General features: G+C 65.2%; 42 protein-coding genes and 1 pseudogene. 24 read left to right on the top strand and 19 right to left on the bottom strand.

From position 1 onward, the window contains the following. Positions 1-866, bottom strand: an 866-nt coding sequence (locus Q7J58_RS02735) for an AMP nucleosidase (protein WP_304823075.1), incomplete at its 3' end; no start/stop codon positions are given. A gap of 51 nt (positions 867-917) precedes the next feature. Between Q7J58_RS02735 and Q7J58_RS02730 the strand changes: the two genes are divergently transcribed. Beyond that, complete coding sequence (locus tag Q7J58_RS02730; protein WP_304823072.1) at positions 918-2,198, top strand: DUF4010 domain-containing protein; 1,281 nt, start codon at positions 918-920, stop codon at positions 2,196-2,198. On the opposite strand, the gene gorA is transcribed toward Q7J58_RS02730, so the two are convergent. Next, entirely contained in the window at positions 2,195-3,601 is a 1,407-nt protein-coding gene (gorA, locus tag Q7J58_RS02725; RefSeq protein ID WP_304823069.1) for a glutathione-disulfide reductase, read from the bottom strand. The two genes, Q7J58_RS02730 and gorA, sit on opposite strands and share 4 nt — an antisense overlap. A gap of 217 nt (positions 3,602-3,818) precedes the next feature. Between gorA and Q7J58_RS02720 the strand changes: the two genes are divergently transcribed. Beyond that, complete coding sequence (locus tag Q7J58_RS02720) at positions 3,819-4,574, top strand: SDR family NAD(P)-dependent oxidoreductase (protein ID WP_304823066.1); 756 nt, start codon at positions 3,819-3,821, stop codon at positions 4,572-4,574. 22 nt (positions 4,575-4,596) lie between these two features. Here Q7J58_RS02720 and Q7J58_RS02715 read toward each other — a convergent pair whose 3' ends face one another. Both Q7J58_RS02715 and Q7J58_RS02710 read right to left on the bottom strand, forming a co-directional pair. After that, positions 4,597-5,139, bottom strand: coding sequence for a hemerythrin domain-containing protein (locus Q7J58_RS02715; RefSeq protein ID WP_304823063.1), 543 nt, complete (start codon positions 5,137-5,139; stop codon positions 4,597-4,599). A 217-nt stretch (positions 5,140-5,356) separates the two neighbouring features. Beyond that, a complete protein-coding gene (locus Q7J58_RS02710; RefSeq protein ID WP_304823060.1) occupies positions 5,357-6,208 on the bottom strand; it encodes a 3-hydroxybutyryl-CoA dehydrogenase in 852 nt (283 codons plus the stop codon). A gap of 230 nt (positions 6,209-6,438) precedes the next feature. On the opposite strand from Q7J58_RS02710, the gene Q7J58_RS02705 reads away from it, so the two are divergent. Next, a complete protein-coding gene (locus tag Q7J58_RS02705; protein WP_304823057.1) occupies positions 6,439-8,070 on the top strand; it encodes a choline dehydrogenase in 1,632 nt (543 codons plus the stop codon). Positions 8,071-8,104: 34 nt separating this feature from the next. Then, positions 8,105-8,404 (top strand): antibiotic biosynthesis monooxygenase family protein, encoded by a 300-nt coding sequence (locus tag Q7J58_RS02700; RefSeq protein ID WP_304823054.1) that lies wholly within the window; start codon positions 8,105-8,107, stop codon positions 8,402-8,404. Positions 8,405-8,612: 208 nt separating this feature from the next. On the opposite strand, the gene rocF is transcribed toward Q7J58_RS02700, so the two are convergent. After that, positions 8,613-9,530, bottom strand: a complete 918-nt coding sequence (gene rocF / locus Q7J58_RS02695; protein ID WP_304823051.1) for an arginase — start codon at positions 9,528-9,530, stop codon at positions 8,613-8,615. 150 nt (positions 9,531-9,680) lie between these two features. On the opposite strand from rocF, the gene Q7J58_RS02690 reads away from it, so the two are divergent. Beyond that, the gene (locus Q7J58_RS02690; RefSeq protein ID WP_304823048.1) at positions 9,681-10,763 is read left to right on the top strand and encodes a DUF6352 family protein; all 1,083 of its coding nucleotides are present in this window, start codon (positions 9,681-9,683) and stop codon (positions 10,761-10,763) included. Positions 10,764-10,791: 28 nt separating this feature from the next. Here the strand turns inward: Q7J58_RS02690 and icmF are convergent, their stop codons facing one another. Next, a complete protein-coding gene (icmF, locus tag Q7J58_RS02685; RefSeq protein WP_304823046.1) occupies positions 10,792-14,085 on the bottom strand; it encodes a fused isobutyryl-CoA mutase/GTPase IcmF in 3,294 nt (1,097 codons plus the stop codon). 51 nt (positions 14,086-14,136) lie between these two features. After that, positions 14,137-15,042 carry a PPK2 family polyphosphate kinase gene (locus tag Q7J58_RS02680; protein ID WP_304823043.1) on the bottom strand — a complete coding sequence of 302 codons (906 nt, stop codon included), beginning with the start codon at positions 15,040-15,042 and terminating at the stop codon, positions 14,137-14,139. A 298-nt stretch (positions 15,043-15,340) separates the two neighbouring features. On the opposite strand from Q7J58_RS02680, the gene Q7J58_RS02675 reads away from it, so the two are divergent. The 4 genes and pseudogenes from Q7J58_RS02675 to cqsA all read left to right on the top strand — a co-directional run bounded on the left by Q7J58_RS02675 (position 15,341) and on the right by cqsA (position 18,159). Then, positions 15,341-15,586 (top strand): metal-sensing transcriptional repressor, encoded by a 246-nt coding sequence (locus Q7J58_RS02675; RefSeq protein WP_304823040.1) that lies wholly within the window; start codon positions 15,341-15,343, stop codon positions 15,584-15,586. Between the two features lie 20 nt (positions 15,587-15,606). Continuing rightward, positions 15,607-16,119, top strand: a pseudogene (locus Q7J58_RS02670) (MBL fold metallo-hydrolase); the annotation flags it as partial. Between the two features lie 204 nt (positions 16,120-16,323). Next, positions 16,324-16,746 (top strand): rhodanese-like domain-containing protein, encoded by a 423-nt coding sequence (locus Q7J58_RS02665; RefSeq protein WP_304823080.1) that lies wholly within the window; start codon positions 16,324-16,326, stop codon positions 16,744-16,746. Positions 16,747-16,914: 168 nt separating this feature from the next. Then, positions 16,915-18,159, top strand: coding sequence for an alpha-hydroxyketone-type quorum-sensing autoinducer synthase (gene cqsA / locus Q7J58_RS02660; RefSeq protein WP_304823035.1), 1,245 nt, complete (start codon positions 16,915-16,917; stop codon positions 18,157-18,159). A 19-nt stretch (positions 18,160-18,178) separates the two neighbouring features. On the opposite strand, the gene Q7J58_RS02655 is transcribed toward cqsA, so the two are convergent. Both Q7J58_RS02655 and Q7J58_RS02650 read right to left on the bottom strand, forming a co-directional pair. Further along, entirely contained in the window at positions 18,179-19,165 is a 987-nt protein-coding gene (locus tag Q7J58_RS02655; RefSeq protein ID WP_304823033.1) for a response regulator, read from the bottom strand. A gap of 11 nt (positions 19,166-19,176) precedes the next feature. Then, a complete protein-coding gene (locus tag Q7J58_RS02650) occupies positions 19,177-20,106 on the bottom strand; it encodes a HAMP domain-containing sensor histidine kinase (protein WP_304823031.1) in 930 nt (309 codons plus the stop codon). Between Q7J58_RS02650 and Q7J58_RS02645 the strand changes: the two genes are divergently transcribed. The 3 genes from Q7J58_RS02645 to Q7J58_RS02635 all read left to right on the top strand — a co-directional run bounded on the left by Q7J58_RS02645 (position 20,105) and on the right by Q7J58_RS02635 (position 22,102). Continuing rightward, positions 20,105-20,311 (top strand): hypothetical protein, encoded by a 207-nt coding sequence (locus Q7J58_RS02645; protein WP_304823029.1) that lies wholly within the window; start codon positions 20,105-20,107, stop codon positions 20,309-20,311. The genes Q7J58_RS02650 and Q7J58_RS02645 overlap by 2 nt on opposite strands. A gap of 274 nt (positions 20,312-20,585) precedes the next feature. Then, on the top strand, positions 20,586-21,254 hold the full coding sequence (locus Q7J58_RS02640; RefSeq protein ID WP_304823026.1) for a helix-turn-helix transcriptional regulator: 669 nt from the start codon (positions 20,586-20,588) through the stop codon (positions 21,252-21,254). Between the two features lie 77 nt (positions 21,255-21,331). After that, complete coding sequence (locus Q7J58_RS02635; RefSeq protein WP_304823023.1) at positions 21,332-22,102, top strand: type III pantothenate kinase; 771 nt, start codon at positions 21,332-21,334, stop codon at positions 22,100-22,102. A gap of 116 nt (positions 22,103-22,218) precedes the next feature. On the opposite strand, the gene Q7J58_RS02630 is transcribed toward Q7J58_RS02635, so the two are convergent. The 3 genes from Q7J58_RS02630 to Q7J58_RS02620 are packed head-to-tail and all read right to left on the bottom strand — an operon-like array spanning position 22,219 to position 25,941. Then, complete coding sequence (locus Q7J58_RS02630; RefSeq protein WP_304823020.1) at positions 22,219-23,565, bottom strand: sigma-54 dependent transcriptional regulator; 1,347 nt, start codon at positions 23,563-23,565, stop codon at positions 22,219-22,221. Further along, positions 23,562-25,082 (bottom strand): HAMP domain-containing sensor histidine kinase, encoded by a 1,521-nt coding sequence (locus tag Q7J58_RS02625; RefSeq protein WP_304823017.1) that lies wholly within the window; start codon positions 25,080-25,082, stop codon positions 23,562-23,564. Before Q7J58_RS02625 ends, Q7J58_RS02630 begins: the two co-directional genes overlap by 4 nt. 1 nt (position 25,083) lies before the next feature. Then, on the bottom strand, positions 25,084-25,941 hold the full coding sequence (locus Q7J58_RS02620; protein WP_304823014.1) for a PhnD/SsuA/transferrin family substrate-binding protein: 858 nt from the start codon (positions 25,939-25,941) through the stop codon (positions 25,084-25,086). A 246-nt stretch (positions 25,942-26,187) separates the two neighbouring features. On the opposite strand from Q7J58_RS02620, the gene Q7J58_RS02615 reads away from it, so the two are divergent. The 7 genes from Q7J58_RS02615 to Q7J58_RS02585 all read left to right on the top strand — a co-directional run bounded on the left by Q7J58_RS02615 (position 26,188) and on the right by Q7J58_RS02585 (position 33,909). Beyond that, positions 26,188-27,363, top strand: coding sequence for a 4Fe-4S binding protein (locus Q7J58_RS02615; RefSeq protein WP_304823012.1), 1,176 nt, complete (start codon positions 26,188-26,190; stop codon positions 27,361-27,363). Between the two features lie 159 nt (positions 27,364-27,522). Next, on the top strand, positions 27,523-30,006 hold the full coding sequence (locus tag Q7J58_RS02610) for a molybdopterin-dependent oxidoreductase (protein ID WP_304823009.1): 2,484 nt from the start codon (positions 27,523-27,525) through the stop codon (positions 30,004-30,006). 30 nt (positions 30,007-30,036) lie between these two features. After that, positions 30,037-30,795 (top strand): 4Fe-4S dicluster domain-containing protein, encoded by a 759-nt coding sequence (locus Q7J58_RS02605; protein WP_304823006.1) that lies wholly within the window; start codon positions 30,037-30,039, stop codon positions 30,793-30,795. Between the two features lie 17 nt (positions 30,796-30,812). Further along, entirely contained in the window at positions 30,813-31,970 is a 1,158-nt protein-coding gene (gene nrfD, locus Q7J58_RS02600; RefSeq protein WP_304823003.1) for an NrfD/PsrC family molybdoenzyme membrane anchor subunit, read from the top strand. Continuing rightward, entirely contained in the window at positions 31,967-32,635 is a 669-nt protein-coding gene (locus Q7J58_RS02595; protein ID WP_304823000.1) for a molecular chaperone TorD family protein, read from the top strand. Before nrfD ends, Q7J58_RS02595 begins: the two co-directional genes overlap by 4 nt. Positions 32,636-32,674: 39 nt before the next feature. Next, complete coding sequence (locus tag Q7J58_RS02590; protein ID WP_304822997.1) at positions 32,675-33,337, top strand: nitroreductase; 663 nt, start codon at positions 32,675-32,677, stop codon at positions 33,335-33,337. Beyond that, positions 33,334-33,909, top strand: a complete 576-nt coding sequence (locus tag Q7J58_RS02585; RefSeq protein WP_304822994.1) for a hypothetical protein — start codon at positions 33,334-33,336, stop codon at positions 33,907-33,909. Before Q7J58_RS02590 ends, Q7J58_RS02585 begins: the two co-directional genes overlap by 4 nt. A 314-nt stretch (positions 33,910-34,223) precedes the next feature. Here Q7J58_RS02585 and Q7J58_RS02580 read toward each other — a convergent pair whose 3' ends face one another. Continuing rightward, entirely contained in the window at positions 34,224-35,837 is a 1,614-nt protein-coding gene (locus tag Q7J58_RS02580) for a wax ester/triacylglycerol synthase family O-acyltransferase (protein WP_336623466.1), read from the bottom strand. Between the two features lie 180 nt (positions 35,838-36,017). Between Q7J58_RS02580 and Q7J58_RS02575 the strand changes: the two genes are divergently transcribed. Continuing rightward, entirely contained in the window at positions 36,018-36,272 is a 255-nt protein-coding gene (locus Q7J58_RS02575; protein ID WP_304822991.1) for an acyl-CoA-binding protein, read from the top strand. A gap of 61 nt (positions 36,273-36,333) precedes the next feature. Here the strand turns inward: Q7J58_RS02575 and Q7J58_RS02570 are convergent, their stop codons facing one another. The 3 genes from Q7J58_RS02570 to Q7J58_RS02560 are packed head-to-tail and all read right to left on the bottom strand — an operon-like array spanning position 36,334 to position 39,864. Continuing rightward, a complete protein-coding gene (locus tag Q7J58_RS02570; RefSeq protein ID WP_304822989.1) occupies positions 36,334-36,651 on the bottom strand; it encodes a polyhydroxyalkanoic acid system family protein in 318 nt (105 codons plus the stop codon). A gap of 31 nt (positions 36,652-36,682) precedes the next feature. Continuing rightward, positions 36,683-37,786 carry an aminopeptidase gene (locus Q7J58_RS02565; RefSeq protein ID WP_304822986.1) on the bottom strand — a complete coding sequence of 368 codons (1,104 nt, stop codon included), beginning with the start codon at positions 37,784-37,786 and terminating at the stop codon, positions 36,683-36,685. Then, the gene (locus Q7J58_RS02560) at positions 37,786-39,864 is read right to left on the bottom strand and encodes a molybdopterin oxidoreductase family protein (protein WP_304822984.1); all 2,079 of its coding nucleotides are present in this window, start codon (positions 39,862-39,864) and stop codon (positions 37,786-37,788) included. The genes Q7J58_RS02565 and Q7J58_RS02560 overlap by 1 nt, the downstream gene beginning before the upstream one ends. Positions 39,865-39,962: 98 nt before the next feature. Here Q7J58_RS02560 and Q7J58_RS02555 point away from each other — a divergent pair, with 98 nt between their 5' ends. The 3 genes from Q7J58_RS02555 (at position 39,963) to Q7J58_RS02545 (ending at position 43,550) form a co-directional block, all read left to right on the top strand. Next, positions 39,963-41,114, top strand: a complete 1,152-nt coding sequence (locus tag Q7J58_RS02555; RefSeq protein WP_304822981.1) for an ABC transporter substrate-binding protein — start codon at positions 39,963-39,965, stop codon at positions 41,112-41,114. A gap of 124 nt (positions 41,115-41,238) precedes the next feature. Next, entirely contained in the window at positions 41,239-42,456 is a 1,218-nt protein-coding gene (locus Q7J58_RS02550) for a M20 aminoacylase family protein (RefSeq protein WP_304822978.1), read from the top strand. Continuing rightward, positions 42,453-43,550 carry a M14 family metallopeptidase gene (locus Q7J58_RS02545; RefSeq protein WP_304822975.1) on the top strand — a complete coding sequence of 366 codons (1,098 nt, stop codon included), beginning with the start codon at positions 42,453-42,455 and terminating at the stop codon, positions 43,548-43,550. Before Q7J58_RS02550 ends, Q7J58_RS02545 begins: the two co-directional genes overlap by 4 nt. 31 nt (positions 43,551-43,581) lie before the next feature. On the opposite strand, the gene Q7J58_RS02540 is transcribed toward Q7J58_RS02545, so the two are convergent. The 3 genes from Q7J58_RS02540 to Q7J58_RS02530 form a co-directional block, all read right to left on the bottom strand. Then, entirely contained in the window at positions 43,582-44,241 is a 660-nt protein-coding gene (locus Q7J58_RS02540; RefSeq protein ID WP_304822973.1) for a TetR/AcrR family transcriptional regulator, read from the bottom strand. A gap of 70 nt (positions 44,242-44,311) precedes the next feature. Then, positions 44,312-45,586, bottom strand: a complete 1,275-nt coding sequence (locus Q7J58_RS02535; protein ID WP_304822970.1) for a patatin-like phospholipase family protein — start codon at positions 45,584-45,586, stop codon at positions 44,312-44,314. 120 nt (positions 45,587-45,706) lie between these two features. Next, the gene (locus tag Q7J58_RS02530) at positions 45,707-46,384 is read right to left on the bottom strand and encodes a phasin family protein (protein ID WP_304822967.1); all 678 of its coding nucleotides are present in this window, start codon (positions 46,382-46,384) and stop codon (positions 45,707-45,709) included. 228 nt (positions 46,385-46,612) lie between these two features. On the opposite strand from Q7J58_RS02530, the gene Q7J58_RS02525 reads away from it, so the two are divergent. After that, positions 46,613-48,081: SDR family oxidoreductase (locus tag Q7J58_RS02525; RefSeq protein WP_304822964.1), on the top strand; the 1,469-nt coding region annotated here is incomplete at its 3' end.

The following is a 48,081-nucleotide window of genomic DNA, read 5'->3' as shown; positions in this document are numbered from 1 at the left end:
ACACCGATGTTCACCATGGTCATGCCGCTGCGGTCGGCGCGCATGAGGTGGTAGGCCGGCATTTGCGGCAGGCGCGGCGGTGGCGCGCCCAGTGCGTCGCCCGGTTCGGCGCTCAAGTCCACCCGGCGCGTGACCACGTTGCCTGGCTCCACAAACGCGGTGTATTCGCTGGCCGGGTTGGCCATTTCGGCATGACCCAGGCGAATGAATTCGTCGATGTAGAACTGGTAGTTGGTGAACAGCACGAAATTCTGGAACCACTCGGGCGCGGTGCCGGTGTAGTGGCGCAGGCGCTGCAGCGAATAGTCCACCCGGGGCGCGGTGAACAGGGCCAGCGGCTGCGCTTCGCCGGGGCGCGGCTCAAAGGTGCCGTTGGCAATGCCGTCGTCCATGGCGGCCAGGTCGGGCAGATCAAACACGTCGCGCATGAGGGCGCGGCGCTCGGCGCTCAGGCTGCCTTCCACGTGGTCGTGTTCGGCAAAGGAAAAATGGATGGGAATGGGCTGGGTGCTGGTGCCCACCTCCAGCTCGCCGCCGTGGTTGATCAGCAGCAGGCTGAACTGATCCAGCAGGTAGTCGGCGTAGAGGTCGGGCCGCGTGATCGTGGTCTCAAACCGACCCGGGCCAGCCACGAAGCCGTAGCTCAGGCGGCCGGTGCCCTGGTGTGATGCGCTGTGGGTATGCAGGCGCACGAAGGGATAACAGGCGCGCATGCGGGTGGCGTTGAGATCGGTGCCGGCCACGAAGTCGCGCATGGCAGCGCGCAAGAACTGGATGTTGTGCTGGTAGATGCGCTGCACCTGGGCCAGCGCAGCGGCCGGGTTGCGGTAAAACAGGGGGGCGGTGAAGGCGGGTGTCTTGTGCATGGTGCTATTGTGGCGCCGCTGCATGACACGATTGCCCGACTTGGAATACCCATGATGGATGCTGTTACCCCGGGGCTGAGTCCGCTCCTTGACCTGTCTGGCGCAGCCGCGACGCTGGCGGCCGCGTTGGGTTGCGGCTTGCTGGTGGGTATCGAACGCGAGCGGCGCAAAGGCACCGGGCCGGGGCGGGCGTTTGCCGGCCTGCGCACCTTTGCCTTGACCAGCGTGGTGGGTGCCGCTGCCGCGCTGACGCAAATGACGGGCCTGGTGGTCACCGGTGGGCTGTTGGTCGCGGCACTGGCCCTGGTGGCCTACGGGCGGGACCGCTCCGAAGACCCGGGCGCCACCACCGAGATCGCCCTGTTGTTGACCTACCTGGTCGGTGTGATCTGTGCGCAAAGCCTGCCGCTGGCCGCCGCACTCGCGGTCGGTCTGACCGGGGTACTGGCTGCGCGGGAACGGCTGCACCGCTTTGCCAGCCAGTGGCTGACCGAGGGTGAGGTGCGCGACGGCATCGTGCTGGCTGCACTGGTGCTGATGGCGCTGCCGCTGGTGCCCAACCGTCCGCTGTGGGGGCCCGTGCTCAACCCCCACGTCATCTTGCAATTGTTGGCCTTGCTGTTGGCCGTGCAGTCGCTGGCGCACCTGTGCCGTCGCCTGCTGCAGGCGCGCCACGCGGTGGCGTTCTCGGCGCTGGCTTCGGGTTTTGTGTCGAGCACCGCCACCATCGCCACACTGGGGCTGGCCGTGCGCGAGGGCCGTTCGGGCGCGCGCTTGATGGCCGGTGGTGGCTTGCTGTCTTGCGTGTCCACCCAGTTGCAGGTGCTGCTGGTGGCCGCTGCCGTGCAACCCGCCTGGCTCTCGGTGCTGTGGTTGCCGGCGATGGCGGCCGGGTTGATGGCCCTTGCCTGGGGCTGGTGGCTGGTGCACGGTGCGCCGGGGGATGCGGCCGGGGCTGCGACGGTGCCCGACGAAGACCGGATGTTCAGCCTCTGGGGGGCTGCGGGCGTGGCCGCTTTGCTCAGTGGCATTCAGGCGGGGGTGTATGCGCTGACGCTGTGGCTGGGATCGTCCGGTCTGCTGCTGGGCTCGGCTCTGGCGGCGCTGGCCGACTTGCACGCCGCGCTGGCGGCGGTGTTTGCCTCGGGCGCGCCCGTGGCCGGTGGGGCTGCCCTGTGGGCGGTGATGCTGGCGATTCTGGTGCACGCTGGCAGCAAGAGCGCCACCGCCGGTCTCGTGGGGGGCTGGCGTTACCTGGCCTGGCTGGCACCAGGCCTGTGGCTGCACATGCTGCTCAGCGTTGTGGGCATTTACGGGATGGCGGGCGTTTAGTTTCGTGTCGGCTCGCGCAAGGTCACAAACTCTTCGGCCGCCGTGGGGTGGATGCCGATGGTGCTGTCAAACACGGCCTTGGTGGCGCCGGCCTTCATGGCCACCGCGAAGCCCTGCACGATTTCGCCGGCCTCTGCACCCACCATGTGCAGGCCCACCACGCGGTCGCTGGCGCTGTCCACCACCAGTTTCATGAGCGTGCGCTCGGTGCTGCCCGAGAGCGTGTGGCGCAGCGCTTTGAACTCGCTGCGGAACACGGTGATGGCGCCAAATTTCTCGCGCGCGGCGGCTTCGCTGTAGCCCACGGTGCCGATGTTGGGGTGGGTGAACACGGCGGTGGGAATGAAGTCGTAGCTCATGTCGCGCGGGGGCTTGCCGGCGGCGGGGCCAAACAGCTGGTCCACCACCACCATGGCTTCGCCCAGCGCCACCGGGGTGAGCTGCACACGGTTGGTCACATCGCCCACGGCGTAAATGCTGGGCACGTTGGTCTGGTAGTGCGCGTTCACCAGCACCTCGTTGTGCCCGCCCTGGGCCACGCCCACCGTGTCCAGCCCCAGGCCTTGCACGTTGGGCACGCGCCCGGTGGCGTAGAGCACCGCGTCGGCCAGCACCGTGTTGCCGTCTTCCAGCTCCACGCGCAGGCCATCGTCGGTTTTGTGGATGTCCACCACACCGGCGTTCAGGCGCAGGTCCACGCCCGACTTGACCATTTCAGCGGCCACGAAGTGGCGAATCTCGTCGTCAAAGCCGCGCAACACCTGTTCGCCCCGGTACAGCTGCGTGACCTGGGCACCCAGGCCGTTGAAGATGGACGCAAATTCGCAGGCAATGTAGCCGCCGCCCACCACCAGCAGGCGCTGGGGAAAGGGCTCCAGGTCAAAAATGTCGTTGGACGTGATGACGTGTTCGCGCCCCACAAAATGCGGCACATGCGGCGTGCCGCCGGTGGCAATGAGGATGTGCTTGGCGGTGAAGTGCTGGTGGCCAGGGCTGCCGTCGGCGTGCAGTGTGGCCAGCGTGATGGCGTGTTCGCCGTCGATGCGGGCAAAGCCGTTGAACACGGTCACGCCCGAGCCGCGCAGCAGGTTGCCGTACACCCCGTTGAGGCGGCTGATCTCTTGGGCGCGGTTGGCTTTGAGGGTGGCCCAGTTCAGGCGCGGCGCGCCGTCTTGCTCCCAGCCGTAGCCACGCGCTTCTTCAAAGCCGTCGTGGTAATGCGCGGCGTAGCTGTAGAGTTTTTTCGGGATGCAGCCCACGTTCACGCAGGTGCCGCCCAGGCCGTCGGTGCCCAGCGTTTCGGCCAGCGCCACACGGGCGCCGCGCTGCGCGGCCATGCGGGCAGCGCGCACGCCGCCGCTGCCACCACCGATCACAAACAGGTCAAAGTCAAACGTGCTCATCTCAAATCCTTGGCAAAACGGGCCTCACGGCAACCGGGGGCTTGATGTTAAGCGGCCACCCAAAGTCGCTGGAGCTTCCAGCTCCAGAAAGCCCTGAAATCCAGCCGGAGCGGCAAGCAGCGGCCAGGTTTCAGCGGCCAGCGCGAACCGATGGCGGCGCAAGGGCCTTGTCAGCCCGGGCAGGCGCGCGCGGGCAGGGCCTGCCCATAATGCGCCCATGAACCCAAGCGATGTCCCCACGCCCGCCGAACAACCCATTTCACAGCCCGGCCTGAGCGTGGTGCTGGGCGGTACCGGTGGCATTGGCTCGGCGCTGGTGGCGCTGCTGCGTGCGCAGGGCTGCGCGGTGCTGGTCTTGGGCCGACAAACCCAGCCCGCACTGGACTACAGCGCTGAAGCCACCGTGGCCGCCTGCGCGCAACACGTGGCACAGCAACTGGCCCACACGGGTCTGCCGCTGGCCCGTTTGCTGGTGGCCACCGGTTTTTTGCACGGCACCACCGCCAGCGGCCAACGCACCGAGCCCGAGCGCTCGTGGCAACACCTGAACGCCGACGCGCTGGCCCACAGTTTCGCGGTGAACGCCATTGGGCCGGCGCTGGTGATGAAGCACTTTTTGCCGCTGCTGCCGCGCCAGGGCCGCTGCGTGGCGGCATTTTTGTCGGCGCGGGTGGGCAGCATCGGCGACAACGCGCTGGGCGGCTGGTACGGTTACCGCGCGTCCAAAGCCGCGCTCAACCAGCTGGTGCGCACCGCCGCCATTGAACTCGCGCGGCGCAACCGCGAAGCCCTGTGCGTGGCGCTGCACCCCGGCACGGTGGACACCGGCCTGTCACAACCCTTTGCCAAAACTGGCTTGCAAGTGCGCCCGCCCGCCGTGGCGGCGGGCGAGTTGCTGGGTGTGCTGGACGGCTTGCTCCCGGGCAGTTCGGGCGGGTTTTTTGACCACCACGGCTTGGTGGTGCCCTGGTGAATTGAGCGGCTGAGCGCAGACCTCAGGCCGGCAGGTCGGTGGCTTTGAGCGCGCGGCGCTTGGCCATTTCCCGGCCCACGCCCACCGTGTCCAGACTGGCCAGGCGCTCCTTGGCGGCCGGGTAGGCAATCGATTCTTCCAGCACGATGTGGTCGAGGTACAGCGCTTCAAACACCTCCAGCGCGTGCCGCAACTCCACGGTGTCAAACCACAGGTTGCCGTTGGTGGCGGCTTCCAGGCTGGGCGCGATCTGAATCCAGTTTTCTTCCAGCCAGCCGTGGTCTTGCACCAGGTGTTCGGTGGCTTGCACCAGCTCGGCGTTTTGGCTGTTCAGCAGCGCGGGAAAAATGTGTTTTTCTTCGTCCAGATGGTGCTGGCGCGCTTCACCGTTGAAGTACGTCAGAACGTCTCGGGCCAACGCCCGGTTGGCCTGGTTCAGGCCGTTGTTTTCAATGGCATCCACCAGCGCGTGCAGTTGTTGCAACTGCTGCTGGATCTCGCGGTGGGTGCTGTCGAGAAACTCGAAAACAGCGGTCGAGGGATGGGTGCGGGCAGCAGCGTTCATGAAAAACCCCAAGGCAGTGGATGATGGGGTCCATCATAAAAATGCTGCGCCGCAGCAGCTTGATCTGGCGCAAACAACAAGCCCACCGAAGCGGGCTTCCGATGCGCGTCTCATGACCGAAGCGCGTGGCTTCCACCCAGGATGCCGTGGAACGGGCTTGGCCCGGCCACAGGCATCGCCCCCTGGGGGGTGCCGCGCAGCGGCGCGGGGGGTTGGGTTAGTAGGTGTACACGCCCCGTTTGGTTTTGCGGCCCAGCCAGCCCGCCGCCACCATTTCCTTCAGCAGCGGCGCCGGGCGGTATTTGCTGTCGTTGTACTCGGCCATGTACACATTCATCACCGCCAGGCACACGTCCAGGCCAATCATGTCGGCCAGCGCGAGCGGGCCAATGGGCTGGTTGCAGCCCAGTTTCATGCCGGCGTCGATGTCTTCCGCCGTGGCCAGGCCTTCGGCCAGCACAAAAAACGCCTCGTTGATCATGGGCACCAGAATGCGGTTGACCACAAAGCCGGGGGCGTTTTTCACGGTGATGGGCGTCTTGCCCAGGGTTTCGGCCAGCGCCTTCACCGCGTCGTGCGTGGCGTCGCTGGTTTGCAGGCCGCGAATGATTTCCACCAGCGCCATCATGGGCACGGGGTTGAAGAAGTGCATGCCGATGAAGCGGTCGGGGCGCTGCGTGGCGGCGGCCAGCTTGGTGATGCTGATCGAGCTGGTGTTGGTGGCCACGATCACGTCGGCACCCAGCAAGCCGTCGAGCTGCTGCAGGATTTTGACCTTGAGCGCTTCGTTTTCGGTGGCGGCTTCAATCACCAGCTGCGCGCCCTTGAGGTCTTCGTAGTTCGTCGAGCCCTGGATGCGGGCCAGCGCCGCGTCTTTTTCGGCGGCGGTCATTTTGTCTTTCTTGATCAGCCGGTCCAGGCTGCTGGCCACGGTGGCCAGGGCTTTGTCCACCGCCGCCTGGGCAATGTCCACCAGCACCACCTGAATGCCGCTGGTGGCGCAGGCCTGCGCAATGCCGTTGCCCATGGTGCCTGAGCCAATAATGCCGACGGTTTGAATGCTGTTCATAGGGTTCACTCCTGTGTGTTTCAGGTTAAAAAATGGATTGTCCGGGTGCTGGTGTCTGCTTGCCCTGGCGGGCGTCACGCAAGCGTCTTCGCTAGGTGGCCACACCTAACGGTGCGCCTGGTGCCGTGCTAACTTGCCCCCTTATTGTCGCGTTGCATCTTGCAACGCTGTGACGGCGTGTGCGTGGTTCGCCCAGCAGAGCGATTCCCGTGCCTGACAACGGAGACCTCATGTTTGATTTCATCATCGTCGGTGGCGGCTCGGCGGGCAGTGTGCTGGCAGGGCGCCTGAGCGAAGACCCCGCCATGCGCGTGGCGCTGCTGGAAGCCGGCCCGGCCGACCGCAGCGTGCTCATCCATTGCCCTGCCGGCCTGGCCGTGATCGCCAAGTACCAGCTCAACGGCTGGGGCTACAACACCGTGCCGCAGCCGGGGTTGAACGGCCGCCGGGGCTACCAGCCGCGCGGCAAGGTGTTGGGTGGCTCCAGCTCGATCAACGCCATGGTGTACGCCCGGGGCCACGCCAGCGACTACGACCACTGGGCCGCCCTGGGCAACCCCGGCTGGTCGTATGCCGACGTGTTGCCCTACTTCAAACGCGCCGAACACAACGAACGCGGTGCCGACGCGCTGCACGGCCAGGGCGGGCCGCTGAACGTGATGGACCTGCGCAGCCCCAACCCGTTTTTGCCTGCGTTCATCGAAGCCGGTCAGCAAGCTGGCTACGCTCACAACAACGACTTCAACGGCCCCGAGCAAGAAGGCGTGGGCGCCTACCAGGTGACGCACAAAAACGGCGAACGCTGGAGCGCCGCCAAAGGCTACCTCACGCCCCACCTGGGACGGCCCAACCTGACGGTGATCACGCAGGCGCTGACCACCCGGGTGCTGGTGGACACGGTGAAAGGCCAGCCTTGCGCCGTGGGTGTGGAATACCGGCCCGATGGCGGGCGCGGTGCGCCCCAGACGCTCCAACTGAAACCCGGTGGCGAGGTGCTGCTGAGCGCGGGGGCTTTTGGCTCGCCGCAGTTGCTCATGCTCTCGGGCATTGGCCCGGCCGAGCACCTGCGCGGGCTGGGCATCAACGTGCTGCACGATCTGCCCGGTGTGGGCGAGAACCTGCACGACCACCCCGATGTGGTGATGGTGGTCAATGCGCCGACGTTGACCGACCTGTTTGGCGTGTCGCTGCCCGGCATGTGGTCCACGCTGAAAGGCATTGCCGAATGGCGCCGCGCCCGCCGTGGGCCGCTGACCAGCAACTTCGCCGAGGCGGGTGGTTTCATCAAAAGCGCACCCAATGAGGCCATACCCGATCTGCAATTGCATTTTGTGGTGGGCAAGCTGGTGGACCACGGCCGCAAGACGGTGCTGGGCCACGGTTATTCGTGCCACGTGTGTCTGCTGCAGCCCAAAAGCCGGGGCACGCTGCGCCTGGCCAGCACCGACCCGCAAGTGGCGCCGCTGATCGACCCCGCCTTTTTGAAGGACCCGGACGATGTGGCGCGGCTGGTGCGGGGCTTCAAGCGCGTGCGCGAGCTGATGCAGCAACCGGCCCTGGCGCGCCACGGTGGCCAGGAGTCGGCCGCTTCGCGCTCGGCACAGAGCGATGCGCAAATTGAACAGTTCGTGCGCAACCACGCCGACACCATCTACCACCCGGTGGGCACCTGCCGCATGGGCGCCGACGCGCTGGCCGTGGTGGACGCCCGCCTGTGTGTGCACGGGGTGGCGGGCCTGCGTGTGGTGGACGCGTCCATCATGCCGCGCGTGGTGGGCGGCAACACCAATGCGCCGGTGATCATGGTGGCGGAAAAAGCGGTCGATATGATTCGGGAAGACCGTCAAGCCGCGTTGGCCTGACCCTGACACAACCCATTCTCTTCGGAGCCCACCCATGATCCTCGAACACGCCGATATCCGCATCGACCCCGCCCGCGCCGCCGAATTTGAAGCCGCCATTGAACGCGGCGCCAGCACCGTCATCGCCCAGGCCCAAGGCTTCAAAGGCTACAAAGTCAACCGCAGCATCGAGAGCTCGGGCCGCTACATCCTCATGATCTACTGGGCCACGCTGGAAGACCACACCGTGGGCTTTCGCCAGTCGCCCGCGTTCGCCGAATGGCGCGCCATCGTGGGTCCGTTCTTTGCCCAGCCGCCGGTGGTGGAGCATTTGGAACTGGTGTGCAAGAGCTGACGCCGCTTGCCCACGCCAGCCCCCATCCCAGCCTTCCCCCAGTGGGGGAAGGGGCAAGATATGCCCCGCTGCGAGGCGCCTGTGCACACCATGTCTGACTCCCTCCCCCGCTGGGGGAGGGTTGGGGTGGGGGCTCTCCCAAACTTTTCAAAATGAGAACAGCTGGCACTGTGCAACGTTGTGCCCTAGAGCAGGCGGAACTTGACACCTACTTCTTCCGCATCAGCGTGGACTTGCCAAACAAGCTTTCAATCAAATCCACCGCCAGCAGCGCGGTGCGGTTGCGCACATCCAGCGCGGGGTTGAGTTCCATCACGTCCAGCGATGCCAGGCGGCCCGAGTCGGCGATCATTTCCATACACAGCTGCGCTTCGCGGTAGGTGGGGCCGCCGGGCACGGTGGTGCCCACGCCGGGGGCAATTTCGGGGTCCAGAAAATCCACGTCAAAACTCACATGCAGGTGGGTGTTGTCGTCCAGGCCCAGCAGCGCCTGTTCCATGGTGTGGCGCATGCCCATCTCGTCGATGTAGCGCATGTCAAACACCTCCAGCCCGGCTTCGTGGACCAGGCGCTTTTCGCCCGCGTCCACGCTGCGGATGCCGATCTGGCGCACCGCGCTGGCGGCTATGGCGGGCGTGTGGCCGCCGATGCCGGTGAGCAGCGCCGGGCCCTGGCCGCACAGCAGGGCCACCGGCATGCCGTGGATGTTGCCGCTGGGCGTGAGGGCGGCGGTGTTGAAGTCGGCGTGCGCGTCGAGCCAGAGCACGCGCAGGGTCTTGCCGGTTTCGCGGCAGTGCCGCGCCACCGCGCTGATGGAGCCCAGGCCCAGGCAGTGGTCGCCACCGAGCACGATGGGCATGTGGCCCCGTGCCAGTTCGGCGTACACGGCATCGTGCAGGGTCTGGTTCCACTCAGCCACCTCGGCCAGATGGCGGTAACCGTCGGTGGGCGGTTGCCAGGGGTTGGCCGGGCCGCTCAGGTTGCCGCCGTCGGTGACCTGCAGGCCGTGGCTTTCCAGCACCGCCTGGATGCCCGCCACGCGCAGCGCTTCGGGCCCCATGCTGGCGCCGCGGGCGCCGGCGCCAATGTCGGTGGGGACACCAATGAGACTGATGGTTTTTTGCATGGCCTTATTGTGCGGTGAGATGCCTGGGGCGGCCCAACCCCGTCGGCCGCGCGGTGTCTTTCAGGCCTTGCACACCCGTTGCGCGGGTCACAGACAATCCGCTCACGTTTTCAAACGCTGGCTGCCCACCCGCCAGCCACACATACCGCCATGTTCCCGTCTGCACTTCCCATCTGGTCTTCCTGCGGCTTTGAGCTGTTGGAACGCACGCCCCGCGGCTGGCTCTGCCCCACCGATGCCTACTGGCGCCTGTGGTTGGCGCGGCCCGAACTCGCCTTGGTGGACGAGTCGTGCACCGCCGAACAGGCCCTGCACGCCTCGCTCATGCAGTCGCCCACGCGGGCGGTGTCGGCCGCCGAGCTGGAGGCGTTGGAAGACACGGACGCGCGTGCCAACCACCGCCTGTTTTTAACGTTTCGCGATGCCGTGGAAGCCGCCGGTTCGCTGGAGGCAGCCTATGCCGGCTTCTTCAAGGCCGGTGCCATGTCGGTGCCGCCCTTGTTTCTGGACCTGATGGTGCAGGCCATGGTGTGCAACCTGTTGCAGGACGAGCCCGATGCCTGGCAATGGCGCGCCGCCGAGCTGCTGTTTCGCCGCCAGCGCGTGAGCGTGCAGGACGGCCGCGTGCTCAGCGGCGACAGCGAGGTGCTGGACCTGTTGAATGAGACCGGCGGGTTGGGCGCGGTGGGCCGTCTGCTGATGCAGGGCGGTGCGGCGGTGCCGGTGGTGCAGATGGAGGTGCTGGGCGCCGAGAGCGCCGGGCGCTACATGAACGGCTTGGTCGGCGCCGGGCGGTTCAACTTTTTGCTGGACCTCACGCACGAAATTCAGCGCGAGCTGCCGCACGGCCTGACGCTGACCATGAACCGCGCCGATTCGGGCCTGAAAGCGCTGGCGCAGGTGCTGGAGAAATGGGTGCGCCATTTCCTGGGCGTGGGGGTGCAGATCCAGGCCGAGTCGCGCATTGAAGACCCGTCCTGGCGCTGGCATGTGGGCCTGGATGTGGAATCCACCCGGCTGTTGAACGACCTGTACACCGGCCAAACCGTGGCGCCCGAGCGCCAGCAGCGGCTGATCAGCCTGTTCAAGCTGCGCTTTGACGACCCGCAACACATGCGCGCCGACGTGCAAGGCAAACCGGTCTACCTGGGTCTGGCCATGGCGGCCGATGGTCTGCTCAAGCTGAAACCGCAGAACCTGCTGCTGAATTTGCCACTGGCCCGGGCCGACTGAGGTCGGCCCGGGCACGTGGTTCACGCGCTCACATATTCCGCCGATACTGCCCGCCCACCTCAAACAGCGCGTTGGTGATCTGGCCCAGCGAGCAGCAGCGCACCGCGTCCATCAGCACCTCGAACACGTTTTTGTTTTCAATCACCGCCTGTTGCAGGCGCTTGAGCTGCGCGGGGGCTTGCGCCGCGTGGCGGGTGTGGAAGTCGGCCAGGCGTTGCAGTTGGCTTTGCTTTTCTTCTTCGGTGGACCGGGCCAGTTCCAGCTTGTCCATCACCGCGTCGCCGTGCGGGTTGCGGAAGGTGTTCACGCCCACGATCGGGTATTCGCCGGTGTGCTTGAGCATTTCGTAGTGCATGGATTCGTCTTGAATCTTGCCGCGCTGGTAGCCGGTTTCCATGGCGCCCAGCACGCCGCCGCGTTCGGCGATTTTCTCGAACTCGGCCAGCACGGCTTCTTCCACCAGCTCGGTCAGGTCGTCGATGATGAAGGCGCCCTGGTTGGGGTTCTCGTTCTTCGCCAGGCCCCACTCGCGGTTGATGATGAGCTGGATCGCCATGGCGCGGCGCACCGACTCTTCGGTGGGCGTGGTGATGGCTTCGTCGAAGGCGTTGGTGTGCAGGCTGTTGCAGTTGTCGTAAATGGCAATCAGCGCCTGCAGCGTGGTGCGGATGTCGTTGAACTGGATCTCCTGCGCGTGCAGCGAGCGCCCGCTGGTCTGGACGTGGTATTTGAGCTTCTGGCTGCGCTCGTTGGCGCCGTAGCGGTCGCGCATGGCCACGGCCCAGATGCGCCGCGCCACGCGGCCGAGCACGGTGTATTCCGGGTCCATGCCGTTGCTGAAGAAGAACGACAGGTTGGGCGCAAAGTCGTCGATGTGCATGCCGCGCGCGAGATACGCTTCGACAAAGGTGAAGCCGTTGGACAGTGTGAATGCGAGCTGGCTGATGGGGTTGGCACCGGCTTCGGCGATGTGGTAACCGCTGATGGACACGCTGTAGAAGTTGCGCACGTCGTGGTGCACGAAATACTCGGCAATGTCGCCCATCACTTTGAGTGAAAACTCGGTGCTGAAGATGCAGGTGTTCTGGCCCTGGTCTTCCTTCAGGATGTCGGCCTGCACCGTGCCGCGCACGTTGGCCAGCACCCATTCGCGGATTTTTTGCGCTTCGGTGTCGGTCGGGTCGCGGCCGTTGTCGGCTTTGAACTTTTCCAGGTTCTGGTCGATGGCGGTGTTCATGAACATCGCCAGGATGCTGGGCGCCGGGCCGTTGATGGTCATCGACACCGAGGTGGCCGGGTGGCAGAGGTCAAAGCCGCCGTAGAGCACCTTCATGTCGTCCAGCGTGGCCACGCTCACGCCGCTGTTGCCCACCTTGCCGTAAATGTCGGGGCGCGGGTCGGGGTCGTTGCCGTAGAGCGTGACCGAGTCGAACGCGGTGCTCAGGCGCTTGGCGGGTGTGCCCGCGCTCAGCAGCTTGAAGCGGCGGTTGGTGCGGAACGGGTCGCCTTCGCCCGCGAACATGCGGGTGGGGTCTTCGCCCTCGCGCTTGAAGGCGAAGGTGCCGGCGGTGTACGGGAAGCTGCCGGGCACGTTGTCCAGCATCAGCCACTTCAAAATTTCGCCGTGGTCTTCATAGGTGGGCAGGGACACCTTGCGGATGGTGGTGCCGCTGAGGCTTTTGGTGGTGAGCGCTGTGCGGATTTCCTTGTCGCGGATTTTCACCACGTACTCGTCGCCCGCGTAGGCTTTTTGCATGTCGGGCCACTGCGTCAGCAGCTTGCGGGCGGCCGGGTCCTGGTTCAGTTCGCGTTGCTGCGCCAGGTCGATCACCGCTTCGGCCGCTTTGGCGCGGGTGGGTTTGTCGGTGCGCAGCATCTGCGCGCTGGCGTGGAGCTGCTGGATTTCGCGGGCCAGGCGGGCCTGCTCGCGGGCGCGCTTTTTGTAGCCGCGTACGGTGTCGCTGATCTCGGCCAGGTAGCGCGTGCGTGCGGCCGGTACGATGGGCGTTTGGTTGGTGCTGTGGCGCACCGCCACGGTGGGCAGGCGGCCTTCGGTCAGCGGCAGGCCCAGCGCGCCGAGGCGGGTTTTCAGGGCTTGGTAGAGCGCGGTCACGCCGTCGTCGTTGAAGCGGGCGGCCATGGTGCCGAACACCGGCATCTGCTCGGTGGGTGTGGTCCAGGCTTCCTTGTTGCGCTGCACCTGCTTGGCCACATCGCGCAGCGCGTCGCTGGCGCCTTTGCGGTCAAATTTGTTGATGGCCACAAACTCGGCGAAGTCGAGCATGTCGATTTTCTCTAACTGGCTGGCGGCGCCAAACTCGGGCGTCATCACGTACATGGGCACGTCCACATGCGGCACGATGGCCGCGTCGCCCTGGCCAATGCCCGAGGTTTCGACCACGATCACGTCAAAACCCGACACCTTGCAGGCGGCGATCACATCGGGCAGGGCGGCGCTGATCTCGCTGCCAAAGTCGCGTGTGGCCAGCGATCGCATGAACACGCGCTGGCCCTGTTTCCAAGGCGCGATGGCGTTCATGCGGATGCGGTCGCCCAGCAAAGCGCCACCGCTCTTGCGGCGGCTGGGGTCGATGGAAATGACGGCCACGCGCAGTGCGTCGTCCTGGTCCAGCCGCAGGCGGCGGATGAGTTCGTCGGTCAGGCTGGACTTGCCCGCACCGCCGGTGCCGGTGATGCCGAGCACCGGCACTTGTTTGCTGGCGGCTTCGGTGCGGATGTGCTGAACCAGGGCGGCGTCGGCTTTGTCGTTTTCCAGTGCCGTGATCAGCTGCGCCAGGGCGCGCCAATGCATTTCGGTCTGGCCTTCAATGGCGCGGCTGTCGGTGGGGGCCAAGGTGCTGATGTCCTGGTCGCAGCGCATCACCATTTCGCCGATCATGCCGGCCAGACCCATTTTCTGACCATCTTCGGGGCTGTAGATGCGGGCCACGCCGTAGGCCTGCAGCTCGCTGATTTCGCTGGGCACAATCACACCGCCACCACCGCCGAACACCTGGATGTGCGCGCCACCCCGGCTTTTGAGCAGGTCCACCATGTACTTGAAATACTCCACATGGCCGCCCTGGTACGAGCTGATGGCGATGCCCTGCGCGTCTTCCTGCAGCGCGGCGGTGACCACCTCGTCCACCGAGCGGTTGTGGCCCAGGTGGATCACCTCGGCGCCCATGCCTTGCAGAATGCGCCGCATGATGTTGATGGCCGCGTCGTGGCCGTCAAACAGACTGGCGGCGGTGACAAAGCGCACCTTGTTCGTGGGGCGGTAGTTGGCCAGGGCCTGGTATTCGGCGGACAGGTTGCTCATGGTGTCTCTCTCTTTTTGGGTGGAAATGTGGTGGGGCGGGGTGGGCGTGTGTCAGGTCACCCGCAGGCCGGCGAGGGTCAGGTCTTCGGGCGGGTAGCGCAGGTTCAGCGCTTTCAGGGTGTCGCGCACCAGGGTGGCGATCATCAGGTTGCGGTGGGTTTTGGAGTTCGCGGGCACCACCGTCCAGGGCGCCCAGGGCGTGCTGGTTTCGTTCAGCAGCACCTCGTAGGCACGCTGGTACTCGTCCCACTGTTCGCGCGCGTCCAGGTCGCCCCGGCTGAATTTCCAGTGCTTGTCGGGGTCGTCGATGCGGTCTTGCAGGCGCTGGCGTTGCTCGTCTTTGCTGATGTGCAGCATGCACTTGAGGATCACGGTGCCGGTCTCGGCCAGCATGCGCTCGAAGTCGTTGATGTGGGCCAGACGCTGGCGGGTTTGTTCGGGGGTGATCCAGCCATTGACCACAGGCACCAGCACGTCTTCGTAGTGGCTGCGGTTGAACACCATGATCTCGCCCGCGCCGGGCACTTTTTGGTGGATGCGCCACAGGTAGTCGTGGGCGCGTTCGGTTTCGGTGGGGGCTTTCCAGCCCACGGTGTGCACGCCCAGCGGGCTGGTGCGGGCGAACACGCCGCGCACCGTGCCGTCTTTGCCCGAGGTGTCGGTGCCTTGCAGCACCAGCAGCAGTTTGTGGCGTCCGTCGGCGTAAAACAGGTTTTGCAGCCGGTCCAGCTGGTCGGCAATGGCTTGCACGGCGCTTTGGTCGGTGGCCTTGTCGCCGCTGGAAAAGGGCTTGGCGTCGGGGTCAAACGACTTGAGTGGGGTGGCTTGGCTGTCGTTGCCGTTCCTTCCCACTGGGGGCGTCACTTGCCAATGGCTCCACAGGCTGCCTTTGGCCGCCTGGATGGCCGCCGCAGGAAAGGGCAGGGCGGGCAGGTGGGTTTCGCTGGTGTTGGGCATGCGGGGCTGTGCGGGTGTGGGGTGAAACGGGCGGATAAACCCAGTCGCTCGGGAATGATTTTCTGTTGACGTTTACGTAAACGTTAATGGTAACCCGGTTTGGCCAAAATGGGGGTGGCGGGATGGGGTCGTGACCTGGCGGGCGGGCCAGGGTGCGCGAACCGCACGGTGCCCACTGTGCACGATGCCGCTTGAAAAAACCACCGCATTAAAATACTTGACGGGGTATGTCTGGCGCGGACAACCTTGGCAGCCAAGCCCGACCAGAGCGTGCAACTCCCTGCAACCAGGAATCTTCATGACCACCGTACACGACCCCGAACGCAAACGTGCCCTGGTGCTGCGCCTCAAGCGGGTTGAGGGGCAGTTGCGTGGCATCCAGAAGCTGATCGAGACCGATGCCGACTGTGAAAAAGTGGCGCAGCAACTCGCTGCAGCGCGCAAGGCGCTGGACAAAACCTTTTTCACCATGGTGGGCTGCGTCATTGCGCAAGGCGACGTGCCGCCCGATGATGTGGCCGATATGCTCGCCCGCTTTTCCTGACCCTCTTTCACGGAACCGCCATGAAACCCATTCAGCTTTTCGACCCCGCCTCCAGCACCTACACCTACGTGTTGTTTGACCAGGCCACGCGCGACGCGCTCATCATCGATCCCGTGGACGAGCAGATTGAGCGCGACCTGGCCACGCTGCGCGAATACGGGCTCCAACTGGTCTGGGCGGTAGAAACCCATGCCCACGCCGACCACATCACCAGCGCGGGCAAGCTCGCCGAGCTGGCGGGAGCCAAGACAGCGGCACCCGTGGGGTGCGGCATTGGCACTGCGGGTGTGCAGCTGCAGCACGGCGACATCTTGCGTTTTGGTGGCCAAACGCTGCGCGCCCTGCACACGCCCGGCCACACCGCTGGCAGCATGAGTTTTGTGTGGCAAACGCCCGAGGGTGGGCATGTGTTCACCGGCGACACGCTGCTCATCAACGGCTGCGGACGCACCGATTTCCAGTCGGGCAGCGCCCACGACCTGTACCGCAGCCTCACGGAGGTGTTGTTTGCCCTGCCTGACGCCACCACCGTGTGGCCGGGTCACGATTACCAGGGGCGTACCCATTCCAGCATCGGCCAGGAAAAAGCCGGCAATGCGCGCGTAGCGGGCAAGACCGAAGCCGAGTTTGTGGCCATCATGGACGCACTGGGCTTGCCCAAGCCGCGCAGAATCGATGAAGCGGTGCCCGCCAACCTCACGTCGGGCATCCGGCACGATGCCGATGGCGCCTTGCTGATGCAGCCCCGCCCGGCGGCAGGCGTCCACGCCGGGTCTTATGCGGGCGATGTGTCGCCCCAGCTGGCCTGGCAGTGGGTGCAGTCGGGCGAGGCGGTGCTGGTGGACGTGCGCACCGACGCCGAGCGCGAATGGGTCGGTTTTGTGCCGGGTGCTGTGCCGGCCGCCTGGAAGCAGTGGCCAGGCATGGCCTTGAATCCGCAGTTTGACGACGCGGTGCGCCAAGCTGCAGCGGACGGCCAAAAACTGGTGTTGCTGTGCCGCAGCGGTGTGCGGTCCATTGCCGCTGCCAAACGCGCGACCGAACTGGGCCTGCTGGCCTACAACATTCTGGAAGGTTTTGAGGGCGATCCCGACGCCGGTGCCCAGCGTGGGCACCAAGGCGGCTGGCGCCACCATGGCTTACCGTGGCGCCAAAACTGAGCCTGTTTGGTCGGTTTGGGCGGCTGTTTAGTGGGTCTGCTTGAGGTGCTTGCTGCCTCAAAATTGAAATAAATGCTGAACACCCCCTGTCAATGTTGACAGGGGTTGAGCGGGGGTTGTTGGATTTCTTTTTTCAATGGGGTCTTCTTTTTTCTGAAGGAGAACTCCATGGACCAACTTGAACTGACCCGCGAAAACACCCGCATCAACCCCGCCCTGTCGGCACATCTGTGCGACCGCATCGAGAAAGACTTCATCAGCCGATGGAACGACCTGTGGGGCGGTCGCTCGCTGGTGCATGGCCGAGACCCGGGCGCCAATGCGGTGCGGCTCAACGGCAACGATTACCTGAGCATCACCGGGCATCCGGCCATTGTTCAGGCGCAGACCGCTGCGATCCGACAGGATGCCGAGTTCGTCATCCAGTCGGGCTCGTTTTTGCTGGAAACGCACCCGGTGCGGGCCTTTGAGAAAAAGATGGCCCACTGGATCGGCAAAGACGACGGGGTGTTGTGCCAGTCCGGCTACGCCGCCAACATGGGTTTGCTGCAGTGCATTGCCGATCCGCAAACACCGGTTTACATCGACATGCTGGCCCACACCTCGTTGTGGGAGGGTGCGCGGCGCGCGGGCGCACCGGCCCATCCGTTTCGCCACAACGACGTGGAGCATCTGCGCCGGATGATTGAAAAACACGGCCCTGGGCTGGTGGTGGTGGACTCGGTGTACAGCACCACGGGCGCGCTGGCGCCTCTCATTGAGGTGGTGGACGTGGCTGAAGCCGGGGGCTGCATGATTCTGGTGGATGAATCCCATTCGCTGGGCACGCACGGCCCTGGAGGCGCCGGTTTGTGCATGGCGCTGGGTTTGAGCCACCGTGTCCACTTCATCACCGCCAGCCTGGCCAAGGCTTTCGCCGGACGTGCGGGCTACTTCAATATTCCCACGGGTTTGCGCAATTACATCTTGAGCACCAGTTACCACAACATGTTCAGTTCGTGTCTGCTGCCACACGAGGTGGCGGGCCTGGACGCGACGCTGGATGTCATTCAGGGGTGTGACGCCGAGCGCACCCGGTTGCAGTTGCTGACCCGGCGCATGCGGGATGCCTTGAGCGATCTGGGCTTTCCCATTCAACAGGGCACCGAACAGATCATTGCCTTGGAGGCGGGCACCGAGCCCGACACCCTGGTGCTGCGGGATCGGCTGGAGGAGCGCGATGTGTTCGGGGCGGTGTTTTGCGCACCTGCGACAACCCGCAACCGAACCATGGTGCGGATGACCCTGCACGCGGCCTTGACCGATGCCGAGTTGGACCATGTGGCTGCGGTGGCGCGCGAGATTGCCCCGCTGGTCAAACCCTGGGACTGGCCCATTGCACGGCGCGCCCGTGCGGCAGGGCTCAAAGGCTGAACGAAAGACCGCCAGCCTCTCATGCGTCCTGGATGGTGCGGGCGCCTTGGGCCGCCAGGAAGTCGTTGTAGGCGCTGATGGGCTGCGGCAGGTCGGCTGCTGCCAGCACAAAGCGGGCGGCGAGCAAGGTGCCGTCGTCCCCGATGGGTACGGCAGGGGCCACCCGCACCGGCCCTGGCAGGTGCAATTGCTGGTGCAGTTCTATGGCGGCCAGTTGCCGGCCATTTTCAATGGACCTCACCACATCAAAGCCCAGTCCGGCAGATCCGGCCAGTTCGGCCAAGTCGCGCAGGCCGGCGGTGGGTTCCAGTTGCAACCAGTGGCATTCGCCAGCGGCTGTGAGCCCCAGCACCCCAAACGGTTCACCCAGCACAACGTATTCAACCCAGTGCTGTTCGGTATGGGCCTGCAAGGCCTGCGATACCGAAGGCACTTGCAGCAGGAACTGCTGGCCCGGCCGCAGGGCGGTGCGCCACAAGGTGTTGAGTCTGGGGTGGGCGGCGCGCGACATTTTGTGCAGCGTGCTCAGCAGATGCTCGGTGATGTTGGGCGCCTGCTTGGGCACGAACTGGTCAATCAACCCGTTGTTGAAGGCCTTGACAGCCACTTGCTCGTCGGCCTGGCCCGTCAGCAAGACCCGCGACCCGGGCCAGTCCTGCAGGGCGTCCAGCACCAGCAGGCCGTTGGTGCCGGGCATGGCGTAGTCCACCACACAGGTTTTGACCAACGGGTAGCGCGAAGGGGTGCTGGCCCAGTAGCCCAGCACCTGCGGCAACAGTGGCTGGCCCTGGTGCCCGCGATCGATCATGTCCATCTGAATGGCGGCATCGGCTTCCCAGCGTTCGTTTTCATGCTGCATGCGTTTGGCAAAGCCCGACGGGCGGGAGTACAGCTCGACCTGCCAGTTCGCTGGCACCACCATACCCAGCATGTCCAGGTAATCCGGGTCATCATCCAGAAACACAATGCCGCCGGGTCGTTGAAAAAGAGAAAGCGTGAGTGCCATGGGAGGTCGCGTCAGGTGTGTGGGTAATCTGGCGGGGTGTTCAGGTTCAGAGGGAGGTCGATCATGAACACCGCGCCGACGTTGGGTTCGGCATGCACGCTGATCGTGCCTTGGGCGGCTTCGACCACGTTTTTGCAGAACGTGAGACCCAGGCCGCTGCCGGCGCCGCTTTGGGAGGAGAAAAAGGGCTCAAAGATCCGATCTTGCTGGCCGTGCGCAATGCCAATGCCGTTGTCGGATACCGCAATGCGGCCTTTGCCGCGGTGCACACCCACCTCCAGCCGGAGATCGCCGGCCACGGGTGCTCTGCTGGCCGAGGCCAGCGCGTGCAGGGCATTTTTCACCAGGTTGGTCAGCACTTGGGCAAACAGCTGGCGCGGCGCCACAAAGCAGAAGTCCTGCCGGATATGAACCTGCACGCAGTCCCGCTCGCGTTGGGACCGGAAAGGGTAGTCGCTCACCACGTCTTGCACCAGTTCGGCGGCCATGATCGGCGACTTCTCGTGCGGCAATCGCAGCAGCTGGGCGTTGGAAATCTGGGTATCGATCTGGCGGTTCATGCTGCGCACCAGGTTTTGCAGCCGGGTGGACAGTTCTTCGACTTGTTTGCGTTTGTCCTCTGGCACACCGTGCTGCACCAGCGAACGCAGCACATCGCCCATGATGTTGATGGTGGCCAGGGGCGTGCGCAGTTCGTGCGCCATCACACCCATGGCGCTCAAGGTGTTGATCTGGCGGACCCGGCGCAGGTTGGCGCTGGACGCGCCCAGCAAAAATGCGACGATCCAGGCAAAACCGATGACGAGCACATTTTCGTCCGGCACGCTGGACGGCGGGACCTGGATCTGGTTGTGTGTGGCCATCCAGCCAATCAGCGCGCCGATGGCACTGCCCAGGGTGGCAATTCGCCAGTCTGTGAGGTGGTAATAGATGAGAAGCATGGCTGAGACGCTGGCCAGCCAAACGGCATTGCCGCCGTTCATCCCGTACATCCAGAAAAAGAAAGCCGGCAACGACATCCAGCACACGGCGGAGAACACCAGCGCGCTGTGGCGTGTGCTGGTGTCTTTGGTCACAGACGGCAGGAACAACAGCAGCCCCAAGGCAGCAACCAATGCCCGTGCCCAGAGGCTCTCGAAGGGCTGAGGCCAAACGCTTCGCCAAATTCCGTAGAAGCTCAGGTGCCCCAATATAGTGCTGAAACCCGCCCACCACAGACGGGCCCGTGACGGATGCAAAATAGGATCCAGCGGAGCGTGAACAACTTCGTCCAGCAACCACCGCCAAAGACGCGCTTTGACGCTGTAGAACCTCAATCGGTCCAAACGCACCATGTATTCCTTCCATCATTCAACGACAGCCCTTTGTGCTGAGCACACCGAGCAAAGAGTCATTGTCTGTGCAACAGCGCTCAACACCCATGACCTTGCCTGTCAACTTTGACAGCGTGGACGTCGATGCTGTCCTGGCCGAATGGGTGTCTGCCCTGAGCGACCAGGGCGTGGAGTCGGTGCTGGTGCTGGGACCCAACCCGTTGGGTGGTGCCGATGACCGTGAGGTGCTCGCTGTGCACCCGCCCCGTTTGCTGGGGCCCGCACGGGCCCTGGCCGAAAGCCACGATTTCGGCGCCAGCTGGCGCGAGAGCGATGCCCCGCTGGTGGCGTGGCAAGATATCGCCAAGTCGGCCCTGGAGCCGTCGGGCCGGTGGCGCCGGCTGTGGCTGGCCCATGGTTACCAGACCTTGGTTCGGGTGGCCTTCACGTTACCAGCGGGACGTGCGTTTGAATGTTTTCTGTTCAGCCCGCGCAGGTTTTCAGGCCGCGCAGAAGCCGCTACGCTGGCGTGGTCGGCGTTCAACATTTGGCCGCTGTTGCGCCGGGCCATTGCCGAGGAGCGTGTGAGCCTGAGTCCGCGCGAGCAGGAAAGTCTGCATCTGACCTTTGAAGGTCTGACGGCGCGTGAGACGGCTCTGCGCATGCATTGTTCAGAGCGCACGGTGAACTACCACCTGGCCAATGCCATGACCAAACTCCAGACCGACAACAAGCTCGCCGCCGTTCAGCGGGCTTGCTGGATCGGTCTGATATGACCCGGTGAGGGCGGCGCACGCGGCGCCGATGTTGCACTGCCGCAAGACCTCCCGCCACGTATGGTGATAATGCGCGCATGACTTTTCTGGCCCTTGACGTTGGGAACACCCGCCTGAAGTGGGCTCTGTACGACGCACCGTGTGCAGGCGCACGGCTGCTGGCACACGGGGCGCAGTTTCTCGAAAACATTGAAAAACTGGCCGAAGGCGATTGGTGCGATTTGCCCGCACCGCGCTGGGTGCTGGGGTGCGTGGTGGCCGGTGACGCCGTCAAACGCCGGGTGCAGGAGCAGCTGGATTTGTGGGACGTTGTGCCGCAGTGGGTGGTCTCCAGCAGTGCCGAGGCGGGGCTGGTCAATGGTTACGACCACCCGGCGCGGCTGGGCTCTGACCGCTGGGTGGCCATGATCGGTGCGCGCCAGCGGGTGTTGGCCCAAGGGCCTTCACGGCCCTGCGTGGTGGTGATGGTGGGCACGGCGGTCACGGTGGAAGCCATCGACGCCGAAGGCCGCTTTCTGGGCGGCATCATCTTGCCCGGTCACGGCATCATGCTGCGGGCGCTGGAGTCGGGTACGGCCGGGCTGCACGTGCCCACCGGCGAGGTGCGCGACTTTCCCACCAACACCAGCGACGCGCTCACCAGCGGCGGCACCTTTGCCATTGCCGGCGCGGTGCAGCGCATGGTGGAAAACCTGCGGCAACATTGCGGCGCCAACCCGGTGGTGTACATGACCGGCGGCGCTGGCTGGAAGATGGCACCCAGCATGTCCACCCAGGTGGAACTGGTGGACAGCCTGATTTTTGATGGCTTGCTGGAAATTGCGGACCGTCGGCTGCTGGCCGTCTGAGCGTCTGGTGTTTTTCAAGCTTGACTGCGAGGTGTATTGACACCGCTCGCTCAGGCGGATTTTGAGAACTCGGCGGGTGTTCGCCTTTGCGCTTTGGGTCGTCACGCATCCAAACATCACTGGATGGCGAGCCTTTTCATGCGTTCCCAAAGGTTTTTACGGCTGATGCCCAGGGCATCGGCGGTCACGCCGATTTGCCAGTCGTGGCGCGCCAGCGACTGCTGTATATAGCGTTTTTCCTGCTCTCGCAAATAGCTCTCTAGCGAGGGTGGCTGGGTGTCGTTTGGCTCGGACAGGGTTGGGCGTATCGCCGCAGCTTCTGCATCCAGGGGTGGCCGTAGCAGGCGGGAGTCGATCGTGGTGGTTTCAGAAAATAGGCACGCCCGCTCCATGCTGTTGTGCAGTTCCCGCACGTTGCCGGGCCAACTGTGTGTCATCAGCATCTGCTCGGCGTCCACGCCCAAACTGCGCAAGGCCGTCGGGTGCTGGCGGTTCCAGTTGTCCACGAAGCGCTGTGCCAGCCAGTACACGTCCTCGGGTCGCTCGTGCAGGGGCGGCACCCGCAGATGCACCACGTTGATGCGGTAGTACAGATCTTCACGAAAACGCCCGGCACGGACTTCTTCATTCAGGTTTCGGTTGGTCGCGAAGATCAGTCGAACCTGCACCTGCAGCGGCTTTTCACTGCCCAGGCGCGTGACGGTACGGTCTTGCAGCACGCGCAGCAGGCGGCCCTGCAGGCCCAGCGGCATGTCGCCGATTTCATCCAGGAACAGGGTGCCGCCATTGGCCTGTTCAAACATGCCGCGGTGCATGCGCACGGCACCGGTGAAGGCGCCCTTTTCATAGCCGAAGAGCTCCGCCTCGATCAGCGATTCGGGCAGTGAGGTGGCGTTGACCGCCACAAAGGGGGCGCTCCCAGGCATCGTCTCCTGGTGAAGGCAGCGGGCCAGCACTTCCTTGCCAGCACCCGATTCGCCCGTGATCAGGACCGTGGTCCAGTGTGTGCCCAGCCGGCCCACCATAGCGTGCAGCTTGCGGATTTCGCTGGAGATGCCCAGCGGGCAGGCGGGTGTGCGCGCGGTGGGCGGTGTTGTCTGGGCTGTGGGCTGCAGGTTGCGCAGCCGCAGCATCAACCGGTCCATGTCCAGTGGCTTGGTGAAGAAGTCCACGGCGCCGCGCGCCAGCAGCTCGTCGCGCTGGGCCACCGTGCCATAACCGGTGATGAAGATCCAGGGCCGTTCCTGCCAGGCCAGCGGCAGGCGGCGCATCATCTCCGGCCCGTCAAGGTCGGGCAGGCGCACGTCGCTGATGACGGCTTGCGCCGATTCCAGCCCGGTGGCCACAGCACCCAGCAACTCAGCGGCACTGCGCCACCACCGGCTTTCGAAGCCTTCGATCTGCAGGCGTTCGGTGAGGGCTTCGCCCATGAGTGGGTCATCTTCAATCAGGTCAATTTTCATGCGAGGCGGGTAGGGGTGTCGTCTTGTACCGATGAGAGGCGGCTGAGCTGCTGTAGCGGGAAGCTGGCCACCAGCACGGTGGGCAGTTCCGGTGGGAGCGGCGCCCGCAGGTTCAGCCGACCGCCCAGGGTGTGCAGGATGCGGGCGGTGATCCACAGGCCCAGGCCCAGGCGTCCGTCGGCTGAGCGTTCGGTGCCGTGGGTCAGTGCATCAAGCCGCACCTGGTCGAGCGCCGGACCGGTGTTGGCCACACAAACCTGCCAGTGGGTGTCGCTGGATTCGCTCCAGGCTTGGACCTGACCGCGTTTGCCGGCTGCGGCCAGCGCGTTGAGCGTGAGGTTCAGCACCACCTGGCGCACCGCGACGGCGGGCAGATCGTGCCCGGTCGGTGGCGCCACCTGCCAGCGCAGCGCGCATTGCAGGTGCTCCGCCTCGGGGCGCAACAGCAGCTCCAGGTCGTGCAGGTCGTCCACCTGCAGGCTGCGCTGCTCGCGCCGGGCTTCGTTGAGCAGGGCCTGCAGGGTTTCGTGGATCTGGTGCAGCCCGCGCTCCAGCAGGCCCAGCGTGCGTTCGGTGGCCTCGTCCACGCCACCGCGCAGGCGCCGGTTCTGGATCACGCCGAGCATGCCGCCCAGCGGGTTGTTCACCTCGTGCGCGATGCTGGCGCTGATCTGGCCGATGCTGGCCAGGCGCTCGGCCTCCTGGATGTGGCGCTCCAGCTCCTGGTTGGCGGCAATCTGGCGCAGCATGGCGGTGAAAGTGCGGGCCAGTTCACCCACCTCGTCCTGGCGCGTGCCCATGGAGGTGAGTTCGGGCGATTGCAGCTGTTCGCGCACCGTGGCGCGCCGTGGGGTGTTCTGCATCACTTCTTGAAGACGGCCCAGCGGTGCGGTCAGGCGCAGGCCGAGCGAGGCACCGCCCAGCGCCACCAGGGCCACAGCGATCAGGCCCAGCACCGTCAGTTGCCGGACCACGGCCGCTCGCTGCGCGCGGGAAATGGCCGCCGGGTGGGTGGCCAGCACCACGCCGAGCAGCTCGTCTTCGTCGCCCACGATGGGGGCGGCCAGCACGAGGGAGCGGTCGCCGGCCTCGGCCACCCGGGCGGTGCCCGGAGGGTGGCTGCCCAGCACCTTGCGTGTGGCCTCGATCATGCTGGCTGGCAGCGTGCTCAGGTGGGCCCCGATCGGGTACTGACGCGGTGCTGGCGACACGAACACCTGCTCCCGGGCGTCCATGACGACGATCTCCACCGCGCCGTCCTGGCGTTCCTGGGGTGTGGATTCGGTGGCGGCGCGCACCAACTGGTATGACTGCCAGATGTCGTTGCGCAAGACCGGTTGCACCAGAGCGCGGGCCAGGGTGCTGGCCAGGCGTCGCGTTTCGGCTTCGGCGTTGGCCTCGACGTGGCGGTCGATCAGGAAGAATGTGGTCAGCGCCACCGCAATGCCCGCGAGCAAGGCCACGCCGGTGAGTGCCAGGGGCACGAGGGTGCGGTACGGAAGACGCAGGGCGGGCATGTCAGACCCGTTGCTCGCGGGACATGGTCGCGATGCTGTCAAACAGGCTGGGCGTGCCATCGGTGAAACCGTCCAGCCGCAAATCTTTCAGGATCAGCCGCCCGGCTGGGTGCACCGCCATCTGCTTGAGCGCATGGGCCCACTGCGTCACCTGGGCGGCGGAGCGGGCGCGAGGCGCGACGATGGGGGGAAAGCCGAAGTCCGGGGAGCGCAGCAGCACGCGGGTGCGAGCCGTCACGGCGGGCAAGAGCTCGGCCAGGGTTTCCCAGACGTAACCGTCGACCGCACCGGCCTCGGCCAGGCCCTGCGACACCGCGTCCACCACATGCCGGTGCGAATAGGTGAAAAACGAGCGCTTGAAGTAGTTGGAAGGGTCGTGGCGGGCGCTTCGCAACAGGTGCTGGACGTACAGGAAGCCCGAGTTGGACAGGGGGTCCGAATACGCGAAGGTGCGCGCCCGCAGGTCGTCCACGGTGCGCACGGAAGACGCTTTGTCCGCGATCAGGTAGCTCTGGTAGAGCGGCGCCTGGCGCCACAGGGGCACGCTGACCAGTTGCAGTTCCTGGCGGTACAGCACGTAGGGGTAGCCGCAGACCCAGGCCAGGTCCAGTTCGCCGGCGCGCAAGGCGTCCATCACCTGGGTGTAGGAGCCGTACTGCATGAACCGGACCGAACTGCCCAGCTCCCCTTCGAGGTACAGCGCCCACTGGCGCAGCAGGCGCACGCGGTCATCGAGAAAAACCGGCGTCAGACCGAAGCGGATGGCGCGGGTCTGCCCTATTCCGAGCGACGGACACAGGGCCAGCGCCGCCCCCGCAGCGACCACAGCCAGACCCTTCCGACGGCGTATGCCTGACATATGTAGGGCGGTGATCGGTGTTGCCATGGTTACCCAACGGTAACGTTTTATTTTCGTTTTCCCCCTAGGGTGTTACCCAGGGGTAACGTTGGGTGGGTATCTCATTACCGCAGTGAATGATCTAAGTATTTGATTTGTATGGGGTTTATTTTGAAATTTTGGCTGGCATAACCCTTGCAAAGGTAGGTTCATTCCCACGAAGTCCCTGGTGGACTCCATAAAAAGATGTTTGGAGACAAGACCCCCATGCGCAGCCCGCTGCGCGCCGACCGCACCCTACTGCACGAGGAAGGCGCCTGCCTGCCCTTGCGCAGCCGCCATGGTCAGTGCCGAGCCTGCGCCAACGCCTGTCCGGTGCAGGCGCTGGACGTTTCTCTGGCCAGGGTGAGCCTGGGCGATGCCTGCACTGGCTGCGGCCAGTGCACCGCCGCTTGCCCGACCGAAGCGCTGAGCCTGCCCGAGATGGCCGATGTGGTCGCCCCCGTCACGGCAGACCCGGGGCCGACGCAGCAGCCGATCCGTCTGGAGTGCCGCAAGGTGCCCAAGGCCTTGCGCGCGCCCGGTAGCCAGGAATGGCCCTGTCTGGGCGCCGTGCGGGCCAGCCATCTGGTGGCGCTGAGCGCCGGTGGCCGCACGGTGCAACTGATGGACCGCGGGTGGTGCACGGCTTGCGACATGGGCTGCCGCGGCGAGCCGCAGCGCCACCCGGCACACAGCGCGCTGGAGGTGGCGGCGCTCTGGCTGGATGCGGTGGGCAGCGGGAGTACAGCTCCGACCCTGGTGCGCGCAGAGCTGTCGCTTGAGCAGTGCCCGACCGTCTTGCCCGCGCCCACCCAACCCGTGGAAAAACTGGACCGGCGCCGCTTCTTCCGCCAGGCGTTGGAGCGACCGGCCGGACGCACACCTGCCACACCCATGCCCATGGGCGGCGACGGCAAGGCCGCGTACCCGGCCGACCGCCGCGCGCCGTCGCCCGACCGCGAACGCCTGCTGACGGCCCTGGGCGTTCTGGTCGAGCGCGCCGGGCAGGCACTGCCCACCGAGCTTTTCCCGCAGATGCACGTCAACCCCAGCTGCTGCGACCAGCGCCTGTGCGTGGCCCTGTGCCCCACGGCGGCGCTGACCGTGCGCGATGAAGGGCAGGGGGCGCTGCTCCAGTTTTCCAGCGAACGCTGCATCGACTGCGGCACCTGCGTGCGGACCTGCCCGACCGGCGCCATCCAGATGCAGGCCATCGGTGGCCAGCCCGGGGTGCAGACCGTGTTTGCGCACACGCGCCGCGCCTGTGTGTCGTGCGGCGATGCCTACACACCGGATGCGGCCCAGTTGGAGAGCGAGGCACCCAGCCTCTGCCCCAGCTGTGCCAAGTCCCAGCGCTTCATGGACGACGCGCGCAAGCAACTGTTTGGCGGCATGCAATGAAGCACCCCCGCAGCGCTTCGCGCCACCCCCTGCAGGGGTGGCACTGGCCGTCCGGCAAAGCCGGCCCGGCGGTGCCCTGGCCTGCACCGCGTCGTGCCACTGGCTGGGTGGAAATCTGAGATGGACAACGGTATTGATTCAACCAAGAGGAGACCTGTGATGGGCATCATCGAACGCATCTTCCAGCCGGCGGTTTCGCGCCGGCGCTTCCTGCAGGCCACGGCCGCCACCGGCGCGGCGGCCACCGTGGTGGGCGGCACCACGCTCCGGGAAACCCAGGCTCAGGCGCCCGCTGTCGCTGCGGCCGAGACCAAAATCACCAAAAACATTTGCCACCAGTGCCCGGCGCGCTGCGGCATTGATGTCTACACCACCAATGGCAAGGTGCACGCCATCTACGGCAACACCGACCACCCGATCGCCAACGGCAAGCTCTGCCCCAAGGGGCCGCTGGGCGCCTACATCCTCTACGACCCGGACCGCTTCAAGAGCCCGATGAAGCGCACCAATCCCAAGAAAGGGCGCAACGAAGATCCGAAGTTCGTGCCGATTTCGTGGGACGAAGCGCTGCAGACCGTGGCCGACCGCCTGAACGGGCTGCGCGACAAAGGTGAGAGCCACCGCTTTGCGCTGGCCTATGGGCGCGGCTGGGGCGCATCGTGTGCCGGCCTGCAAGGCACGTTTGGCAAGCTCTACGGATCGCCCAACGTGGCGATCGGGCACTCGTCGATGTGTTCGGACGGCGGCATCAAGTCCAAGCAGGCCACCGACGGCAACGGTTCTTACAACGCCTACGACTACCGCAACACCAACTACATCCTGATGTTCGGCTGCGGCTTCCTCGAAGCCTTCCGCCCTTACAACTACCTGATGCAGATGTGGGGCTACATGCGCTCCAAGTCGCCCAAGACGCGGGTGACGGCGGTGGATGTGCACATGAACACCACGCTGGCCGCCAGTGACCGTGCGCTGCTCATCAAGCCCGGCACCGACGGCGCCCTGGCGCTGTCCATCGCCCACGTGATCCTGACCAAGGGCCTGTGGGAAAAGAGTTTTGTGGGGGATTTCAACGACGGCGTGAACCGCTTCAAGGCGGGGCAGACGGTCGACCCCTCGACGTTCAGCGAAAAGTGGGTGCACGGGCTGATCGACTGGTGGAACATCGAGCTCAAGGACCGCACGCCCGAGTGGGCCGAAGGCATCACCACCATCCTGGCGCGCGACATCGTGGCCACCGCCACCGAGTTCGGCAGCACCCGCCCGGCCATGGCCATCTTCGAGCGCGGCGTGCACGCGCACAGCAACGGCATTTTGAACGGCATGGCCGTGCACTCGCTCAATGCGTTGGTCGGTTCCATGTTTGCCAAGGGTGGGCTGAAGTACCAGATGGGTCCGTCGTACGGCGCCATGCCGGTGGACGAGGCCAACTTCATGGACGACTACGCCAAGAATGGCCCCTGGAAGAGCCAGCCCCGCATCGACCTCAAGGGTCATGAAGACGGTTACCTGCTGGCCAACAACATGCTGCAGGAGGTGGGGCCGAACTCGCTGGCGGGCAAGCCCTACAAGCTCGACACCATCATGTTCTACCTCACCAACCCGGTCTGGACGGCACCGAACGGGCAGGTCTGGGAGGAGGCGCTCAAGGAGCTGTTCGTCATCGACACCTCGCCATTCCCGGGCGAGACGGCCATGATGGCCGACATCATCCTGCCCGACCACACCTACCTGGAGCGGCTGCAGGACGCGCCCACCTACCCGTTCGAGGGCTGGCCCATGGCGCAGCTGCGCGTGCCAGCGATCAAGCCGCTGTACGACACCAAGTACTACGGCGACACGCTGATCGAGATCGGCAAGCGCATGAAGGGCCCGATGGGGGACTACTACAAGGCGCTGAAGGACAGCGAGAACGTCATCCGCCACCTGGCCAAGGGCTTCGAGGCCGACCCCGGCGACAACGGCGTCAAGGACTTCGAGAGCTGGAAGGAAAAAGGCGTCTGGTACAAGAAGCGCTACCTCTGGGAGCAGCGCGACGGCGGGTTCTACGAGTGGGATGGCAAAGCCTACGCCAGGCCCATGAGCCCGGAAGCCGTCAAGGCGCAGCTGTTCAAGACACCCTCTGGCAAATTTGAGGTGCGCTCGGGCTGGCTGGAAGCCAATGGCGACTGGATCGCGGCCAAGACCGGGCGCGACAAGGCCAAGCTGATGTTCCCCCATTGGGAGGAGCCGCTGAATCCGGGCGGTGGCGACATGTTCATGGTCACGCCCAAGGTGGCGCTGCACGCCGAGGGCCGCGGCGGCAACATCCCGCAGGCCATCAGCCTGCTGCAGCCGGTGATGGGCGGGCGCGACCAGACCTACATCGAGATCCACCCGGAAACAGCCGCCAAGCGCGGCATTGCCGACGGCGACCGCGTGCGCATCAAGACCAACGTGGGCGCGATTGAGGGCGTCTGCCGCCTGTTTGAGGGCGTGCGCCCCGACACCCTGGTCTATCCGATGGAACACGGCCACTGGGCCATGGGGCGCTGGGCCAAGGACCGCGGACCGGGTCACTGCGGCGAAGTCACCGTGAACCAGAGCGACCGCATCACGGGGCAGTGCAACTACTACTCCACCAAAGTCACGATCGAAAAGGCCTGATGGCCGTTCCAACCCAACAAGGAGACTGAAATGGCGAAGTGGGGAATGGTCATTGACCTCGACAAATGCACCGGCTGCCAGGCCTGCACCACGGCCTGTGCGATGGAAAACAACCGTCTGCCAGGCGAGAACTGGCAGGACGTGCTTTTCTACCATGAGGGAAAGTATCCCAACGTGAAGTTGCAGTGGTTCCCGCGCCCCTGCATGCACTGCGAAAACCCGTCCTGCGTGAGCGTGTGCCCGACCGGCGCCACCTTCAAGGAGGAAGACGGCGGCTACGTGCTGATCGACTGGAACAAGTGCATCGGCTGCAAGGCTTGCATGGTGGCCTGCCCTTATGGCGTGCGCTTCTACACCGACGAAAAAGCCGTGGTGCAGCCCGACCTGCGCGGCGTCTTCCCGGGCGAGGGCGGCCGCCAGTGGAACCCGCCCTACAAGGGCCCGCAGGACGATCCCTCGCACGGTGTCGGCATCCAGCCGCACGGTGTGGTGTCCAAATGCACCTTCTGCCACCACAAGACCAGCACCGCCCCCAAGGGCATCGCCGACCTCGACGAGGACAACCCGGTGACCAAGGAACACACCCCCGCCTGCGTGCGCGTGTGCCCGCCCAAGGCGCGCTACTTCGGTGACCTGGACAACGCCAATTCCAACGTCAACAAGCTCATTGCCGACAAACGCGGCGTGCGTCTGCTCGACCACACCGGCAACAAGCCGCAGGTGTACTACCTCTCGGGTGGAGCCGGTGCCGCCGTGCCCAGCAGCCGAGCCGACGAACCCAAGGCCTGACAAAGAGGAGAACCCACATGAACACCCTTGCTCAACCGCGCCCGGCTTCGGGCAGTCCGATGGGGCTCATCCTCATCCTGGCGGTGGTCGGTCTGGTCGCCGCCGGCGGCTTCGTGCTCAGCCAGTTGATGACGGTCGGCCACACCGCCTACAGCGGCGACAGCCGCGGCATCTTCTGGGGCCTGCCCATCGTCACCTACGACTTCTTCCTGCTGTCGTCCACCGGTCTGGCCATGCTGGCCTCGGCCTGGACGGTGTTCCGCCTGCCGGCCTTCGAGCCGATTGCGCGGCGTTCCATCCTGCTGGCCATGGCTGCGCTGGCCGGTGGCGTCGCCGCGCTGTTTATGGAGTTGGGCGCTCCGATGAAGGCCATGCTGCTTATCCCGTTCAGCGGCACCACGTCGGCGCCGCTCTTCTGGAAGGTGTGGGGCGTGATCTTCTACAGTCTGGGGCTGGCCTGGCTGCTGTTCACATGGCTTTTGCCCAAGGCGGCCCAGCCGCCCAAAGCCGCTGCGGTGCTGGCTTTTGTGGCGGCGGTTTACATCACCTTCGTGGCCGGTGGCGTTTATGGCTGGATGGCCATGCGCCCCTTCTGGTTCGGCGGTGAAATGTCACTGGCCTTCATGGTCGAAGCGCTGCTGGGCGCGGTGACTTTCATCATCATCTTCACGCACCTGGCAGCCGGCTTCAACACCCAGCGCATTCCAGAGAAGACACGTGCGCTGTTCTCCGGCCCGCTCGGTGGCCTGTTTGCTGTGCTCATGATCGCGCACGCCTTTTTCGTGATCTCGCGGCTGATCGCTGGTCTCTGGAGCAACGCCGATGGCATGCAGGTGTGGCACTACCTCTGGAGCCGCCCGATGTTCCAGGTCGAGCTGTGGATTGGCCTGGGCCTGCCCATCGTGCTGACGGTGGTGCCGGGCCTGCGCAAGTCGTTGTCGCTGCAGCTGCTGGCCGCGGTGGTAGCGCTGGTGGCCTTGTTCGTGGCGCGTTACGACTTCGTCATCGGCGGCCAGATGGTGGCCCTGTTCAAGGGCAGCTGGTCCCACGGCTTGCTGAGCTACACACCTTCTTTGACCGAATGGGCGGTACTGGCCACCGCCGTGTTTCTGGCCAACGTGGTCAACGCCCTGGGTGAGAAGCAGCTGGCGCTGGACGGCGGAGAGAGCCGGTGAGCGAAGCCGCCGTACAGGAGCCGCAGGTGGCCACATCAGGCAACGAGGCCTTGCTGCAGCGGGCCGACCTGCTGTACTGCCTGGCCCAGGCCTTCTTGCCCCCGCCTTCCCACTGGACGGTCTGCGACTGGGCCCAGCCCCTGGTCGATGACCTGACCGAGATGGCACCCGGCCTGCCCGGGCTGGACCTGGAAGACGTCAAAGCAGCGCTGGCGGCGGAATGCGCCCGCTGGGCCGCCCAAGCCCGTGCCGGAGGCGGTGACACCTGGCTGGTGGAGTACAGCCGCCTGTTCCTGGTGCCCCCGGTGCCGGTCACGCTCAATGCCGGGGTCTACCTCGAAGGCGCACTCGGAGGCTCCAGCACGCAGATGATGCTGGCCTGCTACGAGATGGCCGGGGTCAAGCCCGACGAGCGCTTTCACGACCTGCCCGACCATGTGGCCATGCAGCTGGAGTTCCTGGCGCGCCTGTATGAGCGGGCGGCCCGGGGCGATGCGGACGCACAGGCCATGGCCGAGGAATTTGCCGCCGAGTTTGTGCATGCCTGGGGCGGCGCCCTGCAACAGGCTTGCCGCAAGGCGGCCGCCAGTTTTCCCGCCGCTGCCGTATTCGTTGCGCTCGCCCGGCTGGTGCGCCAGACCCTGGGGGATCCCGGTCTGGTCTGACGTTCTGAGCGTTCTTTGAAATCTGCGAAAGGAGTCTGTATGCGCACCGATGTCCAACGGCCCGGTTTTGGGCCCATGGCCGGTTTTCCCGGTACCCACTTTCCGCGGCCGGATGCCTCCGCCGCGCGCTTTGCCGCGCTGCAGGGCCTGCTCAGCCGGCATTCGGTCGGGCCCCGGTGGCTGACCGGGCCGGCGCCGTCCACTGAACAACTCGAACAGGCCGTGGCCTGTGCGCTGCGGGCGCCGGACCACGGGCAACTCGTGCCCTGGCGTGCGGTGCTCATAGAAGAAGAGCAACGCGACGCACTCGGAGACCTGTTCGCCGACTTCGCCATGGCCGTGGGCAAGCCGCCCGAAGAGATTCAGCGCGAACGCGAGCGCGCAGCCAAGGGCCCCATGCTGGTGGCCTGGGTCGCCCGCATCACGCCCGGCATTGCCGAGGTGCCCGAGCACGAACAATGGCTGTGCGCGGGCGGCGCGCTGACCAACTTCCTCAACGCCATGCACCTCATGGGTTTTGCGGCCAAGACGCTCAGCGGCCGCAAATGCCAGCACCCGGGCGTGGCCCGCGCCTTCTGTGGTGAGGGTGAGCAGCTGGTGGCCTTCATCTGCGTCGGCACGCCAACCCGCCCGGGGGCGGCTCGCTGTCCTGACGAACCCGCTGCGGCCTGGTCGGTCTGGAAAGGGTCTGCAAAGCTTTGAACGGCGAACGCTCAACGCTGTGGCCGCGTCGGCTGCGCAGCGGCCTGGGCTTGGCTGCTGGGGTGTTGCTCACGGTGTGCGCCGTTCAGGCGGAAATGTCGGGTGACGACTACGGCAGCACCACGCGGCTGACGTCGCCTGAAGAGCGCCGCCGGGTGGAAGCCGATTTGGAACAGGCGCGCGAGCGGGCTGCAGCAGAAGAAGCCACGCGCCAACGGGTGGAGACGCAGCGGCAGACCCTGGAGGCGCAGAGGCTTTCCATGCGACCACTGGGGGAACGCCTGCTGGACAGCCGTTGCACGGCGTGCCACGCGCTGAACGTGCTGGACCACAACGTCAAAAGCCCGCTGGCCTGGCGCTGGACGGTCGAGCGCATGCGCTGGTGGCATGGTGCCCAGCTCAGCACGGAAGAGGTGCGCCAGGTGTCGGCCCATCTGACCCTTGCCCGGGCGGGTGGCTTGGGTTGGGTGGATGCGGGTATCGTCATCGGGTTGCTGGCGGTACCTGGGTGTGGCGGGTTGGGCTGGATGGGGTACCGTCGCAAGCGCAGCCTGCGCAAGGAGTCGATATGAGTCAACAACACGGGAGCTGGGTCTGGCTGGTCGTGGTTTGGGGGAGCGTCCAGGCGGCGGAACCGTCTATCGCGTCTGTGCCGCAGGTGCCCCAGCCGGTACCGTCTTCAACGGCACCGCGTCAGCTCGACGCGTCCAAGTACGTTGCGCCAAAGGCGTGGCTGGACGGTGATGCTGCTGAACGTCCGCGGCAGTCCACCCCAAGAACCCCCAAAGGTTCTCCGACCCTACCGCTGGCAAAGCCCGCTGCGCTGGGTCTGTGCGACGGCAGTTGAGTTCAATACCGTTGCTCAGCGGCGCTGCACTGAACCGCGTCAGCCCGGCTCCGCCGCCTCACCCCAGGGCAGCATCAGTGTCAGCGTGAGCAGCCGGGCAAACTCCGGCTCAAACTGTTCAATGATGCGTTGCGGCTCGGGGCACAGCGTGCTGTCGGCAATCACGCCAAACTGAACGCCACCCCCATAGCTCAGAATCGACACGCCCAGGCCCACGGTACCGGTTTGCGGCACCCAGAACATGGTTTGTTCCAGTGTGGAGCCGCACAGCGTCATCTTGGCTGTGGGTCCGGGCACATTGGTCATCACGGCGGTGGTTTTGCGGCCAAACAGGCTCAGCAGCGCGTCTTGCGCGGGCTTGACCAGCAGCCCCGCCACCGAGAGCAGCCCAAACGTGAGCAGCGGTTGCAGGCTGCCTTTGAGCCCGTTCATGCGCGAGCGCACCGCAAACACCCGTTCTACCGGGTTCTCGGTGCCAATGGGCAGCACCAGCGGCACCAGTCCAAAGCGGTTGCCGAGCTTCCAGGCGTCTTCCATGGGGCGCAGGTTGATCGGCACCATGGCCCGGATTTCCTGGCCCGCCGGGTTGTCGCCCAGCGTTTTCAGGTAGGCCCCAATGGCCCCGGCCACGCAGCTCAGCAGCACGTCGTTGACCGAGCAGTTCAGCGCTTTGCCAATCGCCTTCACCTCGTCCAGCGGGATGGGTTCGCACCAGGCCACCCGCTTGTGCTGGCCGGGCTGGCCCTTGAGCCGGGTGGGCGAGTCATCGGGCATCAAGGCCAGCGCGGCCAGATCGCTGGCCAGTTGGCCGCCCATGCGGGCCAGGTCCATGGCCTGACCCAGCGTGTCGCTCAGGCTTTGTTGCGGCGCTGCCAGCAGGGACAGCGATTTCGCTGCACCGCCTCCGGCCACTTCCAATGCCCGGGCAGTCAGGTCGCCCAGCGGGCGGATCAAGCTGTCCGCCACCCAGTTTTCGGCAGCGTCCAGACCGGATCGGTTGGCGGGGTTCTTTTTGCGTTGTGGCGGCAGGGCGCCGCCGTCCACCAGGCTCATCATCACGCTGATGAGTGCGATACCGTCGGCAATACAGTGGTGGATGCGCGCGATCAGCGCGGAACCGCCGCCGTATTGCTCGACCAGTTCAAACCGCCACAGCGGGTGGTTGTGGTCCAGCGGCTGCATGGCGAGTTCGGCCACGCGCTCTTGCAGCGCATCCTGTTCGCTCTGGCCGGGTTGGCGGCTCAGCGTGTGGCTGACCACATGGCGGCTGAGTTGAAAGTCGGGGTCGTCCAGCCAGTGCGCGCCAGCGGCGTCCTGGCGCGCGGTTTGCACAAAACGGCGGTAGGGCAGCATGCGCGCTTGCACCCGTTCGCTCAGGGCCGCCAGGGTGATGCCGGGCCGCAGAATCCACACGCCCACAATCATCATCAGGTTGGACGGTGAATCCATGCGCAGCCAGGCGGTGTCCACCTTGCTCATGCGCTCGCCTTCCAACCCCAGCGTGGCTGCCAGCGCCTGTACCGCGCTGACCGGTACCGATGCACGGTCTTTGGGGCTGGGTGGGGTCGGTTGAGCGGCGGGCGTTCGATTGGCTGGGTCGGGCGGGCGGAGCGCTGTGCGCCGGGTGGTTGCTGGGGCAACGCGTTGAACCATGTCGTCTCCTGCTGCCTGCGTCCTCAGGCGCCACCGGGCAGTGGGCTGGGATGCGGCGGTTTGTGGGTGTTGGCGTCTATTTTGCCGCCTAGGCTGCCCGTAAGATACCGGGCCTGCCCTGATGCCGATGGAAATTTTCTGCCGATCAGGTCACCGTTCCCTCACCTCTGGAGAAACCGCATGTCCGATCTTTCTACCCGTTTCGATGCCGCTGTCGCCAACTCCAAAAACCTCACCGAGCGCCCGGACAACGCCACGCTGCTCAAGCTCTATGCGCTGTACAAGCAAGCCACGGCGGGCGACAACACCGAGAAAAAACCCGGGTTCAGCGACATGGTGGGCCGTGCGAAATGGGACGCCTGGAACGGCCTGAAAGGCACCGCGAGCGACGCGGCCATGCAGCAGTACGTGGACCTGATCGAGTCTTTGAGCTGAACCGCATTCGGCAGGCGCCTGGCGCGCCTGTTTTCTGAAGGTGTGCGCCCCGCCGAGGGCGCTATTTCTTTTTGCGCACGGCAGGCTTTTTGACCGCCAGCAGTTGGTCGAGGTTTTTCACAATCTCGCCTTCAATACGCTCTTTGAACGCGCCCAGCAAAAAACCCAGCTTGGCGTCCAGTTCAAAGTGGTCGGCCGACACCCGCAGCGTGCCGTTGACGCCACTGCGGGCGAACTGCACCTCGTCCACGTCGTCTCCCTCTTCGTAGGTGCAGCTCATGTCGAAGTCGGCTTCGGCCTGTTCGGCCCATTGCCAGGCCACCTTGCGCGCGCCGCTCAGGCCAAGGTGGTGGTCGCGTCGGATGTGAATGTCTGCCATGTGGGGTTCCGTGGTTTTGTGGTTCTGTGGTTCAGGGGTGTGTGGACGGCGCAGACTGCGTGACAGTGGTCGGGTCCAGCCGCTTCAAGGCCGCTTGCCGCGCTTCTTTGGGCTGGGCTGCCAGGGCACGCACCGCATCATAAAACCGGTTGAAATTCTGGCCTTCGCGTTCAAACAGTGCCATGAACGCAGGCACCAGCTCGTCGTAGGCCGCCTGGGCACCAAAGCTGGCGTTGTTGGCCCGAGCCACCCAGGGGTCGTAACCCGCGTATCCGCCCCAGCGGGCTTTGAGCGCCTCGTAGTCGCGCCGGAAGGCGGTCATCACCTCGGTTTTGCGGTGTCGTTTTTGCGCATCGTCCCAGCCGTCCTTGGCGTAAATGGCTTGCAGTTGCTCGCGCACCGAGCGGGTGAGGGCTCTGAATTGCTGCCGGCGGGCATCAAACACCCGGTAGGCTTCGCGTGCGGTTTCGCTGGCCTCTTGCGCCAGCCAGCGCGCACCGCCCAGGCGCTCCACCGCGGTGGCAAACGACTCGTTGAACGTGGTGTCGTTCTTGGCATACACCACCTGGTGGGCCAGTTCGTGGAACAGCAGGCGCGCCAGCTCGCCCTCGGGGTAGCCAATGAAGGTGTTGAGCAGCGGGTCGCCACCGGCCCAGTTCATCCAGCCCAGGGTGGAATACGCGGGCACCGGGTACACCACCACGTCCAGGGAGTCGGGCAAGGTGCGTGCAAACGCCTGTGCGTCGGCCTCGCTGAAATAGCCCTTGTAGCCCACGCAACCCGCCACCGGAAAGCACCAGTTGTGCAGTGTGAGCGAGAGGGCGGGGGCCGCCACCACGTTGTAGACCGCTGCGCGGCGTTGCAGGTCGGCGTAGCGGTGGTAGCTGGCGTTGTCGGGCAGACCCAGCTCGGCCACGGCAAAGGCGCGCATGCGCTGGGCCAGCCGCAGGCGCTCTTTCAGGGCGTCGGGGGTTTGCGCGTCGTCAATCCAGTGTTGCACCGGCTTGGCTGCGTGCATCAGGCTCAGGTGGCCGGTGACCGACTGCCAGTAGTAGCCCACGCCCGATCCGGTGCTTGCGCAGCCCGACAGGCTCAGCGCCAGCGCCAGCGCGGTGGGGGCCGTGCGCAGGCGCATCAGGCGCTCAGGCTGGCCACCTCGACCAGGCAGTCGTAAAACACCGGGCCATGGCCCATGTCGGTCAGCTTCTGGCTGGTGAGTTCGTTCACATTGGTGCCAGACGGACCCAGCTTGCGCCACCACACGCCCAGGCCATTCACCACACCCGGGCGGGCGCGCGGCGATACCTTGACCTTGCAGCGGTACTCGCCCCGGTCGTTGAACACGCGCACCAGGTGCCCGTTCTGGATGCCGCGTGCACCGGCGTCGTCGGCGTGCATCTCCAGCAGGGGCTCACCTTCCATGTCGCGCAAGCTTTTCACGTTGACGAACGTCGAGTTGAGGAAGTTGCGCGCCGGCGGCGAGATCATGGCCAGCGGGTAGTGCGGGCTGCTGCCTGCGGTTTCAAAGTTGGGCAGGTGGTCGGGCAGACCGTCCTGGCCCTGCGCGGCCAGCCGGGGGCTGAAAAAGGTGCAGCGACCCGACACGGTGGGAAAGCCGCCGTGGGCAAACGGTGCGTCGGGCAGGGGTAAGGTGGCGTGGCCGTGTTCCAGCAGTGTCTCAAAGCTCACCGCGTCGCCAAAGGCGGTGCGGCAGAGCTGGAGGTCGTCGTCGGCAAAACACGGGTCGTCAAAACCCATGCGCGCGGCCAGAGCCCTGAAGATGTCGGTGTTGGTGCGCGCCTGGCCCAGCGGGGCGATGGCGGGGCGGTTCAGCAGCACATCGGTGTGGCCGTAGCTGGCGTGGATGTCCCAGTGCTCCAACTGGGTGGTGGCGGGCAAGATGTAGTCGGCGTAATCGGCTGTATCGGTCTGAAAATGCTCCAGCACCACGGTGAACAGGTCGTCGCGCGCGAAGCCCTGCACCACCTTGCCCGACTCGGGCGCCACCGCCACCGGGTTGCTGTTGTAGACAATCAGCGCCTCAATCTGCGGGCCAAAGCCGGGCGAAGCCGGGCGCAGCAGGTCGTTGCCAATGGTGCTCATGTTGATGGTGCGCGGTGTGCGCCCGGCCAACAAATCGGGTCGGTGCAACGCCGCACGCTGCACCGGGAAATGCCCCGACGCCGACAGCAGCAAACCACCTGCCCGGTGCCGCCAGGCGCCTACCAGCGCCGGCAGGCAGGCCACAGCGCGCACCGCATTGCCACCGCCGCGCACGCGCTGCATGCCGTAGTTCAGGCGAATGGCCGCCGGTTTTGTGGTGCCGTAGGCGCGCGCCAGGTCGGTGATTTGCTGCACCGGCACGCCGCACACCGCCGCCGCGCGCTCAGGGGGCCATTGCAGCGCGCGCTCGCGCAGCAGTGCCCAGCCTTCGGTGTGTTGTTCGATGTAGTCGTGGTCCAGCCAGTCGTGCTGTACCAGTTCGTGCATCAGGGCCAGGGCCAGCGCCGCGTCGGTGCCGGGGCGCAGCGCGATGTGTTCGTGGCATTTTTCAGCGGTTTCGCTGCGCCGGGGGTCGATGCACACCAGCCGCGCGCCGTCGCGTTTGGCCTGCTGCGCCAGGCGCCAGAAATGCAGGTTGCTGGCAATCGAGTTGCTGCCCCAGATGACGATGAGCTTGGCCTGCGCAAAGTGCTCCACCTTCATGCCCACCTTGCCGCCCAGCGTGTTCATCAGGCCCTCGGCGCCGGCCGAGGCGCAAATGGTGCGCTCCAGGTGCGCAGCGCCCAGTCGGTGGAAAAAGCGCGCCGCCATGCCTTCTCCCTGCACCAGGCCCATGGTGCCGGCGTAGCTGTAGGGCTGAATGGCCTGTGGGTCGCGTGCCGCGATGGTTGTGAGGCGGGCGGCAATGTCGTCCAGCGCTGCGTCCCAGCCCACGGGTTCAAAGCGTCCGCTGCCTTTGGGGCCCACGCGTTTGAGCGGTTGCAGCAGGCGTTCCGGGTGGTATGTGCGCTCGGTGTAGCGCGAAACCTTGGTGCACAGTGCACCATCGGTGTGCCGGTGCGCGGGGTTGCCCTGTACGCGAACGGCCACGCCGTGCTCCACCGTGGTGATGAGCGCGCAGGTGTCGGGGCAGTCGTGCGGGCAGGCGCCGAGCACCGTGCTGCTTTTCTGAAACGAGGGTTGGTCGGTGCTGGAAGTCGGTTCGGTCATGGTCAAAACCGGTGTATGTTATGGGGCCTACTAATTGCTTGCCCGGTACCTGCTTGGCAGGCCAGGATCCTCAAAAACAGCATATCAGGAGTTACCGTATGCGACGTCGTGATGTCATTTCAAAAGCGGGAACGCTGCTGGGTTCAGCGGCTCTGGGGGCTTGGAGTACCGGCGCACAGGCGCAAACGGCCGGTGTGGGCGATGAGCGCATCGTGTTGGGTCAGTCGGCACCGTTCACCGGCGCGGCCACGCAACTGGGACTGCAATTCCATCTGGGTGCGCAGCTTTATCTCGAAGCCTTGAATGCCAAGGGCGGCGTCCACGGTCGGCGTGTCGAGATCAAACAGCTCGACGACGGTTACGAGCCCGAGCGCTGCGCGGCGAACACCCGGCAATTCATCAGCGAAGATGTGTTTGCCCTGTTTGGCTACATTGGCACCCCCACCAGTCTGGTGGCTTTGCCGCTGGCCACGGAGGCCAGAATTCCCTTTTTTGCTCCCTTCACCGGCGCCGAGGCGCTGCGCGATCCGTTCAACCGCTACGCGATCCACGTGCGGGCGTCGTACTTTGACGAAACCGCCGCCATCGTGCGTCAGATCACCTCGGTCGGCATCAAGAAAATTGCGGTTTTCTACCAGAACGACGCCTACGGCAAGGCCGGTCTGGAAGGGGTCTCCCGTGCGCTGAAGACCCTCGATTTGCAGCCCACCGCGTTGGGTACGGTGGAGCGCAATTCCAGCGATGTGGACCAGGCGCTGAAAAGCATCATGGCTCAAAAGCCCGAAGCCATTGTGCAGATCGGTGCCTACAAAGCTTGCGCCACTTTCATCCGGCTCGCCCGCCGGCAAGGTTTCGCCGGCAACTTTTACAACGTGTCGTTTGTCGGCACACAGGCCCTGGCGGATGAATTGGGCGCGGAAGCCCGTGGCGTGGTCGTCAGCCAGGTGATGCCCTTCCCGTACTCCCCGGTGACCCGCTTGTCGGGGGAGTACCTGGCCGCCCTGAAAGACAAGCGCGGTGTCGCGCCCAACTACTCCGGCATGGAAGGCTTTGTGGCCGCCAAGGTGTTGACTGAAGCGTTGCAGCGGGCTGGGCGTGCCCTGACGCGTGAGGCTTTCATCAACGCCATTCAAAGTATGAAAAATGTGAACCTGGGTGGTTTCCCGGTGGACTTTGCGCCCAACAAGCACACGGGTTCCAAGTTTGTCGAGTTGACGTTGCTGACGGAGGATGGCCGCATTCGCCGTTGACCTTGCTTGGGCGGGGCGTCTGATCGCTGGGGGGTTGTCGCCTGCGGGTTGCTGGTTTTTGGCGTGTCTTCGGTACCATGTTGATTTTCAAACATGTGCCGCGCAGCGGTACCGAGAGGCGCCCATGCAACTGATCGACTCCATTCTCACCCAGGCGCAGGGCATTGCGGCGGTCCGGCGTGACATCCACGCCCACCCCGAGCTGTGCTTCAAAGAGGTGCGCACCGCCGAGGTGGTGGCCCAAAAACTGACCGAGTGGGGCCTTGAAATACACCGTGGCATGGGCACCACCGGTGTGGTGGGCATCGTGCACGGGCGCGACGGCGGTGCCTGCGGTCGCGCGATCGGCCTGCGTGCCGACATGGACGCGCTGCCCATGCAGGAGCACAACACCTTTGCCCACGCCAGCCAGCACGCCGGCAAAATGCATGCCTGCGGTCACGACGGCCACACCGCCATGCTGCTGGCTGCGGCCCAGTACCTGGCGAAACACCGCGACTTTGACGGCACCGTGGTCCTGATTTTTCAGCCCGCCGAAGAAGGCGGCGGCGGTGCCCGCGAGATGATCAAAGACGGGCTGTTCGAGCGTTTTCCGGTCGAGGCCGTGTTCGGCATGCACAACTGGCCCGGCCTGCCGGTGGGTACCTTGGCGGCCAGCACCGGGCCGGTGATGGCGTCGAGCAACGAGTTCCACATCGTCATTCGCGGCAAGGGATCGCACGCCGCGCTGCCGCACAACGGCATCGACCCGGTGCCGGTGGCCTGCCAGATGGTGCAGGCGTTCCAGACCATCATTACCCGCAACAAAAAGCCGGTGGACGCGGGCGTGATCTCGGTCACCATGATCCACACTGGCGAGGCCACCAACGTGGTGCCCGACAGCTGCGAGATCCAGGGCACGGTGCGTACCTTTACCTATGAGGTGCTGGACCTGATTGAGCGCCGCATGGGCGAGATTGCGCAGCACACCTGCGCCGCCTTTGGCGCCACCTGCGAATTCCGGTTCAAGCGCAACTACCCGCCCACCATCAACCATCCGGCCGAAACCGCCTTTGCGCGCGCCGTGATGGCCGAGATCGTGGGCGCCGACCGGGTGCTGGACCAGGAGCCCACCATGGGCGCCGAAGACTTTGCCTACATGCTGCAGGAGCGCCCCGGCTGCTACGCCTTCATCGCCAACGGCGACGGCGCGCACCGCGAGATGGGCCATGGCGAGGGCCCCTGCATGCTGCACAACCCCAGCTACGACTTCAACGACGACCTGATTCCGCTGGGCGCCACCTTCTGGGTGCGCCTGGCTGAGAAATGGTTGGCCCAGCCGCGCGCCGGGGCTGCCACATGATCAGCGCGCAAGCCGCGTTTGCACCCACCTACGCCCGCGCCCGGGTGCAGTTTCTGGAAGCGGCGGCCACCGCTGGCATGGCCATCACCAGCCACAACCACCCGCTGCCCGGCAGAGAGGGCGAAACCCTGGCCATGGACGTGGCGCTGGACGGCGACCCCGATGCCGAGCGCCTGCTGATCGTGAGCAGTGCCTGCCACGGGGCCGAAGGCTTTTGCGGCTCTGGCGTGCAGGTGTTTGCCGCCCACGACGCTGAATGGCGTGCGCATGCCCGCGCGGCCGGGGTGACCGTGCTGTACATCCACGCCCTCAACCCGCACGGTTTTTCATGGGTGCGCCGGGTGACCCATGAAAACGTGGACCTGAACCGCAATTTTCAGGACTTCAGCCAGCCCTTGCCACAGAACCCGGCTTACGCCGAACTGCACGCGCTGCTGTTGCCCGAAACCTGGCCCCCCGGGCCCGACAACCAGGCCGCCCTGGACGTTTATGTGGCCACCCAAGGGCCGGCGCGCTACCAGGCCGCCGTGACGCAAGGGCAGCACGCGGTGGCCGATGGCCTGTTTTTTGGCGGCACCGCGCCCACCTGGAGCAACCTGACCTTGCGTCAGGTGCTGCGCAGCCAGGCGCAAAAAGCCCATCGCCTGGCCTGGATCGACCTGCACACCGGCCTGGGCCCCCGTGGGGTGGGCGAGCGCATTTGTGCCTGCCACGACGACCCCGCCGCCTTGGCACGCGCGCGCCGCTGGTGGGACGGCAACGGCCAGACGCCGGTCACGTCGATCTACGACGGCAGCTCCACATCGGCGCGGCTGACGGGATTGATGTGGGGTGCCGCCTACGAGGAATGTCCACAGGCCGAATACACCGGCATCGCCCTGGAGTACGGGACCTTGCCCATTGCCGATGTGATCCATGCCTTGCGTGCCGACCACTGGTTGCACCAGCATCCCGAGGCACCGGCGGCACAGCAGCAGGCGATCCAGCAGCAGATGCGGGACACTTTTTACGTCAACACCGACGCTTGGCGCGCCCAGGTCGTGGTGCAGGCGCGCCAAGCCTTGTTTCAGGCGGTGGATGGGCTGAGCCGCTGAGCCGCCGATGGGGTGCGCGCCCTGCGCTGAGTCAAGTGGGCGGGTTGTACGCCCCGGTGAGCTGCAGCAGGTGCTGGCGCTGGCTGGCTTCCAGGTAGGGCGCCAACAGGGTGAGCACATGGTAGGCCCCGCGCATGAGGGCTTGTTGCGCGTTGTCCGGCTCCAGCGCGTTGCGCGGGTCGCGCACGTATTCAAAACTCAGCCAGTAAGTCAGCACCACCACCATGCATTGGGCGGTGGGCTCGACTTCGCGCGCATCGATGTCCACGGCGCCGCTGCGGCCCATGCCGGTGAGCACCGTGCGAATGGCCCGGGTCTTGTTTTTCAGCACCGCCTGAAAACGCGTTTCCAGCAGGCGGTTTTTGGACAGCAGGTCGTTCAGGTCGCGGTACAGAAATCGGTACGCCCAAATGGTTTCAAACAGCGAGTGCATGAAAAACCAGGCATCTTCCACGTTGCGCACGCCGTCGCTGGCGTTGAGCAGCTCGTTGAGCGCGCGTTCGTAGCGCTCAAACAGCGCGTTGATGAGTTCGTCTTTGGCCGGGTAGTGGTAATACAGGTTGCCCGGGCTGATGCCGAGTTCGGCCGAGATGAGCGTGGTGGAAACGTTGGGTTCGCCAAAGCGGTTGAACAGTTCGAGCGTCACCTCCAGGATGCGCTCAGCGGTTCGGCGGGGGGCTTTTTTGACCATGTGTCGGGTGTCCTTTGGTCCGCTCAGCGGTGGAAGGATTGTCGGGCATGAGCGAAAGACTCACAGCCTCTCAGTGGCTGCGCGTGGGCGAAGGGGGGCGCGCGAGCTGGTGTTGCAGGGTGTCCAGTGTGGCGTGCAGCCGTTGTGTGGCCGATGCCCCCGAACGCCGCGCCAGGGCCCGGCGTGGCGCAGGCGCCAGCAGGTGCCGCGCGGGGTCGTGCAGCGCCACCGTGTCGATCTGCACGCCATGGCGCGCGAGCTTGGGTGCCAGTTCGGCCCGCCGCTCGTGCAGTTGCTGGCGGGTTTGCTGGTACGCGTGTTCGGCCATTTCGCGGCGTTGGCGGTAGCTGAAGGTGTTGGCAAAAAACAGCTCGGCATCGCGGTGGTCGGGTTCAATCAGCACGATGTCGGTCTCGGGATAGGCGCGTTCGTAGTGCTTGAACCCCAGCGCCAGCCGCGAATGGATCATGGAGCGAAAAGTCTGGCTCATGACGGCAGGCAAGCCGCCCTCCACCAGCGAGGGAATGCGCTTGGTGCTGCGCGGGTGCTCGCTGGCGTGGAACGGCACCAGGGGGTTCAGGCACAGCAGCAGGCCCACACCCTCGTCCAGCGCCACGGTGGCGTGCAGGGTTTTCTTCAGCGCGCCGTCCACATAGTGTTTGCCTTCAATCTCCACCGGCGGGAACAGGCCGGGCAAGGCCGCGCTGGCCTGGATCGCACGCGAAATGGGCACGTGGTCCCAGCCCGGGCTGCCAAACGGCGCGGCGTTGCCCGTGTCGAGCTGGGTGGCCACCAGCGTCAGGCGCGCACGCAGTTGGCGAAAGTCGTTGCTGCGGCCTGCGCGGCTGAACAGGCGTTCGATGTGCTGGTGAATGCCCTCGTTGTCGAGCACGCCGGTGGGCAAGGCCGCGCCGAGCCGCTCAAAGGCGTTGGTCAGGGGCTTGCCTTGCACGCCCCAGGCCCACAGTGCACTGCCCAGCAAGCCCGGCAGACGCTGCAGGCGGTGGCCAAACTCGGCCCAGGCGGGTTTGAGCAACCACGAGGGGTCGAAGTTTTCTTCGTTGGGCAGGTCTTCAATGAACATTTCGCAGAGCTGGCGTGGCGTCATGCCGTTGGCCAGGCCCGCCGCGATGAAACCACCGGCCGAAACGCCCACGTAGTGGTCGCAGGCATTGAAGTCCAGGCCTTGCAGGCAGTCGTCCAGAGCGCAGAGTGCACCGATTTCGTAGATGGCCCCCAGCGGGCCGCCACCAGCCAGCGCCACGGCGATGCGGGGACGGATGGGCCGTGCGGTGCGCTGGGCCGGCGCGGTGGAGCGGGCAGGGGCTTGGCGGGGGGACATCATGCGTGGGAGTGTAGACCGCGTGTGCGTTGGAGCATGCTGCGCTGCAGCATGTTGGACGGACGCAAAAAAGGGGCGTCAAGCGCCCCTGTGATGGACCAGCGGCAAGCCGCCATGGCGTTGTCAGACCGCTTCCACCTTGGGCTCGGCCTTCTTGCGCGGTGCAGACTTGCGGGCCGCTTTGGCAGGGGTTGCCGCGATTTCACTGGGGGTTTCTGGTGCCGTTGGCACCTCGGCTTCAGGAGCGGTTTTGGCGGGTGCTTTGGCTGCCGGCTTGGCTGCTTTTTTGGCTGGTGCCTTGGCCGCAGTCTTGCGGGCAGCGGGTGCGGTGACGGCTTTGGCGGGAGCCTTGGCAGCCACCTTGGCCGGGGCTTTGTCGCTCAACTTGTCCACGGCCTGGCTCAGGGTGTCGATGCGCTCCATCAGGGATTCGATGTCGCGCGCCGAAGGCACGCCCAGTTTGTTCAGTGCTTTGGCCACGCGGTCTTCAAAAATGTTTTCCAGCTTGTCCCATTGGCCAGCAGCTTTGCTGGAAATGTCGGTGGCCATGTGGGTCACGCGGCTGGTGGCTTCTGAAATGCGTTCTTCGGCCACCGCCTGTGTTTTGCGCTGGATCGCCAGGCCCTCTTTCACCAAAGATTCAAACGCTTTGCCACCTTCTTCCTGCGCCTTGGAAAAAGCGCCCAGGCCGGCCAGCCAAATTTGCTGGGCCGAATCTTTGATGGCGCCCGACAGGGGCGATGGTGCGCTGGTTGCGGTGGTTTTTTTGCTGGTGCCAGGTTTCTGGATTTTCTTGACCATGATGAACTCCGTGAAATGGATTGAATTGAAAGGAATAAGGCAGGGCCAATGGCCGTGGCGTGTATTCAATGTAAGCCGACAGACCTGGTCTGTGTAGGGTCGGGAGACTAAAGCTGGCGCGGGTTATTGCGGAATTGTTGCGCGGTGTTCATGGACAAGAATGGCGGGTTGAAACGCCATTCCTCTTCCCCGTGCACCGCACGCAAAAAACCGCTAACAGGAGCCTTTATGCATTATTTCGTCACCGGAGCCACGGGCTTCATTGGCAAACGCCTTGTCAAAAAACTGCTGGAGCGCAAGGGCGCAGTGGTTCACTTTTTGATCCGCCAGGCCAGCGAAGGCAAGGTGCCCGAGCTGCGTGAGTACTGGGGTGTCAGCGAGACGCGCGCCGTGCCGGTGTTTGGCGACTTGACGAGCAAAAAACTGGGGGTGAGCGCCGAAGGGGTGAAGGCGCTCAAGGGCAAGGTGGACCATTTTTACCACCTGGCGGCGGTGTACGACCTGGAGGCCGATGAGGAGAGCCAGATCGCCGTCAACATCGAGGGCACGCGCAACACGGTGGAGTTGGCCAAGGCCATCGGTGCCGGGCATTTCCACCACGTTTCGTCGATTGCCGCCGCTGGTTTGTACGAAGGCGTGTTCCGGGAAGACATGTTCGAGGAGGCCGAGAACATCGACCACCCGTACTTCATGACCAAGCACGAGAGCGAAAAGATCGTGCGCCAGGAATGCAAAGTGCCGTGGAGCATCTACCGGCCGGCGCTGGTGGTGGGCGACTCCACCACGGGCGAGATGGACAAGATCGACGGCCCGTACTACTTCTTCAAGCTGATCCAGCGCATGCGCCAGATCTTGCCGCCGTGGATGCCCAGCGTGGGGCTGGAGGGTGGGCGCATCAACATCGTGCCGGTGGACTTCGTCGTGGACGCGCTGGACCACATCAGCCACCACAAGCGCGCCAGCGGCCAGTGCTTCCATCTGGTGGACCCCATGGGCTACCGCGTGGGCGACGTGCTCGACATCTTGAGCAAGGCTGCGCACGCGCCCAAGATGAACCTGTTCATCAACGCCGCGCTCATGGGCTTCATTCCCAAAAGCGTGAAAAAAGGCCTGATGGCGCTGGCGCCGGTGCGCCGGGTGTACCGCGCCATCATGCAAGACCTCGGCTTGCCCGAGGACATGATGAACTTCGTCAACTACCCCACGCGCTTCGATTGCCGCGAAACCCTGGCCGCGCTCAAGGGCAGCGGCATTGCGTGCCCCAACCTCAAGGACTACGCCTGGCGGCTGTGGGACTACTGGGAGCGCCACCTCGACCCCGACCTGCACATCGATCGCAGCCTCAAAGGCACGGTGGCGGGCAAGGTGGTGCTGGTCACCGGCGGCAGCTCGGGCATTGGCCTGGCGGCGGCGCACAAGTTCGCCGAGGCGGGTGCGGTCACCATCATCTGCGGGCGCGACCAGGACAAGCTTGACGAAGCCTGCAAAGAAGCGAAAGACAAGGGCTACCAGTTCATCGCCTACCCGGCCGACATCGCCGACATGGCCGATTGCGACCGCTTTGTGCAGACGCTGATCGCCCATCACGGGAGCGTTGATTTCTTGATCAACAATGCCGGCCGCTCCATCCGCCGCGCCATCGAGGCCAGCTACGACCGCTTCCACGATTTCGAGCGCACCATGCAGCTCAACTACTT

The sequence above is a fragment of the Hydrogenophaga sp. genome, assembly GCF_030656115.1.
Lineage (GTDB): Bacteria > Pseudomonadota > Gammaproteobacteria > Burkholderiales > Burkholderiaceae_C > Hydrogenophaga.
This window is presented reverse-complemented; position numbering and strand designations above follow the sequence as displayed.

Coding starts and splice junctions, on each gene's coding strand:
- Q7J58_RS02705 (WP_304823057.1), top strand. CDS start 6,439: ATGTTTGATTTCATCATCGTCGGTGGCGGCTCGGCGGGCAGTGTGCTG.
- Q7J58_RS02620 (WP_304823014.1), bottom strand. CDS start 25,941: ATGTCAGGCATACGCCGTCGGAAGGGTCTGGCTGTGGTCGCTGCGGGG.
- Q7J58_RS02565 (WP_304822986.1), bottom strand. CDS start 37,786: ATGCGCCTGCGCACGGCCCCCACCGCGCTGGCGCTGGCGCTGAGCCTG.
- Q7J58_RS02575 (WP_304822991.1), top strand. CDS start 36,018: ATGTCCGATCTTTCTACCCGTTTCGATGCCGCTGTCGCCAACTCCAAA.
- Q7J58_RS02730 (WP_304823072.1), top strand. CDS start 918: ATGATGGATGCTGTTACCCCGGGGCTGAGTCCGCTCCTTGACCTGTCT.
- nrfD (WP_304823003.1), top strand. CDS start 30,813: ATGAACACCCTTGCTCAACCGCGCCCGGCTTCGGGCAGTCCGATGGGG.
- Q7J58_RS02605 (WP_304823006.1), top strand. CDS start 30,037: ATGGCGAAGTGGGGAATGGTCATTGACCTCGACAAATGCACCGGCTGC.
- Q7J58_RS02720 (WP_304823066.1), top strand. CDS start 3,819: ATGAACCCAAGCGATGTCCCCACGCCCGCCGAACAACCCATTTCACAG.
- Q7J58_RS02570 (WP_304822989.1), bottom strand. CDS start 36,651: ATGGCAGACATTCACATCCGACGCGACCACCACCTTGGCCTGAGCGGC.
- Q7J58_RS02635 (WP_304823023.1), top strand. CDS start 21,332: ATGACTTTTCTGGCCCTTGACGTTGGGAACACCCGCCTGAAGTGGGCT.
- Q7J58_RS02530 (WP_304822967.1), bottom strand. CDS start 46,384: ATGGTCAAGAAAATCCAGAAACCTGGCACCAGCAAAAAAACCACCGCA.
- cqsA (WP_304823035.1), top strand. CDS start 16,915: ATGGACCAACTTGAACTGACCCGCGAAAACACCCGCATCAACCCCGCC.
- gorA (WP_304823069.1), bottom strand. CDS start 3,601: ATGAGCACGTTTGACTTTGACCTGTTTGTGATCGGTGGTGGCAGCGGC.
- Q7J58_RS02625 (WP_304823017.1), bottom strand. CDS start 25,082: ATGCCCGCCCTGCGTCTTCCGTACCGCACCCTCGTGCCCCTGGCACTC.
- rocF (WP_304823051.1), bottom strand. CDS start 9,530: ATGCAAAAAACCATCAGTCTCATTGGTGTCCCCACCGACATTGGCGCC.
- Q7J58_RS02550 (WP_304822978.1), top strand. CDS start 41,239: ATGCAACTGATCGACTCCATTCTCACCCAGGCGCAGGGCATTGCGGCG.
- Q7J58_RS02665 (WP_304823080.1), top strand. CDS start 16,324: ATGCAGCCCCGCCCGGCGGCAGGCGTCCACGCCGGGTCTTATGCGGGC.
- Q7J58_RS02580 (WP_336623466.1), bottom strand. CDS start 35,837: ATGGTTCAACGCGTTGCCCCAGCAACCACCCGGCGCACAGCGCTCCGC.
- Q7J58_RS02690 (WP_304823048.1), top strand. CDS start 9,681: ATGTTCCCGTCTGCACTTCCCATCTGGTCTTCCTGCGGCTTTGAGCTG.
- Q7J58_RS02545 (WP_304822975.1), top strand. CDS start 42,453: ATGATCAGCGCGCAAGCCGCGTTTGCACCCACCTACGCCCGCGCCCGG.
- Q7J58_RS02710 (WP_304823060.1), bottom strand. CDS start 6,208: ATGAACAGCATTCAAACCGTCGGCATTATTGGCTCAGGCACCATGGGC.
- Q7J58_RS02540 (WP_304822973.1), bottom strand. CDS start 44,241: ATGGTCAAAAAAGCCCCCCGCCGAACCGCTGAGCGCATCCTGGAGGTG.
- icmF (WP_304823046.1), bottom strand. CDS start 14,085: ATGAGCAACCTGTCCGCCGAATACCAGGCCCTGGCCAACTACCGCCCC.
- Q7J58_RS02630 (WP_304823020.1), bottom strand. CDS start 23,565: ATGAAAATTGACCTGATTGAAGATGACCCACTCATGGGCGAAGCCCTC.
- Q7J58_RS02715 (WP_304823063.1), bottom strand. CDS start 5,139: ATGAACGCTGCTGCCCGCACCCATCCCTCGACCGCTGTTTTCGAGTTT.
- Q7J58_RS02650 (WP_304823031.1), bottom strand. CDS start 20,106: ATGCTTCTCATCTATTACCACCTCACAGACTGGCGAATTGCCACCCTG.
- Q7J58_RS02535 (WP_304822970.1), bottom strand. CDS start 45,586: ATGATGTCCCCCCGCCAAGCCCCTGCCCGCTCCACCGCGCCGGCCCAG.
- Q7J58_RS02615 (WP_304823012.1), top strand. CDS start 26,188: ATGCGCAGCCCGCTGCGCGCCGACCGCACCCTACTGCACGAGGAAGGC.
- Q7J58_RS02700 (WP_304823054.1), top strand. CDS start 8,105: ATGATCCTCGAACACGCCGATATCCGCATCGACCCCGCCCGCGCCGCC.
- Q7J58_RS02655 (WP_304823033.1), bottom strand. CDS start 19,165: ATGGCACTCACGCTTTCTCTTTTTCAACGACCCGGCGGCATTGTGTTT.
- Q7J58_RS02555 (WP_304822981.1), top strand. CDS start 39,963: ATGCGACGTCGTGATGTCATTTCAAAAGCGGGAACGCTGCTGGGTTCA.
- Q7J58_RS02640 (WP_304823026.1), top strand. CDS start 20,586: ATGACCTTGCCTGTCAACTTTGACAGCGTGGACGTCGATGCTGTCCTG.
- Q7J58_RS02560 (WP_304822984.1), bottom strand. CDS start 39,864: ATGACCGAACCGACTTCCAGCACCGACCAACCCTCGTTTCAGAAAAGC.
- Q7J58_RS02680 (WP_304823043.1), bottom strand. CDS start 15,042: ATGCCCAACACCAGCGAAACCCACCTGCCCGCCCTGCCCTTTCCTGCG.
- Q7J58_RS02610 (WP_304823009.1), top strand. CDS start 27,523: ATGGGCATCATCGAACGCATCTTCCAGCCGGCGGTTTCGCGCCGGCGC.
- Q7J58_RS02645 (WP_304823029.1), top strand. CDS start 20,105: ATGGCTGAGACGCTGGCCAGCCAAACGGCATTGCCGCCGTTCATCCCG.
- Q7J58_RS02675 (WP_304823040.1), top strand. CDS start 15,341: ATGACCACCGTACACGACCCCGAACGCAAACGTGCCCTGGTGCTGCGC.
- Q7J58_RS02590 (WP_304822997.1), top strand. CDS start 32,675: ATGCGCACCGATGTCCAACGGCCCGGTTTTGGGCCCATGGCCGGTTTT.